Below are 55,079 nucleotides of genomic sequence, written 5' to 3'. Positions count from 1 at the left end.
CCGGCCGCCGGACGTGCAGCACGGCTCCGGCACCGGGGATCTCGTAGGGCGTGCCGTCGGTGATGCCCCTGACCACCTCGTACGAGGGATCTCCGCCGGCGGTGAGCGGCGCGAGCCACATCTGCACGAAACGCAGCGGCACCTCGCCGTCGTTGCGCTCCACGTGCCGCGCGCCGGATCCGGCGCTGAGCCGCTGTACGTCGCCGGGCCGGACCAGGCCCTTCTCGCCGGTGCTGTCCTGGTGGGTGAGCTCGCCCTCGGTGACCCAGGTCACGATCTCGGTGTGGCTGTGCGGATGCTCGTCGAATCCGGCGCCGGGCCGCAGGAACTCCTCGTTGCAGGCCAGGACCGGGCCGAAGCGCAGGTTGTCCGGGTCGTAGAAGGACCCGAAGGAGAAGGCGTGCCGGGTGGTGATCCCGGCGGCCGGGTCCCCGCCCTCGTACCGGTCGGCACCACGACGTACATCAATCATGGGGGCCACCGTAGCCGCCGCGTACGTGCCGGACGCGGGACCGGACTCCGCGCGGCCTTCCCGATAAGGCAGTCTTGTCCCGTGCCCCAACCCGAACGTGAGCATTCCCCCGCGACACAGGCCGCGCATCCCGTGCCCGTCCACCCGCACACCGCGACGCTGCGCCGACTGGAGAAGTCCTCCGGCCGGCTCGCCGCCAACGCGATCGCGCGGATGGACGAGACCCTGCCGTGGTACCGGGCGATGCCCCCGGAGAACCGGTCCTGGATCGGCCTGGTCGCGCAGGCCGGCATCGCCGCGTTCACGGAGTGGTTCCGGCACCCGGAGACACCGCAGGCGATCTCCACCGACGTCTTCGGGACCGCTCCGCGCGAGCTGACCCGGGCGATCACCCTGCGCCAGACCGTGGAGATGGTCCGCACCACGATCGAGGTCATGGAGGCCGCGATCGAGGAGGTCGCGGCCCCGGGCGACGAGCAGATCCTGCGCGAGGCCCTGCTGGTGTACGCCCGGGAGATCGCCTTCGCGACGGCCCAGGTGTACGCGCAGGCCGCCGAGGCGCGCGGTGCCTGGGACGCCCGGCTGGAATCCCTCGTCGTGAACGCGGTGCTGTCCGGCGAGGCCGACGAGGGCGCGCTGTCGCGGGCGGCGGCGCTCGGCTGGAACTCCCCTGAGCACGTGTGCGTGGTGCTGGGCACCGCGCCGGAGGGGGACAGCGAGCTGACGGTCGAGGCGATCCGGCGCGCGGCCCGGCACCACAAGCTCCAGGTCCTCACCGGGGTGCTCGGGGACCGCCTGGTCGTCATCGCGGGCGGCAGCGACAACCCGATGCAGGTGGCGAAATCCCTGATCGGGCCGTTCGCGGCCGGTCCGGTGGTGGCCGGTCCGGTGGTGCCCGACCTGCTGAACGCGACCAAGTCGGCGCAGGCCGCGGCGGCCGGCCTGAAGGCCTGCACAGCCTGGCAGGACGCCCCGCGCCCGGTGCTGGCGGACGATCTCCTGCCGGAGCGGGCGATCGCCTCGGATCCCGCCGCCAGAGAACAGCTGGTGGAGGAGATCTACAGACCGCTCGAGGAGGCGGGCTCGGCGCTGCTGGAGACGCTGAGCGTCTATCTGGAACAGGCGAGCAGCCTCGAAGGGGCGGCCCGGATGCTGTTCGTGCACCCGAACACGGTGCGCTACCGGCTGCGACGTGTGACCGACGTCACCGGCTGGTCTCCCTCCGATGTCCGTTCCGCGTTCACTCTGCGGATCGCCCTGATTCTCGGGCGTCTGGCCGACGGCGATCCCCAGTCCTAGACTTTTGTCGGACATCAACAATTACCCCGACCGTTCTTGGTCCCTGTCCCCACGGGTGGCAGGGGCCATCCACAAGAGAGAGTGTGAGGGTGCTCGTACTCGTCGCTCCCGGCCAAGGCGCTCAGACGCCCGGCTTCCTGACTCCCTGGCTCGACCTCCCCGGCGCCCTTGACCGCGTCCAGGGCTGGTCCGACGCCATCGGGCTCGACCTTGCCCACTACGGCACGAAGGCCGACGCGGACGAGATCCGCGACACGGCCGTGGCCCAGCCGCTGCTGGTCGCCGCAGGTCTCCTGTCCGCCGAGGCTCTCGGCTCCCCCGCTGTCGGCGCCGTCGCCGGCCACAGCGTCGGTGAGATCACCGCCGCCGCGTACGCGGGCGTGCTCTCCGAGACCGAGGCGCTGAAGTTCGTCCGTACGCGCGGTCTGGCCATGGCCGAGGCTGCCGCCGTCACCGAGACCGGCATGTCCGCGGTCCTCGGCGGCGACCGTGACGTGGTCGTCGCACACCTGGAGAAGCTGGGTCTGACCCCCGCCAACATCAACGGCGCGGGCCAGATCGTGGCCGCCGGCACCATGGAGCAGCTCGCTGCCCTGGAGGCCGACAAGCCCGAAGGCTCCATGAAGGTCGTCGCCCTCAAGGTCGCGGGCGCCTTCCACACGCACCACATGGTCCCGGCGGTCGACAAGCTGGCGGAGGCCGCGCAGGCCCTGTCCCCGGCGGACCCGGCGCTGAAGTACGTTTCGAACAAGGACGGCCTCGTCGTCACCACGGGCGCCGACGTCGTCGCCCGCCTGGTCGGCCAGGTCGCGAACCCGGTCCGCTGGGACCTGTGCATGGAGACGTTCGCCGAGCTGGGTGTCACGGGGATCATCGAACTCTCCCCCGGCGGCACCCTGACGGGTCTGGCCAAGCGGGCGCTGAAGGGCGTACCGAGCGTGGCTCTGAAGACCCCGGACGATCTCGAGAAGGCCGCGGCGCTCGTCGCCGAGCTGACGGCCTGAGAGAAGGAGCCCACAGAGCATGTCCAAGATCAAGCCGGCCAAGGGCTCCCCCTACGCCCGCATTCTCGGCGTCGGCGGCTACCGCCCGACGCGCGTGGTGCCCAACGAGGTCATCCTCGAGACCATCGACTCGTCCGACGAGTGGATCCGCTCCCGCTCCGGGATCGCGACCCGGCACTGGGCCTCGCCCCAGGAGACCGTCGCCGCGATGTCGGTGGAGGCCTCCGGCAAGGCGCTGGCCGATGCCGGCATCGCCCCCGAGCAGATCGGTGCCGTGATCGTCTCGACGGTCTCGCACTTCAAGCAGACCCCGGCCGTCGCGACCGAGATCGCGCACCGGATCGGCGCGGGCAAGCCCGCCGCCTTCGACATCTCCGCCGGCTGTGCCGGTTTCGGCTACGGCCTGACCCTGGCCAAGGGCATGGTGGTGGAGGGGTCCGCGGAGTACGTCCTCGTCATCGGCGTGGAGCGGCTCTCGGACCTGACCGACCTGGAGGACCGCGCGACGGCCTTCCTGTTCGGCGACGGCGCCGGCGCCGTGGTCGTCGGTCCCTCGGACGAACCGGCCATCGGCCCCACGGTGTGGGGTTCGGAGGGCGACAAGTCCGAGACCATCAAGCAGACCGTGCCGTGGGACGAGTACCGCACGGACGACAGCGGTCAGAAGTTCCCGGCCATCACGCAGGAGGGTCAGGCGGTCTTCCGCTGGGCCGTCTTCGAGATGGCCAAGGTGGCCCAGCAGGCGCTCGATGCCGCCGGGATCACCGCGGAGGACCTGGACGTCTTCATCCCGCACCAGGCAAACATGCGGATCATCGACTCGATGGTGAAGACTCTGAAGCTGCCGGAGCACGTCACGGTCGCCCGTGACGTGGAAACCACCGGCAACACCTCGGCCGCCTCGATCCCGCTCGCCATGGAGCGGCTCCTGGCGACCGGTGCGGCGAAGAGCGGCGACACCGCGCTCGTCATCGGCTTCGGGGCGGGACTCGTCTACGCCGCGACGGTCGTTACCCTCCCCTAGGACCGGATTCCGCTTTCCCGGTCCGCATATCAGTTACCCAGAGAAGGAGCGCCACATGGCCGCCACGCAGGAAGAGATCGTCGAGGGTCTCGCGGAGATCGTCAACGAGATCGCCGGTATCCCGACCGAGGACGTCCAGATCGACAAGTCGTTCACCGACGACCTCGACGTCGACTCCCTGTCCATGGTCGAGGTCGTCGTCGCCGCCGAAGAGCGCTTCGACGTCAAGATCCCGGACGAGGACGTCAAGAACCTCAAGACGGTCGGCGACGCCGCGGACTACATCCTGAAGCACCAGGCCTAAGCCTGCCGAGCGTTTGTCGCCACCTGGCGGTGGCGCCGTGACAATTCAGCACCCCCTGAGACGTGGAGAAAGAATTCCTGTGAGCCCGACCAATCGCACCGTGGTCGTCACCGGTATCGGCGCAACCACTCCGCTGGGTGGCGACAGCGCTTCGACCTGGGAAGGTCTGCTCGCCGGTCGCTCCGGCGTGAAGCCCCTGGAGGGCGAGCGCTTCGCCGAACTCCCGGTCCGTATCGCCGCACTGGCCGCCGTGGACCCGAACGAGGTCCTCCCGCGGCCGCTGGCCCGCAAGCTCGACCGCTCGGCGCAGTTCGCGATCATCGCCGCCCGCGAGGCGTGGGCCGACGCCGGCTACACCGCGCCGGCCGGCGAGGACGACGCGATCGCCCCCGAGCGTCTGGGCACCGTGATCGCCTCCGGCATCGGCGGTGTCACCACCCTGCTCGACCAGTACGACGTACTGAAGGAGAAGGGTGTGCGCCGGGTCTCCCCGCACACCGTTCCCATGCTCATGCCGAACGGCCCGTCGGCCAACGTGGGCCTGGAGGTCAACGCCCAGGCAGGCGTGCACACTCCGGTCAGCGCCTGCGCGTCCGGCGCGGAGGCCATCGGCTACGCCGTCGAGATGATCCGCACCGGCCGTGCCGACGTGGTCGTCGCGGGCGGCACCGAGGCGGCCATCCACCCGCTGCCGATCGCCGCCTTCGCCAACATGATGGCGATGTCCAAGAACAACGAGAACCCGACCACGGCCTCCCGCCCGTACGACAAGGCCCGTGACGGCTTCGTCCTGGGCGAGGGCGCCGGCGTCGTCGTCCTGGAGTCCGCCGAGCACGCCGCCGCGCGTGGCGCCCGGGTCTACTGCGAGGTGCTGGGCCAGGGTCTGTCCGCGGACAGCCACCACATCGCGCAGCCGGAGCCGACCGGCCGCGGTGTCGCGGCCGCGGTGCAGAACCTGCTCGACAACACGGGTCTCGACCCGGCCGAGCTGGTCCACCTGAACGCGCACGCCACGTCGACCCCGCAGGGTGACACGGCCGAGCTGAAGGCCCTGCGCAAGGTGCTGGGCGACGACCTCGACCACATCGCGATCTCCGCGACGAAGTCGATGACCGGTCACCTGCTCGGTGGCGCGGGCGGCATCGAGACCGTCGCGACCGTGCTGGCGCTGTACAACCGGCTGGCGCCGCCGACGATCAACCTCGACGACATCGACGAGGACATCGACGCGGACATCGTCCGGGGCGAGCCGCGCAAGCTGCCGGCCGACGGCCCGATCTCCGCGATCAACAACTCCTTCGGCTTCGGCGGCCACAACGTGACGCTCGCCTTCCGCAGCGTCTGAGTTCTGTACGTACGAAAGGGCCCCGCCCGGCAGATGCCGGGCGGGGCCCTTTCGTACGTACGGGATCAGACCACCTGGTGGAGCCAGCGGACCGGGGCGCCCTCGCCCGCGTAGCGGAAGGGCTCCAGTTCGTCGTCCCACGGTTTGCCGAGCAGCTTGGCGATCTCCGCCTCCAGGTCGGTCTCGCCGCGCGCCGACCGGGCGAGGGCGGCCCGCAGCCGGTCCTCCGGGATCAGGATGTCGCCGTGCATTCCGGTGACGGCGTGGAAGATGCCGAGCTCCGGAGTGGAGCTGTAGCGCTCCCCCTCGGCGGTCGGGCAGGGTTCGGCGGTCACCTCGAAGCGCAGGAGGTGCCAGCCGCGCAGGGCCGAGGCGAGCTTCGAGGCGGTGCCCGGTTCGGCCTGCCAGGAGAACTCGGCTCTCCAGGTGCCCGGGGAGGCGGGCTGCCTGATCCAGTCGAGGTTCACCCGCACCCCGAGCACGCCCGCAACCGCCCATTCCACGTGCGGGCAGAGCGCGCGCGGTGCGGAGTGCACGTACAGAACTCCACGTGTCGTCACCGGGACCTCCAGTGTGGGACGAGGTCGGGAATAAACTCCAGAAAACGGACAGTATGTGACGTGATGTAATGTAACGGAAATTATTTGACATTGCGCAACGGGACCTGCGGCCGAAACGCCACGGGGAAAAGCTACCGTGCGTCAGAGGTCATGGTGTGACGTACGGTCGCTCCAAGGCCGGTAAACACAGAGCTTTCACTCAGCAGGACCCCCCGAATGACGTGGGGGCGTCGAGAAGGGGACCATCCCGATGCGCACCACCGCTGCGCGCCGCCGCGCGCGCCGGACCCTCGCGGGAGCGCGATCGGCGGCGCGATCGGCGGCGGCGGCCGTACTGCTGGCCGCGGCGATCGCCGGATGCGGGCCGGGTGGGTCGGGCGACGAGGGCGAGCGCGGGGCGCAGGCAGCCTCGCGCTGGAACACTGCGCCCGGCTCCATCGCGGCCGTGGGCGACTCCATCACGCGGGGTTTCGACGCCTGTTCGGTCCTCACCGACTGCCCGGAGGTCTCCTGGGCCACCGGCAGCGACCCGGAGGTCCGCTCCCTCGCGACCCGGCTGCTCGGGGACGCCGACGCCCCGGCCCGCAGCTGGAACTACGCGGCGACCGGCTCGCGGATGGCGGACCTGCCGGGCCAGCTGGCGGAGGCGGCCGCGCACAAGCCCGAGCTGGTCACGGTGATGGTGGGCTCGAACGACGCCTGCCGGCCCACGGCTTCGTCGATGACACCGGTGGCCGATTTCCGGGCCGGCTTCGAGAAGGCCCTCGCCGAGCTGCGGGCCGCGTCCCCCACCTCCCAGGTGTACGTCTCCAGCGTCCCGGACCTCCAGCGGCTGTGGGAGCAGGGCAAGGACCGCCCGATGGTCCGGCAGGTCTGGAAGCTGGGCATCTGTCAGTCGATGCTCGCCGATCCGCTGTCGGCGGCCACGGGGGCGACGGCCCGGCGCGAGCAGGTGCGGGCGCGGGTGGTCGAGTACAACGAGGCGCTCCGCGAGGTGTGCGCGAAGGACGTGCTGTGCCGCTACGACGGCGGCGCGGTCTTCCAGTACCCCTTCGCGGCGGATCAGTTGAGCCGCTGGGACTGGTTCCATCCGGGCAAGGGCGGGCAGGCGCGGCTCGCGGAACTGGCGCACCGCCAGGTGACGGCGGCGCAGCCGCCGCGTTGACGCCGGTGGGCAGGGGGAGGGTGTCAGGTCCCGCCCCCTGCCCGGTCTTTTTATGGGCACCGACAGGGATGATTTCCGGCCATTCCTGTCGTTACGGTGTGTTACGGGATGTCGAGCGTCGCCGTCAGCCGCGTGTCCCCGTGCGCGTGGCTGGCGCGGACCTCGTAGCAGCCGCCGATCCGCTGCCAGCCGCGGTTCTCCTCGTCCCAGATCTCGAAGGCCCGTGCGGGCAGGGCGATCTCGGCCTCGACGCTCTCGCCGGGGCACGCCTCGACGCCCGCGAAGGCGGCGAGCCAGCTCGCCGGACGCTCCACGGGGTCGGCTACGGGGGCCAGGTAGACCTGGACCACCTCGCGGCCGGGCCGGCTGCCGGTGTTGGTGACGCGGACCCGGGCGGTGGTGCCGGTGACCTCCAGGGAGTCGTAGGTCCAGTCGGTGTAGCCGAGGCCGTGCCCGAAGGGGTAGGCGGGGGCAACGCCCTGGGCCTCGTACGCCCGGTAGCCGATGAAGAGCCCCTCGCGGTACTCCAGACGCCCCCCGGTGGGGACGACCTCGGTGACGGGCGCGTCGGCGAACCGCGCGGGCCAGGTGGTGGGCAGCCGCCCGCCCGGCTCCGCGGCACCGAGGAGCACGTCGGCCAGCGCGGCCCCGCCCTCCTGCCCGGGGAACCAGGTCAGCAGCACCGCGGCGACCTCCTCGCGCCACGGGAGCTCCACCGGGGAACCGGCGTTGACGACGACCACGGTGTTCGGGTTGGCCGCGGCGACCGCGCGGACCAGGTCGTCCTGACGGCCCGGCAGGGTGAGGTCGCGGCGGTCGAAGCCCTCGGACTCCACGCGCTCGGTGGTGGCGACGACCACGACGGCGGTGTCGGCGGTGCGGGCGGCCTCCACGGCCTCGGCGATGAGCTCGTCGGCGTCGCGCCGCGGGCCGAGGTGGAGCAGCGAGAACATGATCGCCTTGAGCGGCAGCGTGGTCATGTCCGGGACCTGGAAGGTCAGCGACACCTCGACGGGCTCGCCCTCGGTGAGGGTGATCCGGGCGCGCTCGCTGGGGGCGCCGAAGAAGGCCTCGAAGGGGTCGGCCTCGTTGCCCATCTGCTGGACGCCGTCCCAGAGGGTCTCGCCACCGACGGCGAGGGCGAAGGCGCCCAGCCCCCGGGTGCCGAAGGCGTGCTCCCCGCTCTCGCGCGGCAGGAACGTTCCGGTGACCTCGATGCTCGCCATGGTCTCGTACGAGGCACCCGCGGGCAGGTCGTCGCCGATCCACTGGACCTGCCCGGTCGGCAGGCTCCCCTCGCCGAGGACCGCGCCGGAGGCGTCGCGGCAGACGGCGCGCAGCTCGAAGCCCTTGTCGGCGGGGGTGAGTTCGTCGGAGGGGTCGGCGCCGACCGCGAAGGTCAGGGCCCCGTCCGGGAGCGCGGCGGTGAGCCCGTCGAGCGGGGAGACTATCCGCTCGGGGAAGACGGTGGCGGAGCCGCCGCCGAGGACGCGGGCGTCGCGGGCGGCGGCGCCGATGAGGGCCACGGTGCCGCCGGCGGCGGCGTCCAGGGGCAGCGTGCCGTCCTCGTTGCGGACGAGGACGAAGCCGCGGACCGCGAGCTCACGGGCCAGCGCCTGCCCGTCGACGGGGGCCGGGACCTCGCCGACGACGGCGGGGGCGCCCTCCAGGATGCCGACGCGGGCGGCGAGGCGCAGCACGTTGCGCACGGCCTCGTCCACGGCGGACTCCGGGACCTCGCCGGCGCGGACGGCTTCGGCGAGGGCGGGCCCGTAGACGGTCTGCGGGCCGGGCATGGCCACGTCGAGGCCGCCGAGGATGTCCCCGGTGGTGGAGCGGGCGGCCATCCAGTCGGACACGTTGTAGCCGTCGAAGCCCCATTCGGCGCGCAGGACTTCGTTCACCAGGTACTGGTGCTCGGTCATCGTCGTGCCGTTGACCTGGTTGTAGGCCGTCATGATGCCCCAGGGGTGGGCATTGGCGACGATGGCCTCGAAGGGCGCCAGGTACAGCTCGCGCAGCGGGCGCGGGGCGATGACGCTGTCGACGGTGAACCGTTCGGTCTCGGCGTCGTTGCCGACGAAGTGCTTGACCGTGGTGCCGACCCCGCCGTCCTGGACGCCGTTCACGTAGCCGCTGCCGACGGCCCCGGTGAGGCAGGGGTCCTCGGAGTAGCACTCGAAGTGCCGGCCGCCGAGCGGGGAGCGGTGCAGGTTGACGGTGGGCGCGAGGAGGACGTGGACGCCCTTGCGGCGGGCCTCCTGGGCGAGCAGCCGCCCGGCGCGGCGGGCGAGGGCCGGGTCCCAGGCGGCGGCGAGCGCGGTCGGGGAGGGCAGCGCGATGGACGGGTCGTCGGCGGTCCAGCGCACGCCGCGCACCCCGATGGGGCCGTCGGACATGACCAGGGACCGCAGGCCGATCTCGGGGATCGCGGGCAGGGACCACATGTCCTGGCCGGCCAGCAGTCGGGCCTTGGTGTCGAGATCGAGCTTCCCGAGCGCCACTTCGACGACGTTCGTACGGACCTGATCGGCATCGGTCACGGCCGTGCCTCCTCGTTGAGTGCGGTGCGGTTGAGCGGTGCGGTGCCCCCATCGTGGACCCGTTACCTGTAGAGCGGTAGGGTTCGTAATGTGTTCGTGATAGTCGGATGTCGTACGGTCCTGCTGACGGGTACGAGCGAAAGGGGTGCCGGGGGCGATGGCCAGGGCGAGGAGCGAGGAGCGGCGGGGGGAGATCGTCCGCGCGGCCCTTGAGGTGATCGCGGAACGCGGCTACCGGGGCGCGTCCCTGGGCACGGTCGCCGAACGCGTGGGCCTGACCCAGCAGGGGCTGCTGCACTACTTCCCGACCAAGGAGGCCCTGCTGGTCGCGGTACTGGAGGAGCGCGACCGCTGGGACACGGGCGGCGGCTCGCGCGCCTCGGCGGACGCCTGGCGCCTGGACCTGCTGGCCTCCCTGGTGGAGTACAACGCCATGCGCCCCGGCGTCGTACAGACCTTCTCGGCGCTGCTCGGCGAGAGCGTCACCGACGGGCATCCGGCCCGGGAGTTCTTCACCGAGCGCTACGCCCAGGTCCGCGGGGAGATGGCGGCGGTGCTGCGCGCCGAGTTCGGCGAGCACCTCCCCTCGGGCCTCACCCCCGAGCAGGCCGCCCCGCTGCTGACGGCGGTCATGGACGGCCTGCAGTACCAGTGGCTCCTCGCCCCGGAGTCGGTGGACATGCCGGCCGCGTTCCGCTCCTTCCTGACCCTGCTGCGGGGGCCCGGCTCCTAGCCGCGGAAACCGGCCCGGCATCCTGTTCCCCGGAGTTCTACAGCGGGGGGCTGGGGATGGAGACCGAGAAGAAGGTCGCGTGGTCGGAGCTCTTCTTCGACCTGGTGCTGGTGTTCGCCGTGACCCAGGTGTCGGCGCTGCTGCACCACGACCACGGCTGGGAGGGCACCCTGCGTGCCCTCATCGCCTTCGTGCCGATCTACTGGGTGTGGGTCGGCAACACCGTGCACGCCAACACCCACGACGCGGACCACCCGCTGGACCGGCTCGCCCTCTTCGCGGCCGGGCTGTGCGCCCTGATGATGGCCCTCGCGCTGCCCGAGGCGTACGGGGACCGCGGACTCCTCTTCGCCGGCGCGTACTTCTGCGCCCGCCTGGTCCTCGCGGGCCTGGCGCACGGCCGCTCCCGGCGCCTGCGACCGACCCCGGTCACCCTGTCGGTGCTGCTCAGCGGCCCCTTGCTGGTGGCCGGCGGCTTCCTCGACGGCTGGGCCAGGACCGGGCTGTGGGCGCTGGCCGCCACCGTGGACCTGGCCGCGCCCCGGCTGACCCGGCGGGCCATGATGCGGCTGGACTTCGACTCGGGTCACCTCGCCGAGCGGTTCGGCCTGTTCGTGATGATCGCGCTGGGCGAGTCGATCGTCGCCGTGGGCGCCCCGGCCGCCACCTCCCCGCACCTGTCGACCGGCTCCCTGACGGCCGTCGCCATGGCCTTCGCCCTGGCGTGCAGCCTGTGGTGGGTCTACTTCCACCTGGCCGCGACGGCGGTGCGGCACGGGCTGGAGACCGCGGAGGTACGCGCGGACGTGGCCCGGCAGGTCCTCTCCTACGGGCACCTCTCGCTGATCGCCTCGATCATCGCGGTGGCCGTCGGCATGGCCGAGGCCGTCGCCCACCCCGGCGACCGGCTCCCGCCGGGCGTGACCGCCCTGCTCTACGGGGGCTGCGCCCTCTTCCTCGCCACCTTCGGCTACACCCGCTGGCACCTGTTCCGGTCCTGGTCGGTGACCCGGCTGGTGGCGGCCGCGGCCGTGCTGGCCCTGCTGCCCGTGGCCGCGCTGCTGCCCTCGCTCGCCGCGCTGGCGCTGCTGACCGCCGTGGTGACCGCCCTCAACCTGGCGGAGCTGGGGTTCGTGAGGCGCCGTGGGGAGCTGCCCGGGGCCCGGAGCGGCCGGGCGGACATCCTGGGCCCGTGAAGATCGCCGCAGCGCAGCTGACCTGCGTCCCCGCCGATGTGCCCGCCAACGCCGCCCGGGCCGCCGCACTCGCCGCTTCGGCCCGCGCGGAGGGCGCCGGGCTGGTGGTGTTCCCCGAGTTCACGCTCACCGGCTACGAGTTGGACGCCCTGGCCGCCGACCCGGGGCTGTGGACCGGCGCCGACGATCCCCGTCTGGACCCGCTGCGCTCCGCGGGCATCGCCACCGCGGTCAATGTCGCACTGCCCGCCGAGGGCCCCCGGCCCTTCATCGCCACGCTGGTGTACGACGCGGACGGCGCGCTGGTGACCACGTACGCGAAGCAGCACCTCTTCCGGCACGAGCAGGAGCTCTTCGAGCCCGGCACGGCCGACGGGCGGTTCGAACTCGGCGGCATCCGTTTCTCCTTGGGCGTCTGCTACGACAACCACTTCCCCGGGCTCGCCGGCCGCGCCGCCGCCGACGGCTGCCGGGTCCATCTCGCGAGCTCCCTGTACGGAACGGGCGACGGGATCGGCGAGCGCGCCACCGTGTACCCGGGGATCGCGAAGGAACACGGCCTGTACGTGGTCCTCGCCAACCACGTCGGCCCGGCGGGCCCGTGGACCGGCTGCGGGGGCGCGGCCGTCTGGGCTCCGGGCGGCGACCTGCTGGCCGAGGCGGACGACCGTACACCCGGTGTGGTGACGGCCTCCGTGTGATGGGGTGACGGGCATGAGCGACTTCGAGACGATCACGATTCCGGAACGCCTCCACGGCTATCCGGGGGTGGCCTTCGGCGGCTACGTGGCGGGCGTGCTGGCCGCCCGGTCCGCCGCGGAGAGCGTACGGGTGGACTTCCGGCGGCCCGTGCCGACCGGGGGCGCGGTCCGACTCGGCCCGACACCGGACGGCGGCTGCGCGCTGACCGACGGCGAACTGCTGCTGGCCGCCGCCGTGCCCGCGGCCTTCGCCGGGGAGGCCCCGGCGGCCCCGTCCTGGGCACGGGCCGTGGCGGCGGCCGAGGCCTATCGGGCGGCTCCGCCGGACGGGCAGACCGACTGCTTCGGCTGCGGCCTGGACCGGACCCCCGCCACCGGGCTGCGCCTGCACTGCGGTCGGGTGGCGGGCCTCGACATGGTCGCCACCGCCTGGAGCCCCGGGGCCGAACTCGCGGGCGCGGACGGGCTGCTGCCGCCCGAGCTGGTGTGGGGCGCGCTGGACTGCCCCGGGAACGCGGCCGGCCGGCTGCTCGACGGCCGCGGGGCGGGAGCGGTCACGGCCGCGCTGACCGCGCGGCTGCTGCGGCCGGTGCCGGTGGGCGAGGGGCTCGTCTCGTACGCCTGGCTGCTCTCCGCCTCGGGCCGCAAGTACACCGCGGGCACGGCGCTGGCCACCGCGGACGGTGAGCTGTGCGCGGTCGGCGAGGCGCTGTGGGTGCAGCCGCGCGGGTAGGGGGCGCCCTGTGGATCAGGCCGAGTCGGGCAGGAGGTACTTGGTGCCCCACTCCCCCAGGGCTTCCAGGGCCGTGTTCAGGTCCCGACCCAGCGGGGTCAGCGAGTACTCGACGCGCGGCGGGACCTGCTCGTAGACCTCCCGGTGGATGACCCCGTCCGTCTCCAGCTCGCGCAGCTGGGCGGCGAGCACCTTCTCCGAGACTCCCGGGACCAGCCGACGCAGTTCACCGAAGCGGCGCGGGCACCGCTCCAGCTCCCACAGGACGGAGACCTTCCACTTCCCGTCGATCACGGCCATCGCCGCGGCGACCCCGCAGTGATCCGCTCCGGGCCTCTGTGCCACCGCCATCGCGCACCCCTCCCACCTGCTCGCTCTTCACCAGGCTAGACGGAAGGACCGGGAACGCATCGCGGAACTTGGTCAGGCGTACGCGGGAGGCGGCGGGCCGAAACCGCCGGCCACGCTCTCGGCGGCCGGGGGCTCCTCGGGCCGGAGCAGGTCCCGCACCATCAGCGTGGCCCCGGCCACCGCGCCCGGCATCAGGAACACCGCGACCAGCGGGACCAGGAAGGCCAGCACCAGCGGCACACCGAAGCCCAGCACCAGCAGCCGCCGCGAACGCATCAGCGCCAGCTGCCCGTCCAGCTGCACCTTGCGGCGCTGGAGGGCGACGGAGGTGAGCTCCTGGGTCAGGAAGTATCCGGAGACGCAGAAACCGAGCACCGGGACCACCGTCTGCCCCACCACCGGGATGAACCCGAGGGCGAAGAGCAGGATCCCGTAGAGCAGCACCCGGCCGAGCACCTTCAGGCTGTCCCGGGCCGAGATCCACAGCTCCCGCCAGAGCGGGAGCCCGGACTCGGGGACCTCGCCGCCCTCGCCGCGGTCGACCTGCTCCGAGAGGGACTCGTAGAAGGGCTGGCCGATGAGCAGGGTCACGGCGGTGAAGGTGATGACCGCGAGGAAGAGCCCGAGGCAGAAGACGAGCGCGGTCAGGAAGCCGCGGAAGAGGCCGAGCCACGGCGAGGACCAGTCGTCGGCGAAGGGCGTGGCCCAGGCGGTCAGATCGTCGGCGCCGTAGCCGAGCCCGATGAGCGCGCCCGCGTAGAGGACGAGGGACACCAGCCCGGGCAGCAGGCCGAAGCCGAGCCAGCGGCCGTGGCCGAACACCCATCGCTGTCCGGCCAGCAGATACCGGAAACCCCCCGCAAGATCACGCATGGCGCCAGTTTACGGCGAAGGCCGCACCCCGGTTCCGGGGTGCGGCCTCGGCGGAGCGGTGCCGGATCAGACGGCGAGCTCGACGGTGATGTTGCCGCGGGTGGCCTTGGAGTACGGGCAGACCTGGTGGGCCTTCTCGATGAGGTCCTTGGCGGTGGCGGCGTCCACGTTCGGGATCACGGCGGAGATCTTGACGATCAGGCCGAAGCCCTCGTCGTTCTTGCCGATGCCGACCTCGGCGGTGACGGTGGAGCCGGAGATGTCGGCGTTCTCGTTCTTGGCGACGACGCCCAGGGCGCCCTGGAAGCAGGCGCTGTAGCCGGCGGCGAACAGCTGCTCCGGGTTGGTGCCGGCGCCGCTGCCGCCGAGCTCCTTCGGCGGGTTCACGACGACGTCGAGCTTGCCGTCGTTGGTGGCGACGCGGCCGTCGCGGCCGTTCTCCGCGGTGGCAACAGCGGTGTACGCGACGTCGGACTGCTGGATGGACATGTAAGAAGATCCTCCTGGTAATCGCCGCGACTCGCGCCCACGGTCACGACGGCGTGGGATGAGCCTAACCGGTGAAAGAAACGATCATCTTTCCGGTGTTCTCGCCGCGCATCAGCCCGAGGAAGGCGGAGGCCGCGTTCTCGACGCCCTCGACGACGGTCTCGTCGTAGCGCAGCTCACCGGAGCGCAGCCAGCCGGCCACGTCCTGGACGAACTGCTGCTGGAGGTGGGCGTGGTCGTTGACGAGGATGCCCTGGAGGCGCAGCCGCTTGCCGATGACCTGCACGAGGTTGCGCGGGCCGGGGGCGGCCTCGGTGTCGTTGTACTGGGCGATCGCACCGCAGAGGGTGGCCCGGCCGTTCACGTTCATGGCGGAGATGGCCGCCTCCAGGTGGTCCCCGCCGACATTGTCGAAGTAGACGTCGACACCCTCGGGGGCGGAGCCGCGCAGCTGCTCGCCGACGGGGCCGTTCTTGTAGTTGAAGGCGGTGTCGAAGCCGTACTTCTCCGTGAGGAGCGTCACCTTCTCGTCGGAGCCGGCGGAGCCGATCACGCGCGAGGCGCCCTTGATCTTGGCGAACTGGCCGACGAGGCTGCCGACCGCACCGGCCGCGCCGGAGACGAAGACGGAGTCGCCCTCCTTGAAGGAGGCGACCTCGAAGAGCCCGGCGTAGGCGGTCAGGCCCGGCATGCCGAGGACGCCGAGGTAGGCGGAGAGCGGGGCGAGCGAGCCGTCCACCTTGGTGGCGTGCTTCGCGTCGAGCTCCGCGTACTCGCGCCAGCCCAGGCCGTGCAGGACGTGGTCGCCGACCTCGAAGCCCTCGGCGGCGGAGGCGACGACCTCGCCGACCGCGCCGCCGTCCATCGGCTGGTCGAGCTGGAAGGGCGGTATGTAGGACTTCACGTCATTCATCCGGCCGCGCATGTACGGGTCCACGGACATGTGGAGGTTGCGGACGAGGATCCGGCCGGGGGCGGGCTCGGCGGACACGGGCACCTCGCGCAGGGCGAAGTCCTCGGCGACGGGCCAGCCCTGCGGGCGACGGACGAGGTGCCACTCGCGGCTGATGGCGGGAATCTCGGACATGCGGCGCTCCTGGTAAGAACGAAATTGCTTCACTAGCTGAAACAACCATGCGCCTGGATATTTCATGTTGTCAAGTAAATGGGTACTCTGGATCCATGCCCAGTCGTCGCGTAGTAGACCCAGTGACCCTTGAGGTCGTCGAGCTCATCGGCGATGTCGTGGCCCGCTACCACATGGAGTACGAGCACGCGGCCGCCAGCCACCAGCTCACGGGCGCCCAGGCCCGCGTGCTGAACCTGCTGGCGCTGGAGCCGCTGCCGATGCGCCGGATCGCGCAGAAGCTCCGGTGCGAGCCGTCGAATGTGACCGGCATCATCGACCGGCTGGAGAGCCGCGGCCTGGTCGAACGCCGCCCCGACCCGGCCGACCGCCGGGTCAAGCTCGCCGCGCCCACCGAGGAGGGCGTACAGACCGCGGACCGGCTGCGCGAGTCGCTGGACTTCGCGCGCGAGCCGCTGGCCGGGCTGTCCACGGCCGAGCGTGCGGTCCTGCGGGACCTGCTCAAGCGGATGCTGGGCGGCTAGCCGCCGCCCCTGCCGGCTCCCGCCCCTACCAGCACTTCCAGCCCAGGAAGCCGCAGTCCTCTTCGGTCGGCGTCGGGCTGGCCGTGGGCGTCGTCGGGGCCGGGTTCGGCGGCTGCGGGCTGCCGGAGGGGCCCTGCGACGGCGTCCCCGACTTCTTCGGTTTTACGGTGGACCCCGGGCCGGGGGTCCGGGAGGCCGACCCCGACGTGGCCGGTGCGGGGGCGGACGACGCCGGTGCCGACTCCGTCACCGCCCCGGCGGAAACGCCGGGCCCGGCCGTCTTCGCCCCGCTCCCGGCAGCCTTCGTACCCCCGGCCTTCGCCGACGGCAGGACCGAAGGCGCGGCCGGGTCCCCCTTCAGGCTCGGCAGCGGTTCCGGCTCCTTGGGCCCCGCGTCGTCGGTCAGCACCACGGTGGCGGCCCGGTCGGAGCGGTCCCCGTCGGTGGCCATGCGGGCGACGAGCAGCGAACCGCCCGTCGCGATCAGCATGCCGAGCGCGATGGTCAGCACCGTCCGGCGGCGGCGCCGGTGCGTGGCGCGGCGGCGCGCGCCGGTCCGGCGCTCGTTCGGCGCGGACAGCACGACGAGCGAGTCGGCGAACACGTCGGCCAGCGCGGTCGGCGGTTCGGGCTCGGCCACGGGAGCCGCGGGCACGGCCGGGCCGCCGGGCGCGACGGCTACGAGATACTCGGCCGGGGTGCCGCACCCGGCGCACGCCAGTGCGCCGTTGAGGTGTCTTTGGCATGCGGGGCAGTAGTTCATGGCGCCCGCAGGCTATGCGGTCCCCGGCTACATCCGTATCCCGGGAACGTAAGGATTCTGTGTGGAATCGTGGCGTCCATGACATCGTTCGGGCCGACGGCCTTCCAGCTCGTGCTATTGCGGCGGATGGCGGACTTCCAGCCGGACCTGGCCGAGGAGGCCCGCCGCGGGCTGGGGGCCTCGCTCGCGGACCAGCGGGAGGCCAACAAGCGCTGGCAGGCCATGGTCCGCTCGCCCAGGTCCCGCGGGGCCCTGGCCCGCTACCGCTCGGTGCTGGGCCCGCCGGAGTCCGCCGAACGTCGCACGATCGGCGATCTGGAGTGCGAGGCCCTGCTGTGGCCGGTGCCGCTCTGGCCGGACCTGCGCTTCGAGGTGCTGGCGGCGCCGGACGGGGCGGTGTGGAACGAGTGGCTGGTCCGGGCCCCGGGCGCGCGGGGGCCCGTACTGGAGTCGCCGGACGATCTGCGGCCCTGGTCGGCGACGGTGGACGAGGTGGCACGGGCCTTCGCTCCGGTACGGCCGATGGAGGGCACCGCGCCGACCCGCTGGCGGCTCGCGTTCGCCGCGCGGGGCAGGCCCTGCGTGGCGGAGTTCACGTACGGCCTGCTCCAGCGGGTCTCGTTCGAGGAGCCCGGAGCCCAGTAGGCCGGGAGGCTAGGAGGCCAGGAAGGCGCGCACGCCCGCCGAGGTCCCGTCGTCGCCGAGCAGGTCGTTGTGCTTGAGGCAGCCGACCGGCGTGTTGGCGGCCCCGGTCAGCGGCACGCTGTCGTCCGGATTGATGACCTCGTCGCAGTTCGACCAGAAGGTCGCGTACCTCACCGCGCCCGGCGTCTCGTCCCCGGCGTTCAGGTTCTTCACCACGTACGAGCCGGGGGTCATGTCCCGGCAGGCCTGGTCCCACAGGGCACAGGCCCACGCGGTGGAGGTGCCGTGGTTGGGGCCGGCCAGCGAGACCCAGTGGCCCACGGTGGAGGTGCCGCCGCCGAACTTCACGTACCAGCGGGTCACCAGGGAGCCGAAGGAGTGCGCGACGACATCGACCTTGGCGGCGCCGGTCCGCCGGCGGACGTCCTCGACGTAGGAGGCGAGCCGTCCGGAGAGGACCTCGTTGACCGACTGGTGCGTGTCGTAACCCCAGGAGAAGAGTTCCGAGTCGGCGTACCCGGCCGCCCGCAGGTCCTCGCGCAGGGCTCCCCAGACACCCGGATCGGCGTTGTAACCGTGGACGAAGACCACCGGATTGCGCGATGAGGCCAGGTCGGAGGCGTCGGGCGGGACCCGGTCGGCGGCATGGGCCGAGAGCGGCGCGAGCAGCGCCAGGCAGAGCGTCAGGAGCGCCAGCAGCCTCTGGCGGGTCGTCAGCATCGAGTCCCCTTTACCTTGTTACGCGTGAGTAGCGCGTGCGGTGCGGGCATCGTGCTGCCTGTCGGTACAGAAATCCACCCCCATGCAGGCGCGACACGCCCCCCCGACCGGAGCAGCTCAACGGGCGATTAGTTCGAAATGCCCGAGATGATATGAAAAGCGACCGGCGCTCCGCCGGTCATCTCGCGTTCAGCGTCTCGGGAGGATTCGCCGTGACCGTCAGTCTTGAGCAGTTGCGCCGCTGCCACGTCGGTGTCGACCTGGGGGCGGCCAGGACCCGCGTGTACGTCAAGGGCGCCGGCCTGGTCGTCGACGAGCCCAGCGTCGCCGCGGTGAACACGCGCACCGGGGCACTCATCGCCGTCGGAACCTTCGCCGAGCGGATGACCGGCCGCACGCCCGACTACATCCGGGTCGTACGCCCCGTCTCCGGCGGCACCGTCGTCGACATCGAGATGGCCCAGCGGATGCTGCGCCACCTGCTCGGCGAGAAGCTGCGGCGCGCCCTGCGCCGCAAGCCCCGGCTGCGGGCCGCCGCCTGCACCCCGCACGACGCGGACCCGCTGGCCCAGCGGGCGACCGTGGAGACCCTCGTCGGGCTCGGCGCCCGCCGCGTCGAACTCGTCGACACCCTGATCGCGGCGGCCGTCGGCTGCGGCCTGCCCGTGGAACAGCCGACCGCGACCATGATCATGGTCTGCGGGGCCGCGGCCACCCAGGTGGCCGTCCTCTCCCTCGGCTCGATCGTCACCGCCGAGCGGATCCCGGTCGGCGGCGAGGCCATCGACCACGCCGTCGTCCAGCACCTGCGCCACGCGCACGAGCTGATGCTGCCCAGCCAGGCCGTCCGGCCGCTCCAACTGGCCCTGCACGGCAACGGCATCACCTCCGAAGGCCCCGCCTCCACCGTGATCCACGGCCGCGACGTGGCCACCGGGCTGGCCCGCTCGGTCCACGTGGACACCGCGGCCGTACGGGACGCCATCCACACCCCGCTGACCGCCGTCCTCGACGGCATCGGCAAGGTGCTCCGGGACTGCCCGCCGGACCTGGTCGCGGACCTGACGGACCGGGGGATCATGATGGTGGGCGGCAGCGCCCTGCTGCCCGGCCTCGACCAGATGCTGCGCGACGCCACCGGCATGCCCGTCGCCATCGCGGAACGGCCGGACGTGTGCGCCGTACTCGGTCTCGGCGCGATGCTCGAAGGGAAGATCGCCCCCATGGTTCTCAACCCACTGTCCGAATGACGGACGCCGCGCAGGAGCCGGCGCGCCTCCCGGTCCTGCTGGAGGCGGTCCTCAGCGTCGGCTCCGAGCTGGAACTGCACGCCACCCTCCAGCACATCGTGGACTCGGCGGTCGAGGTCTGCGCGGCACGCTACGGAGCGCTCGGGGTCGTCGACCCCGAGCGCGCCCGGCTGACCGAGCTGTTCACCGCCGGGATGACCGAGGAGCAGCGCGCCGCCATCCCGCGCCTGCCGGACGGGCGCTCGGGCCTGCTCGGGGTCCTCATCAGCGATCCGCGCCCGCTCCTGCTCGACGACCTCACCCAGGACCCCCGGGCCGGCGGATTCCCGCCCGGCCACCCGCCGATGCGCAGCTTCCTGGGCGTCCCGATACGGGTGCATACGGAGGTCTTCGGCAACCTCTACCTCACCGAGAAGGCGGGCGGCGGCCCGTTCACCGAGGAGGACCTCGCCCTCGTACGCGTCCTGGCCTCGCAGGCGGGGATGGCGATCGGCAACGCCCGGCTGTACGAGACCGCGCGCCGCCGGGAGCGGTGGATCGAGGGCGCCGCCGCCGTGACGACGACCCTGCTGACCGGCCGGCCCGCGGCGGACGCGCTGATGTGCGTCGCCGAACGGGCCCGGCTGCTGGCGGACGCGGCGGCCGGGGTGGTCCTCCAGCCGACCCCCGAGGGCGGCATGGAGATCGTCGCCGCCTCCACGCACGGGGACCCGGGGGACCTGGTGGGGACGACCATCGCCCCGGGATCGCCGGTGCTGGAACAACTCCTGGGCGGCGAGCCGGTCTTCATAGAGGACTCGGCCACGGACCCCCGGATGACCACGCACGTACGGAAGCGGTTCGGGCCCAGCATGATGCTCCCGCTCCAGAGCGGCGGCCAGCTGATCGGCACGCTGGCCCTGCCTCGGGCCCGGGGCGGGCCCCCGTACGACGCGGTGGACCGGCTGCTGGCCTCGCAGTTCGCCTCGCAGGCGGCGCTGGCCCTCGTCCTGGCGGACGCGCAGCACGACCGCGAGCAGCTGGCCGTCTACGAGGACCGCGACCGGATCGCGCGGGACCTGCACGACCTGGTGGTGCAGCGGCTGTTCGCGACGGAGATGATGCTGGAGAGCACGAAGAAGCGGTCGGCTGCCGCTGCCGCCGGGGACACGGTGGGCGCGGAACTGAACCGGGCCGTCGACGAGCTGGACTCCACCATCCAGGAGGTCCGGACGGCCATCTTCGCCCTCCAGCAGCCGCCGACGGACGCCCCGACGACCTTCCGGGGGCTGGTCCTGCGCGAAACGGGCGGGGCGGCGGTGCTGCTCGGCTTCCAGCCGTCGGTGCACTTCGCGGGCGCGGTGGACGCGCTGCTCCCGGACCGGGTGACGACCGACCTGCTCTCGGCCCTCCGCACCGCCTTGGCGGCGGCCCACCGGCGGGCGGAGATCACCGCCATCGAGGTGGAGGTGGACGCGGTGCCCTCGCGGGTACGGCTGACGGTGTCGGACGACGGGCGCACGGAGTCGGGGACGCGGGGGACGACACTGACGTGGGAGTCCCCGCTCTAGCCGGGCCGGCTGCGCCAGGCTCGGCCAGGGACGGGTCGGCTGCGCCAGGCTCGGCCAGGGACGGGTCGGCTGCGCCGAGGTTGGCGGGGGCCGGGGTCCGGGCCGGGGTGGGGTGTCGTCCGGGACTCATGATTTATGGCGCCCTGTCCGGACCGGTTCGCCCAGGCAGCGGTTGCACCACAAATCACGTTTTACGTCCCGGACAACACCCCACCCCGTCCCCGCCCCCGGCTGCACCGTCCGGTCCGAGCCGACAAATCCAACCTCACGGCACCAACCAGCCTCACGGCACCATCCACCCTCGCCGCACCATCCAGCCTCGCCGGCGTTTGAGGCGCGGGGTACGGGGCAGAGCCCCGGTCTTGTAGCCGCACATGCGTACTCGGACGGGCAAATCCAGCCCCGCCGGCGTTTGAGGCGCGGGGCCACGGGGGCAACATCCAGCCTCGCCGGCGATTGAGGCGCGGGGCCACGGGGGCAACATCCAGCCTCGCCGGCGATTGAGGCGCGGGGGTCGGGGCCGGGCCCCGTGGGGGCCGGCGGGAGCGCCTAGGGTGGGGCCGTGACGACGACACGCCTCTCGGCCCGCGCAGCAATCGCCTCCGTGACCGACCCCGGCAGCTTCGCCGAACTCCCCGCCCCCCGACGGGAGTCCCCCGCCGACGGCCCCCTGGCCTGGGCCGGCTACGACGACTCCCGCGAGCGGGCCCGCGCCCGGACCGGGGAGGAGGAGTCCGTCGTCACCGGGACCGCCCTCATCGGCGGGCACGAAGCCACCGTGATCTCCTTCGAGTTCGGCTTCCTCGGCGGCTCGCTGGGCCAACGCACCGGAGACCGGCTCGAAGCCGCGTACACCCACGCGCGCGAGCACCGCCTGCCCCTCGTCTCCCTGATCGCCACCGGCGGCTCCCGCATGCAGGAGGGCATGCTCGCGCTGACCCAGCTCCAGCGCGTGGCCCGCCAGAGCGTCCTCACCCGGGCCGCCGGGCTCCCCCAGATCGCCGTCCTGCGCGATCCCACCACCGGCGGCGGCTGGGCCACCCTCGGGGCCGGGGCCGACGTGGTCCTCGCGCTTCCCGGGGCCCAGGTCGGCTTCGCGGGCTCCCGGGTGCGCCCGGCGGACGCGGACCCGGCGGCGTACTCCGCCGAGGGGCAGTACGCCGCCGGGCACGTGGACGCCGTCGTCCCCCCGGCCGACCTGCCCGGCACCCTCGCCGACTGGCTGCGCGTCCTGGCCGCGCCCCGCGCCGGCGGGCCCGTCGAGCCCCCGGCCGCGCTGGCCTGGGGGCACCTCCCAGCGGTAGCTGGGGGAGTGGCTGAGCCCGCCACCGGTTGGGACGCCGTCCGGCAGGCCCGTCATCCGGACCGGCCGCGCGCCGAGGCGTACCTGGACGCGTACTTCGCCCTCCGCCTCCCCCTCTCCGGGGACCGCGCGGGCGGCACCGACCCCGGCATGCTGTGCGGATTCGGGCTGCGCGAGGGCCGGGCCGTGGCGTACGCCGCCCAGTGCGGCACCGCCACCCGCCCGTCGGGGTACCGTACGGCCTCCCGCGTCATCCGCCTCGCGGACCGGCTCGGCATCCCGGTGCTCACCCTGGTGGACACCCCGGGCGCGGCCAACGACGCCACCGCCGAACACGCGGGCGCCGGCGCCGCCATCGCGGACACCTTCGCGGCGCTGGCCGGAGCCGGGGTCCCCGTGACCACCCTCCTGATCGGCGAGGGCGGTTCGGGCGGCGCCCTCGCCCTGGCCGCGCCGGGCAACACCTGGGTCACCCCGGACAGCTACTTCTCGGTCATCGCCCCGGAACTGGCCGCCGCCATCCTCAAGCGCCCCCCGGAGGCCGCCCCCGCCACAGCCGACCAGCTCCGCATCCGCCCCCAGGACCTGGTCGCCCTGGGCGTCGCCCGCGGCATCGTGGCCCAGGCCGACACCGAGGACTAGCGCCACCGCTGCGGAAGCCGGACGTCCACCCGGTACAGCCGCGTCACCTGCTGCGCCAGCTCGTTGTCGTCGCTGACCAGCAGCAGGCGCACCCGTCCGATCCCGTGGTCGTCGGTCACCGCCATGCCCTCGATGTTGTCCACCAGCGGGTGGTTCTGCGGCAGCTTCGACGGCGCGCCCAGCGTCGGGCAGTCGTCGAAGTCCCCGAGCGGCGTCTTGCGCGCGACCCGCAGCCGCGGCCCCTCCGCCAGCGTCTCCACCGCCGAGGTGTCCGTCGCGCCCAGGGGGTCGGCGACGTACAGCCGGACGGTGATCTTGAACTGCTGCGTGAAGCCCCGCTCCAGGACGATCAGCCGGCCGTCGCGGGTCGGCGCGAGCTCGACGAGGCCGTGCCCGGCGTCCACCGGGTAGGCGTACTGCCGTCCCAGCTCGAACTCCCCGTCCCCGCGGCGCTCCCAGGTCTGGATCCGCTGGAGGGTCCGCCCCCGCGCGTCCTTCCCGTCGCCGGCCAGCGCCCCCTCGACGCCCGCGACCAGCGTGCGGCCGCCGGGCAGCAGCGTCAGCGACTCGAAGGTCTGGTTCGCGGTGGCCCGGCCCTTCGGCGCGAGCCGGAACGCGTCCGGGATCGGCAGTGTCCCCAGCACCTCCCCCGACCGGCCGTAGCGCCGGATGGCGGGCGCGAACTCGTCGGTGATCAGGTACGAGCCGTCGCGGTCGACCACGATCCCCTCGGAGTCCATCGCCTTCCCCGCGCCGTCCGTCAGCGGGAGCCGCGCGGTGGCCCGGGCGGCCGGGGTGTCCCCGCGGCCCACCTCCAGCGAGTACAGCGCCGACTTGTCGGAGATCCCGGCGACCGTGCCGTCCGTGGGGTCGACCGCGAGACCGGAGATGCCGCCGACGAGGCGCCCGTCGAGGGTGGTCTTGTCGAGCGCGTCGGAGTAGCCCGCGACGGAGAGGTACGGCGAGCAGGACCGGTCCTCCTCGGGCGCCGCGACGGCCGGCGGCACGAGCATGCCGGAGAGCGCGGCGGCGGCTGCCGCGGTGGTGACGAGCGTACGAAGGCGCATGAAGGCCTTCCTCCTGATTCGGCGGACGATTCGACTACCGAACCGTCATATGTCGAATCGAAAGAAAGTGGAAGGCCGCGCAACGCGATGGCAACGAACCGGCCAACTCCCCTTCCCATCCGGCCGGAGCGGGCGGAGCGGGCTACGCCTGTGGCGACCGTGCGTCGTAGCGGGCGAATCCGCGCCAGCGGAGGGCGAGCAGGCCCAGTACGAGGACGCACGCCAGCCCGCCGCCCGTGATCGCCACGGCCGGGGAGGCCAGGTCCGCGACGGTCCCGGCGAGGAAGTCCCCGAGCCGGGGCCCGCCCGCGACGACCACGATGAAGACGCCCTGGAGGCGGCCCCGCATCTCGTCGGGGGTGGCGGCCTGGAGCATGGTGGTGCGGAACACCATCGAGACGGTGTCCGCGCATCCGGCCACGGCCAGGAAGAACAACCCGAGCCACAGGTTCCGGGTGAGCCCGAAGACGGCGACGGCCAGCCCCCAGGAGGCGACGGCGAGCAGGATCGCCACCCCGTGCCGCCTGATGCGGCCCTGCCAGCCGGAGAACAGCCCGCCCAGCAGCGCCCCGACGGCGGGCGCGGCGGCCAGCAGGCCGACGGTCTTGGCGTCGCCGCCGAACCAGAGCCCGGCAATGGCCGGGAACAGTGCCCGGGGGTGGGCCAGCACCATGGCGGCCATGTCGGAGAAGAAGGTCATCCGGATGTTGGGCCTGGTCCCGAGGAAGCGCAGGCCGTCGACGACGGAGGCCCTCCCCCGGGCGCCGCTCTCCCGGTCGGGCTTCATCGACGGCAGCCGCCACATCGCGTAGAGGGCGGCGCCGAAGGTCACGGCGTCGATCAGGTACGCGGCCTGGTAGCCCCACCAGCCGACGATCAGCCCGCCCAGCATCGGGCCGGCCATCATCCCGGAGGTCATGGTCACGGAGTTCAGGGCGTTGGCGGCCGGCAGCTGGTCGGCCGGCAGCAGCCGCGGGATCATGGCGGACCGGGCCGGACCGTTGAGCGCCCCGCACACCGCCTGGAGCGCGACCACGGCGTACAGGAACCAGACCCGGTGGTAGTCGAGGAGCGCGGCGCCGGCCAGCGCCACGGAGAGCCCGGCGGCGCCGAGGGAGCTGTAGAGGCCGAGCTTGCGCCGGTCCACGGTGTCGGCGATGGCGCCGCCGTAGAGCCCGAAGGCGATGAGCGGGACCAGCGTGAAGAGCCCGACGAGTCCGACGGAGAAGCTGGACCGGGTGATGTCGTAGACCTGGAGCGAGATCGCGAGGGCGGTCATCGCCTGACCGAGCCAGGAGATGGTGCCTCCCACCCACAGCCGCCGGTAGTCCGGGGACGTGCGCAGAGGGGTGATGTCGGCGAATATTCGCCGTCTGGTCCGGGTAGGCGCGGTCGTACTGGTCACAACGGATGGTAACCGCCGGCCGCCCGGCACCCGGGGCCCGATCCGCCCCATTCACTCACCCGCAACATTCACCCCACCGTGCTCCGAGGTCCCGACGCGGGCGAATTTTGCCGGTAACTCGCCACTATCACCGGACATTTGACCGGATCGACGCGCGCTGCTCGCCGCCCGTTCAGCTCATGATGAAAAGACTCGTATGTCCAGGGAGGCGTAGTGATCGAACCTGGCAACAGCACCACGAGCACCGGCACCGCGCAGAACACGGTGCGCCCCACCGTCCCCCTCACCGTCGGAGTCGAGGAGGAGTTCCTGCTCGTCGACGCCCGCACCTTCCGGGTGGTCCCCGCCGCCCCGCTCGTCCTCGCCACGGCGGGCGGGCTGCCGGGCGAGCTGCATGCCGAAGGCACCCGCTACCAAGTGGAGATCTCCACCCCGATCGCCCACTCGGCGGCTTCGCTGCGCGAGGAGCTCGCCGCCCGGCGGCGCACCCTCGGGCGGGCCGCCCGCGCCCACGGCTGCCGCCTGCTGGCCGCGCCCTCTCCGGTCGTGGCCGTGGAGGGGCCGCTGCACCTGACCGATGACGAGCCGCGCCAGCGCGAGCAGCACCGCCGCTTCGGCGCGCTCACCGACACCCTGGTGAGCTGCGGCCGGCACATCCACGTCGGCACGCTCGACGTGGACACGGCGGTCGCGGTGTCCAACCGCGTCAGACCCTGGCTGCCCACGCTGATCGCGCTGGCCGCCAACTCGCCGTTCTGGGGCGGCCGTGACACCGGTCACGCCAGCTGGCGGGCGATGGCCTGGTCGGGCTGGCCGTCGGCGGGCCTGCCCCCGCACTTCACGTCCACGGCCCACTTCCGGCGCTCGGTGGAGACCCTGCTCGGCTCCGGGGCGGCCCTGGACACCAAGATGGTCTATTGGGACCTCCGCCCGTCCGGGAACTGGCCCACGCTCGAGATCCGGGCGCCCGACATGTCCCCGTACATCGACACGGCCATCCTCCAGGCCGAGCTGGTCCGCGCGCTCGTGGCCACGGCGCTGCGCGAGATCGCGGAGCACCGTCCCGAGCCGGTCCTGCGGGACGACGTCCTGCGCCTCGCGCGCTGGCGGGCGGCCCACGACGGGCTGGAGGGGTTCGGGCTCGACCCGTACACGGGCGCCGAACTCGCGGCGGCCGACCTCGCGGAGGCCCTGCTGGACCTGGTCGCTCCGGAACTGGCCGCCTCCGGCGACCTCGACCACGCGGCCAAGACCCTGGGCGGACTCCTCCGCGACGGCTCGGGCGCCCACCGCCAACGCGTGGCGTTCGCCCGCCGCCAGGACCTGATGGACGTACTGCGCCACCTCACGGACGAAACGGAGAACTTCTAGCACCGGAGTCCCGGAGTGTCGGGTCCCCGATCTCGCGCGCCCGCTCCGAATACGCCAAAGCCGCAGGTGCAATCGTTTCTGCACCTGCGGCTTGCAGTGGGGCGGGTGGGACTCGAACCCACGGCCGACGGATTATGAGTCCGCTGCTCTAACCGGCTGAGCTACCGCCCCTTCACGGCGTGGCGCGTACACGTGTGCGCGCCGTCTGCCGCAGCATAGCCGCTCATACGATCTCCTGCCTCGGATGCCTCGCATGATCGGCTTCGCCTGTTCAGAGAGACCGCGCTGAGGGCTGCCCGGTTCCCGGCCAGGGCAAAAAAAGAAGAGGACCCGGGGGTCCTCTTCTTCCTTGCTCCCCCGGCTGGACTCGAACCAGCAACCCTCCGGTTAACAGCCGAATGCTCTGCCAATTGAGCTACAGGGGATCGCGCTCCCCCGACTGGACTCGAACCAGTAACCTGCCGGTTAACAGCCGGCTGCTCTGCCAATTGAGCTACAGGGGATTGCTGCGGTGCATCGAACAGCCCACCTCCGGCCTTGCCGGGGGGCGAGCGCCCGTTGCGAGTCATAGATTAGCGCAAGCAGGGGGGTGCTCCGCCAATCGGTATCGACAGCAGGCCGGGCACCACACGACGAAGGGTGGCAGGCATGCGGTACAAGGTCACGTTCGTGGTCGGACTGGCCCTCGGGTACGTGCTCGGAACCCGGGCGGGGCGCGAGCGGTACGAGGCCATGAAGAAGTCCGCGCGGGAGCTCGCGCAGAACCCCGTGGTGCGCAATGCCGCCGAGACGGCCGGTCAGACCGGGCGCGAGTTCGCGGGGAAGGCCTTCGCCGCGGTGAGCGACAAGGTCGGCGACGCCGTGCCGAGCTCGCTGGCCGGGCGGGTACGGGTCCTGCGCGACCGGGGCGGCGTCGGCGTCGAGGACGACTGGGGCACCAGCAACACCTGAGACTCCCGCGGCCTCCGGGAACCGTGAGGTTTCCGGGGGCTCCGCGGCGGCGGAGACCGGCCCGGCGTGCGGCAGAATTCTCCGCATGGGGATAGTCGCCGGGCTGGACAGCTCTTCCGCGTTCACACGCATCGTCGTCTGCGACACCGAGACCGGTGCCGTGCTGCGCCAGGGGTACGCACCCCACCCACAGCCCGCGGGGGAACCGGACGGCGCGAATCCGCATGAGACCGATCCGCAGGCCTGGCTGCTCTCGCTCGGCGAGGCCGCCGGCGGCGGGCTCCTCGAAGGGGTCCAGGCCATCGGCGTCTCCGCGCAGCAGCACGGCCTGCTGCCGCTCGACGCGCAGGGCGGGCTCGTCCGTTCGGCCCTCGTCGGAAACGACAAGCGCGGCCAGGTGGCCGCCGCCGATCTCATCGACGGCCTCGGCGGCCGGCAGGCGTGGTCCGAGGCGGTGGGTTCCGTCCCGCACGCGGCGCAGCCCCTGGCGAAGCTGGCCTGGCTGGCGCGCACCGAGCCCGAGGCGGCCCGCCGGGTGGCCGTGCTGATGTCCCCGCACGACTGGCTCGTCTGGCAGCTGCTGGGCCGGCCGGCCCGGCGGACGACCGACCGGGGCGGCGCCTCCGGCACCGGGTACTGGTCGCCGGCCACCGGTTCCTGGCGCCCTGACCTGGTCGAGCTCGCGCTCGGGCACCGGGCGCTGCTGCCCGAGGTGCTCGGTCCGGCGGAGGCCGCCGGAACCACCCCCGAGGGGCTGCTCATATCCGCCGGCACCGGCGAGACGATGGCCGCCGCGCTCGGGCTGGGGCTCGGGCCCGGCGACGCGGTGGTCTCGCTGGGTGCCTCCGGTTCGGTGATGGCGGTGCACCACGAGGCGCTGTCGGAGCCGGGCGGCCTGATCACCTCCCTGGCCGACGCCGCCGGCATGCACCTGCCGGTGGTGAACACCTCCAACGCCGTACGGGCGCTGCGCGGCACCGCCGAGCTGCTGGGCACCGATCTGGAGGGGCTGTCCGAGCTCGCGCTGAAGTCGACGCCCGGCGCGCACGGCCTCGTACTCCTGCCGTACCTGGAGGGTGAGCGGACGCCCAACCTGCCGCACACCGCCGGGACCCTGTCCGGGCTGCGCCGGGACTCGATGAAGCCGGAGCACCTGGCGCGCGCCGCCTTCGAGGGCATGCTGTGCGGGCTGGTGGACGCGCTGGACGTGCTGCGCACGCGCGGGGTCGAGATCCGCCGGGTGTTCCTGCTGGGCGCGGCGGCCGAGCTGCCCGCCGTGCAGGCCGCGGCGCCCGGGCTGTTCGGGACGCAGGTCGTCGTGCCGGCGCCGGCCGACTACGCGGTGCTGGGCGCGGCGCGCCAGGCGGCGTGGGCGCTCGGTGTGGCGCAGGGCACACTGGCCCCGCACACCCCGCCGGTCTGGCCGGAGCCCGCGGCGCAGGTGTTCGAGCCGGGCGAGGAGTTCCCGGCGTGGCAGGCGGTGCGCCAGCAGTACATCGCGACGCGCGAGCAGATCCACCCCGGCGCGTTCCAGCCGGGAGCCGGGGCTTTCCAGCCGGGCGCGGGGGCGTTCTAGCCCGGCGCGGGGGCGATCCGGCCGGGCGCCCCGGGCCGGGGTCGCAGGCCGCCTACTCCTTTTGACCGGGCTTTGCGAAAACCGGTGGGGATCGGGCGGCCGGTTGGCCGAAGATGGGGTGAACCCCCTCGATCATGCCGACCGGAGCCTGCGCGTGCTCATACGACTTCTGCGGACCCATCTGGGCCCGTACCGGAAACCCATCGCCCTGCTGGTCCTGCTGCAACTGCTCCAGACCAGCGCGAGCCTCTATCTGCCCACGCTCAACGCGGACATCATTGACAACGGTGTCGTCAACGGGGACACCGGCTACATCCTGCGCTTCGGCGCGCTGATGCTCGGCGTCTCGCTCATCCAGCTCGTCTGCAACATCGGGGCCGTCTACTACGGCGCCCGCACGGCGGCGGCCTTCGGCCGGGACGTCCGCGCCGCCGTCTTCGACCGCGTGCAGAGCTTCTCCGCCCGGGAGCTCGGCCAGTTCGGCGCCCCGTCCCTGATCACCCGTACGACGAACGACGTCCAACAGGTCCAGATGCTGGTGCTGATGACCTTCACGCTGATGGTCTCGGCGCCGATCATGTGCGTCGGCGGCATCGCCATGGCGCTGTCGCTCGACGTGAAGCTGTCGGGGGTCCTGCTCGCCGTCGTCCCCGTGCTCGGCCTGTCGGTCGGCGCGATCGTCCTCAAGACGCGCCCGCTGTTCCGCCAGATGCAGGAGCGCCTGGACACCGTGAACCGGGTGCTGCGCGAGCAGATCACCGGCAACCGGGTGATCCGCGCCTTCGTCCGCGACGACTACGAGAAGGACCGCTTCCGGGAGGCGAACGCGGACCTCACCGGTGTCTCGCTGGCCGCCGGCAAGCTCCTCGCCCTGATGTTCCCCACCGTCATCGTGGTCGTGAACATCTCCAGCGTCGCCGTCATCTGGTTCGGCGCGATGCGCGTCGACAGCGGCGGCATGGAGATCGGCCAGCTGACCGCCTTCCTCGCCTACCTGATGCAGATCGTCATGTCCGTGATGATGGCCACCTTCATGTTCATGATGGTGCCGCGCGCCGAGGTCTGCGCCGAGCGCATCCAGGAGGTCCTGGACACCGAGTCCAGCGTCGTCCCGCCGGCCGACCCCGTACGCAAACTCCTCGCGCGCGGCCGCCTGGAGCTGCGCGGCGCCGACTTCCGCTACCCGGGCGCCGAGGCCCCGGTGCTGCGCGGGGTGGACCTGCTGGCCCGCCCCGGCGAGACCACGGCGGTGATCGGCTCCACCGGAAGCGGCAAGTCCACGCTGCTGGGCCTGGTCCCCCGGCTCTTCGACGCCACCGGCGGCGAGGTGCTCGTCGACGGCGAGGACGTACGCCGGCTCGACCCGCAGCTGCTGGCCAAGACGGTCGGCATGGTCCCGCAGAAGCCGTACCTCTTCTCCGGAACCGTCGCCTCCAACCTTCGCTACGGGCGCCCCGACGCGACCGACGAAGAGCTCTGGCAGGCACTGGAAGTGGCCCAGGCCAAGGGCTTCGTGTCCGAGCTGGAAGGCGGCCTGGAGGCCCCGATCACCCAGGGCGGAACCAATGTCTCCGGCGGCCAGCGCCAGCGTCTGGCCATCGCGCGCACGCTGGTGCAGCGCCCGGAGATCTACCTCTTCGACGATTCCTTCTCGGCCCTGGACTACGCGACGGACGCGGCGCTGCGCGCGGCGCTCGCCCGCGAGACCGAGGACGCGACCGTGGTGATCGTCGCCCAGCGGGTCTCCACGATCCGCGACGCCGACCGGATCATCGTCCTCGACGAGGGCCAGGTGGTGGGTGAGGGACGCCACCACGAGCTGATGGCCGGCAATGAGACCTACCGGGAGATCGTGCTCTCCCAGCTGACGGAGGCGGAGGCCGCATGAGCGGGCCCGGAGGACGCATGATGATGGGGCCGGCCCAGCGGTCCCTGGACTTCAAGGGCTCGGGCAAGCGGCTGCTGGCCCAGCTCGCCCACGACCGGGCCAAGATCTGGGGCATGGTGCTGGCCGTGGTCGGCTCCGTCGCCTGCGCGGTCGTCGGGCCGAAGATCCTCGGCGAGGCCACCGACCTGGTCTTCGCGGGGATCGTCGGCCGGGAGCTGCCGGCGGGCCTGACGAAGCAGCAGGCGCTGGACGGCATGCGCGCCGAGGGCCACGGCGGCATGGCCGACATGCTGTCCGGCACGGACTTCACCCCCGGCAAGGGCATCGACTTCGGTGCCGTCGGGGTCGTGGCGATCTGGGCGCTGGTGGTCTTCACCCTGGCGGGCCTGCTGATGCTGGTCGCCACGCGGCTGTCGAACCACATCATGAACGGCACCGTGTACCGGATGCGCGAGGAGCTGCAGGCGAAGCTGTCGCGGCTGCCGCTGTCGTACTTCGACCAGCAGAAGCGCGGCGAGGTGCTCAGCCGGGCCACGAACGACATCGACAACATCGGCCAGACGCTGCAGCAGACGATGGGGCAGCTGATGAACTCGCTGCTGACCATCGTCGGCGTGCTCGCGATGATGTTCTGGATCTCGCCGCTGCTGGCGCTGGTCGCGCTGCTGACCGTACCGCTCTCGATCTTCGTCGCGGCGAAGATCGGCAAGAAGTCGCAGCCGCAGTTCGTGGCGCAGTGGAAGACCACCGGCGCGCTCAACGCGCACATCGAGGAGATGTACTCGGGCCACAACCTGGTCAAGGTCTTCGGCCGGCAGCAGGAGTCCGCGGCCGTCTTCGCCGAGCAGAACGAGGCGCTGTACCGGGCCTCCTTCAAGGCGCAGCTGGTCAGCGGCATCATGCAGCCGGTGATGTTCTTCATCTCGAACATCAACTACGTGCTGATCGCGGTCGTCGGCGGGCTCCGGGTCGCCTCGGGCACCCTGTCGATCGGTGACGTGCAGGCCTTCATCCAGTACTCGCGGCAGTTCTCGATGCCGCTGACGCAGGTCGCCTCGATGGCGAACCTCGTGCAGTCCGGCGTCGCCTCGGCGGAGCGGGTGTACGAGCTGCTGGACGCGGCGGAGCAGGAGCCGGACGCCGAGGTTCCGGAGCGCCCGGAGACCCTGCGCGGCCGGGTCACGCTCGACAAGGTGGCCTTCCGCTACGAGCCGGACAAGCCGCTGATCGAGAACCTCTCGCTGAACGTCGAGCCCGGCCACACGGTCGCGATCGTCGGCCCGACGGGCGCGGGCAAGACCACGCTCGTGAACCTGCTGATGCGGTTCTACGAGGTCACGGGCGGGGAGATCGCCCTCGACGGCGTGGACATCTCGAAGATGACCCGCGAGGAACTGCGCGGCGGTATCGGCATGGTGCTCCAGGACACCTGGCTGTTCGGCGGCACCATCGCGGAGAACATCGCGTACGGGGCTTCGCGCGAGGTGACGCGCGCCGAGATCGAGGAGGCGGCGCGGGCGGCCCACGCGGACCGGTTCATCCGCACCCTGCCGGACGGCTACGACACCGTGCTGGACGACGAGGGCGCGGGCGTCAGTGCCGGCGAGAAGCAGCTGATCACCATCGCCCGGGCGTTCCTGTCGGACCCGGTGATCCTGGTGCTCGACGAGGCGACGAGCTCGGTGGACACCCGTACCGAGGTGCTGATCCAGAAGGCGATGGCGCGCCTGGCGCACGGCCGTACGTCCTTCGTGATCGCGCACCGGCTGTCCACGATCCGCGACGCGGACGTGATCCTGGTGATGGAGAGCGGCTCGATCGTGGAGCAGGGCACGCACGAGGAGCTGCTGGCCTCCGGCGGCGCGTACGCGCGGCTGTACGCGGCGCAGTTCGCGCAGGCGGTCGCCGAGGTCGACTGAGGCGGGTGTGACGGGTTTGACGGGTTTGACGGGTGGGGGCGTCCTTCGGGGCGCCCCTTTCCCGTTCCTCGTACCGTCCCGTCCCGTCTTTCAGTTTTCAGTCCAGGTAGCCCCTCAGCTGGTCGGCGAAGGCGTGGTCGCGCAGTTTGTTGAGGGTCTTGGACTCGATCTGGCGGATCCGTTCGCGCGTGACGCCGAAGATCCGGCCGATCTCCTCCAGGGTGCGGGGGCGCCCGTCGTCGAGTCCGTACCGCAGCTGGACCACCTTCCGCTCGCGCTCGCCGAGGGTGGACAGCACGGCTTCGAGGTGCTCGCGCAGCAGGAAGAAGGCGGCGGACTCCACGGGCGAGGCGGCGTCGCCGTCCTCGATGAGGTCGCCGAGGGCGACGTCGTCCTCCTCGCCGACGGGGGCGTGCAGGGAGACGGGCTCCTGGGCGAGGCGGAGCACTTCCATGACCCGCTCGGGGGTCAACTCCAGGTGGACGGCGACCTCTTCGGCGGTGGGCTCGTACCCGCGCTCCTGGAGCATGCGGCGCTGGACGCGCACGACGCGGTTGATCAGCTCGACGACGTGGACGGGCACGCGGATGGTCCGGGCCTGGTCGGCGAGGGCCCGGGACATGGCTTGGCGGATCCACCAGGTGGCGTAGGTGGAGAACTTGTACCCGCGGGCGTAGTCGAACTTCTCAACGGCCCGTATGAGCCCGAGGTTCCCCTCCTGCACGAGGTCGAGCATGGTGAGCCCGCGGCCCACGTAGCGCTTCGCGACGGAGACGACCAGCCGCAGGTTCGACTCGATGAGCCGGCGTTTGGCCATCCGGCCCATGACGACGAGCCGGTCGAGGTCGACGGCGAGCTGGGAGTCGAGGTCGGGGGTGCTGCCGAGCTTCTCCTCGGCGAACAGCCCGGCTTCGACGCGCCGCGCGAGGTCGACCTCATCGGCGGCGGTGAGCAGCGGGATCCTGCCTATCTCGCGCAGGTACTGCCGGAACAGATCGGCGGACGGACCCGCTCCGCCCGCACGGTCGCCGTCGGCTGCGCGCCTGCGCTGTGTGGGCACCTGCTCGATCAGCTCGAGGGGCTCTGGCTCTTCGTCCATGGCCTCGGCCTCGCGCTCGGGCTCATCGGTCACGGTCAGGGGCTGGGTCTGGGTCTGCACGGGGGCGACCTCCAGGGGTCCGAGGACTCAGGCACCGCAACTCAGTGTGGGGTACGACACATCGCTGCCACGAGGGGCGTGCGAGCATTTTCTGCACTCGGTGCGTGACCGGATGGTTACCCCCCGGCGGGAATCCCGATGCCGACCGGACGGATGTCCGACAAGATCGGTTCCATGTACGAGTACGAAACCCACGTCACGGTGGACTGCCCGGCCCCGGAGACCCTGGCCCGTCTCGACGCGTGGGCCGGGGCGCGGGAGTTGAAGGTGACGCACATCCTGCTGGCGCGGGGCCGGATGGTCCCCCAGCCGATGCTGACCCTCCGGGACCGCACCGGCCACGAGTCCCTCGTCCCCGCGCTGCGGGAGGCGGGCTTCTACCCGGTGCGGGTCAAGGTGGAGACGGTCCCGTGGAGCACGGACCGCCCGGGTCCGGGCGGCGGCTACTTCGAGCACCACGTCAAGCTGCTGCTGGCGCCGGACTTCGACCGCGCGGCCCTGGAGTCCCTGGTGCTCCCGCACGGCGCGCACCTGTCGTGGAACGCCCGCCGGGCCCTGTCGGGTGGATCGAGGAGGGGGCCGTCCGATGACGTGGCGGGAGTTCGGATGGCAGCCCGATGAGCTGCCCAGGGAGCCGCTGGACGACGAGACGCGCGCGGAGCGCGAACTTCCGCTGACACTGCGGCCAGTGGCGGGCGACGACGTCCGCCAGCGGGCTGTCTTCGACCCCTCGCTGAAGCACTTCCCGCGCGGGAGCCCGGCGACCTGGACTTCGTGGTCGTACCGCGGAGCTGGGACATCGGGGACGGGCGGACGGCGCGGATGCTGGACGGCATCGCGGCGGCCGCGGCCGGCCGGGCCGGGATCAAGGGCTCCGGGGCGATCCGCGAGGACATCTGGACGTACGACCGGGTGCCGGGGATGCGGATGGTGCTGCCCTGGCAGGTGCCGGGACTTCCCGCCGGGCAGGTCCAGCTCGACTTCGTGTTCAACGAGCGGCTGCCCGAGACGCCGGAAGCTGCTGCGGCTGGTGAGCGACACGCACCCCCAGGGGAAGGACCTGTACGACGCCGTCCTGCTCGCGGAGCGGTACGCGCTGCCGTACCCGCTGCTGGAGGAGGTCTTCCGGCCGGCTCCCGAGCGCCCGCTCCCGAACACGGCGGTGACCCTGGAGGACATCGCCGCGTACGGCAGCGTCGGCTGGGAGTGGCGCCATTTCGCGGCCGAGTATCCGCAGCTCGCGAGCTCGGAACAGGAATACGTCGAGCGCCTGCTGGCCGCCCTGGCGCCCACCTTCGACGGGCGGGAGGTCTAGGCCATCCAGAAGAAGACGGCCGTCATGCGCTTGTCCTCCAGGGTCGTGCCCCAGTAGCCCGTCGCGCTGTGGATGAGGTTGGCGGAGTAGAGGAGCAGGCGGTTGTAGCGGTGGGGGACGCGGACGTCCTCGGTGAAGGAGTCCGCGGGGACGAAACGGGTGCCGAGGGCGTCGACCAGGTTGTTGTGCGGGGCGAGGACCTGGTTGCCGCCGAGTCCGCCGCCCGGGAGGTGCTGGCGATAGAAGCTGGTGCCGCAGTCCTTCGGGGTGTCCGGGCTGAGGTAGAGCACGGCGGCGTAGCGGCACACGGTGCGGGAGTCGGTGTGCGGGCGGGGCTCGCACTCGTCCTTGCCGACGACCTGGACGCAGTTGTGGTTGAAGGTCCCGGCGCCGGCCGGGTTCTCGGGCCAGATCCGCCGCGCGCCGGTGGCCTGGCGCACCAGCCGTTCCACGCGGGCCAGTTCGGGGGGTTCCAGTGCGGGCATGGCGCGCAGGCCCGGCCAGGGCTCGGGCTTGTGCGGGGCGCCCTGGACCCAGTCGTCCTTCGCCAGGCAGCGGGCCCGTACGGAGTCCACGTCGGGCAGGACCTCGTCCAGGACCCAGTAGTCGCGGCCGCGGGTGGGCTTGCGGTACGGGAGGGTGCGTAAGGGCATGGCGGGAACCGTAGTTCGCCTCCCGAGGTCCCCTCGCCAAAGCGGCGGCCAAGACTGCGGCAAGAGATGGTGTGGCCCCTCTGCGCTACGCCGGCTCCACGCGGACCGCGCAGACCTTGAACTCCGGCATCCGGGAGACCGGGTCCAGTGCGGGGTTGGTCAGGGTGTTGGCGCGGCCCTCGCCCGGCCAGTGGAACGGCATGAAGACCGTGTCCGCGCGGATGGCGTCGGTGATGCGGGCCGGGGCCACCGCGCGGCCGCGGCGGGAGGTGACGGCCAAGGGGCTGCCGTCGACGGCGCCGATGCGGGCGGCGAGGCGGGGGTGGAGTTCGACGAAGGGGGCGGGGGCGGCCGCGTTGAGCTCGTCCACCCGGCGGGTCTGGGCGCCGGACTGGTACTGGGCGACCACGCGCCCGGTGGTGAGCAGGATCGGGTACTCGGCGTCGGGGACCTCGGCGGCCTCGCGGTGGGAGACGGGGACGAAGCGGGCCCGGCCGTCGTCGGTGGCGAAGCGGTCCAGGAAGAGGCGCTCCGTACCGGCAGAGCCTTCGGGGCAGGGCCAGAAGACCCCCTGCTCGGCCTCGATGCGGGAGTAGGAGATGCCGGAGTAGTCGGCCGGGCCGCCCGCCGAGGCGCGGCGAAGCTCCTCGAAGACCTCCTCGGGGGCGGTGGGGAAGCCCTTCTCCACGCCGAGGCGGGCGGCGAGCTCGTGCAGGACGTACAGGTCGCCGCGGACCCCCGGTGGCGGGGTCAGGGCGCGCCGGCGGAGCAGGACGCGGCCCTCCAGGTTGGTGGTGGTGCCGGTCTCCTCCGCCCACTGGGTGACCGGGAGGACCACGTCCGCGAGGGCTGCGGTCTCGGAGAGGACGACGTCGGCCACGGCGAGGAAGTCCAGGGAGCGGATGCGGTCCTCGATGTGGGCGGCGCGGGGGGCCGAGACGACCGGGTTGGAGCCCATGAGGAGGAGGGCCTTCACGTCCGTGCCGAGGGCGTCGAGGAGTTCGTAGGCGCTGCGGCCCGGGCCGGGGAGGGAGTCGGGGTCGACGCCCCAGACCTCGGCCACGTGCGCGCGGGCCGCGGGGTCGGTGAGCTTGCGGTAGCCGGGGAGCTGGTCGGCCTTCTGGCCGTGCTCGCGGCCGCCCTGGCCGTTGCCCTGGCCGGTGAGGCAGCCGTATCCGGAGAGCGGTCGGCCCGCCCGGCCGGTCGCCAGGCAGAGGTTGATCCAGGCGCCGACGGTGTCGGTGCCCTTGGACTGCTGCTCGGGGCCGCGGGCGGTGAGGACCATGGCGGATTCCGGGGCGCAGAACATCTCGACCGCCTGGCGGAGCCTGGGTACGGACACGCCGGTGATGCGCTCCACCAGCTCGGGCCAGTGGGCCATGGCGGCCGCCCGGGCCTCCTCCCAGCCGGTGGTGCGCCCGGCGATGAACTCCTCGTCGGTGCGGCCTTCCGCGACGACGAGGTGCAGCAGGCCGAGGGCGAGCGCGAGGTCGGTGCCGGGGCGCGGGGCGAGGTGCAGGTCGGCCTGGTCGGCGGTGCGCGTGCGGCGGGGGTCGATGACGATCAGGGTGCCGCCGTTCGCCTTGAGCTCGGTGAGGTAGCGCAGGGCGGGCGGCATGGTCTCGGCCAGGTTCGAGCCGACCAGGATCACGCAGCCGGTGCGGGGGATGTCCTCCAGCGGGAAGGGCAGGCCCCGGTCGAGCCCGAAGGCCCGCTGGTGCGCGGCGGCGGCCGAGGACATGCAGAAGCGGCCGTTGTAGTCGATCTGCGAGGTGCGCAGGGCGACGCGGGCGAACTTGCCGAGCGCGTAGGCCTTCTCGTTGGTGAGCCCGCCGCCGCCGAAGACCCCGACGGCGTCGGGCCCGTACGCGCCCCCCGTCCGGGCGAGGCCCGCGGCGACGGCGTCGAGGGCCTCCTCCCAGGTGGCCGGTTCGAGCGTCCCGGCGTGGGTGCGGACGAGCGGCTCGGTCAGGCGCACCCGGGAGGAGAGCACGGCGGGGGCGGTACGGCCCTTGCCGCACAGCGCCCCCCGGTTGACGGGGAAGTCGGCTCGCTCCTCCACCGCCACGCCCACCCCGCCCGGCTCGGGTCGGAGGTTCATCCCGCACTGCAGCGCGCAGTAGGGACAGTGCGTGGCGGTGGGAGCGTCCGAGGTGTGCATACGGTCCAGCGTGGGTCGGCGGTGTTACACCGGCCGCCGCCTCGCGTTACAAGTCCGGGTGCTCTGCCTCAGCGCCGCCCGCTACCTGCGGTGAGGCCCGGCGCATCGGGGACCGGTCGAGGATCTCGACGTACATGATCCGGCCCCGGCGGAGGCATGCGTGTTTCCGGCGGTGGGCGCCGGGCTCGGTGGGCGGGTCACTGGCCCGTCAGGTACTTCACGGTCAGGCCCGCGGTCCAGCCGCCGTCGACCGCCAGTTCGGCGCCCGTCATGTAGCCGGCGGCGTCGGAGAGGAGGAAGGCGACCGCGGCGGCTATCTCCTCGGGGACGCCGACGCGGCCCAGCGGGGCGCCGGGGTAGTTGCCCTCGCCCGCCTGGATGCCGACGGGGGCGGTCATCGGGGTCAGCGTCATCCCGGGGTGGACGGAGTTGACGCGGATCTTCGCCTCGGCGAGCTCGACCGCACCGATCTTGGACAGGCCGCGCACGCCCCACTTGGACGCGCCGTACCCGGCGGTCAGCGCGAGGCCGGTGAGGCCGGCGGCGGAGGAGATGTTGACGATGGAGCCGCCGCCCTGCGCCCGGAGCAGCGGGATCGCGGCCTTGATGCCGATGAACACGCCGACCAGGTTGACCTCCACGACCCGGCGGAAGTGCTCGACGCTCTCGTGCTCCAGGAACTGGCCGGTGGCTATGCCGGCGTTGTTCACCAGGCCGTCGATGCCGCCGAACTCGGCGACCGCGTACTCCAGCACCGCCTGCCAGTCGGCCTCGCTCGTCACGTCGTGCCGGATGAACCGTGCCGCGGCGCCGAGCTTCGCGGCCGTCTCCGCGCCCTCCGCCTCCAGGACGTCGGTGATCAGCACCCTGCCGCCGCCGTCCACGACGGCCTGCGCCGCCGCCGCGCCCAGTCCGCGGGCTCCACCGGTGATGACGACGACCTTGCCGCTCAGATCCACAACAGCCACGGTTCCACACCTCTGCTCGCACTGACAGATCGGTATATGACTAATCGGCATAGCCGACGTCGGCGTCAGTCTGCCAGAGCGGCCAGGGCCCGCGACACCCCCTGCTCCTTCGGCCCCAGGAACCGCGGCTCGGGTTTGAAGGCCGCGTCCAGCGCCGCCTTGCCGGCCGCGAACACCTCGCGGGTCCCGCCGTAGTACCAGGTGGCGTCGTGCTCGTCGTCCACCCCGATCCCGTACGAGTCCACGCCCGCCGCCTCGCACAGGGCGACGGCCCGGCGTATGTGGAAGCCCTGGCTGATCAGCACGGCCCGGTCGACCCCGAAGATCTTCTTGGCGCGCACGCACGAGTCCCAGGTGTCGAAGCCCGCGAAGTCGCTGACGATCCGGTCGCCCGGCACCCCGTGCCCGGTGAGGTAGGCGCGCATCGCGTTCGGCTCGTCGTACTCGGTGCGGCTGTTGTCCCCGGTGACCAGCACGACCCGGACCTTGCCGGTCCGGTACAGCTCGGCAGCGGCATCGAGCCGGCGGGCCAGATAGGGCGTCGGTCTGCCATTCCACAGGCCCGCCCCGAACACCACGGCCACCTCGCCGGCCGGCGCCTGCGCCGTCGTCCCCAGCCGGTCCGCGGCCGCCGCGTGCGTCCACGCCGAAGGCAGCAGCGCCAGGACGCAACCCGCCATCACCACCCGCACGGCCCGCCGCCGCGCCCGCACCCCCCGCGGCAGCCGCGGCCGCCACCCCGCCACCGACCTCGCCCAGCCCTTGCCCTTGCCCTTGCCCTTGCCCTTGCCCTTTCCCTGACCCCGACCCCGGTCCTCGCCCTTGATCCTCATGTCCGTTCCCCCTGTGCACCCCACGCCTCACGCGCCGTTCGCACACATTGACGATCACCGCCCGGCCCTCAGTTCCGCCGACGCCTGCTTTCACCCGTACGAATGAGCGAGTGAGCTGCCGGAAAACACCCGTCACCCCGGCGCAACGCCCCGGCAACTTCCGGCGCGCAGGATCGGTTCATGACGGAGCCGGTGCACCCTCCCGAGTCCCCCTTCCTCCCCTTCGACAGCGCGGCCGAGCTGCTCGGCCGCATCACCGTCCAGCTGGGCACCCAGCTGAGCGACCTGCGCCGACCCGGAGTCCGCCCATGCAGCCCACCCTCGTCGCCGTCGCGCACGGCAGCCGCGACCCGCGCACCGCGCACACCGCCCGCGCGCTCCTCGACCGCGTCCGCGAACTCCGCCCCCGCCTCGACGTCCGGCTCGGCCACATAGAGCTGAGCGATCCGCCGCTCGACGAGGTCCTGCGGGAACTGCGCGGCGAGGCCGTCCTCGTCCCGCTGCTCCTCGGCCGCGGATACCACGTCAAGCGCGACCTCCCCGCCTTCGCCGCCCGGGCGGCCCACCTGCGCAGCACCATCGCCGCACCGCTCGGCCCGCACCCGCTGCTCGTCGAAGCCCTCTGTGAACGCCTCCTGGAGGCCGGCTGGACCGCCGGCTCGGCGGTCGTGCTCGCCTCCGCCGGCTCCCGCGACCCCGAATCCGCCGTCGACACCCGCCGCACCGCCGCGCTGCTCTCCGAGCGCCTCGGCGGTGTCCCCGTGGTCCCCGCCTACGCCTCCGCCGCCGCGCCCACCGTCCCCGACGCGGTCCGGACCCTGACCGCCCGCGGCCACCACCGGATCGCCCTCGCCTCCTACTTCACCGCGCCCGGCCGGTTCGCCGCCCAGGCCGCGGCGGCCGCGCCCGGCCCCGCCGCCGCCCCGTTGGGCTGCCATCCGGCCCTGGCCCGCCTGCTGCTGCACCGCTACGACCAGGCCCGCGCCCTGCTCGACGCGCCCGCGCGACCGGAACTCGTCTCCGCCTGATCCCGGTTCGTCAGAGGTTCCGGTTACCGTCTCTTCATGGAAGGCACCGCGCACGCCCCCGCAGACCACCTGTACGACACCGCGGCCACCGAGCGCTGGGCCGCCGAGCCCGACAAACGGCCGGGCAGGACGGCCTTCCAGCGCGACCGTGCCCGTGTGCTGCACTCCGCCGCGCTGCGCCGCCTCGCCGGGAAGACCCAGGTGGTCACCCCCGGCACCCGTTCCTACGACTGGGACGCGAGCCCCCGTACCCGCCTCACCCACTCCCTGGAATGCGCCCAGGTCGGCCGGGAGCTCGGCGCCGCGCTCGGCTGCGACCCCGACCTCGTCGAAGCGGCCTGCCTCTCCCACGACATGGGCCACCCGCCCTTCGGCCACAACGGCGAGGAGGCGCTCAACGAGTTCGCCAAGGACTGCGGCGGATTCGAGGGCAACGCCCAGTCACTGCGCCTGCTGACCCGCCTGGAGCCCAAGCGGTTCGTGCCCGACCCGGCGAGCGGCGAGCTCGTCAGCGTCGGCCTGAACCTCACCCGGGCCTGCCTGGACGCCGCCACCAAGTACCCCTGGGCCCGCGGCGGGCACCCCACCGATCCCGACTCGGTGAAGTTCGGCGCGTACGAGGACGACCTGCCGGTCTTCGCATGGCTGCGCCGCGGCGCGCCCGCGGACCGCAAGTGCTTCGAGGCCCAGGTCATGGACTGGGCGGACGACGTCGCCTACTCCGTCCACGACTTCGAGGACGGCCTGCACGCCGGCCACCTCGACCCGAACCTGCTGTTCGCCGAGCCCGAGCGCGCCGCGATCTGGCGGGTCGCCATCGGCCGGTACGTGCCCGCCGGCACCGAGCCGGAGGAGCTCCGCGAGGCCCTCGACCGGCTGATGGAGCAGGACTGGTGGCCGCACGGCTACGACGGTTCGGCCGTCGCCCAGGCCCGGCTGAAGGATGCCACCAGCCAGCTCATCGGCCGCTTCTGCCTGGCCGCCGAGGGGGCCACCCGCGAGGCGTACGGTTCCGGCCGCCTCACCCGGTACGCCGCCGAGCTGGTGGTCCCGCGCGAGGCGCGCAACGAGTGCGCCGTGCTCAAGGCGGTCGCGGACCTGTACGTCATGCAGCGCGACGAGCAGGAGCGGATCCGCGCCGACCAGCGCATCGTCCTGGCCGAACTGGCCGAGGCGCTCAGCGGCCGCGCCCCCGAGGGCCTCGACCCGCAGTTCCGCGCCATCTTCGACGCGGCCCCGGACGACAAGGCCAGGAAACGGGCGGTCATCGACCAGATCGCGTGTCTCACGGACGCGTCCGCCCGTTCCTTGCACGCACGCCTCACCCAACGCACCCGACGCGCCGAAGGGTGAGCTGATCGGGCCACTGCCCCTTCACGCGGCAGGCTCAGTGCGGGACGCTCGCATGTGGTCGCATGTGGCGGAGAGGTTATGAGGAGGCATCAGGTGGTCGACGCACACCGGACTTTCGTCATCGTCGGCGCGGGGCTGGCCGGGGCAAAGGCGGCCGAAACGCTGAGGTCCGAGGGGTTCACGGGGCGGGTGATCCTCATCGGGGACGAGCGCGACCATCCTTACGAACGGCCGCCGCTGTCCAAGGGCTATCTGATGGGCAAGGACGACCGTGAGAGCGTCTTCGTCCACGAGCCGTCCTGGTACGCGGCCTCCGACGTCGAGCTGCACCTCGGCCAGCCCGCGGTCCAGCTGGACCGGGAGGCGAAGAAAGTGGTCCTCGGCGACGGCACCTCGCTGCACTACGACAAGCTGCTGCTGGCCACCGGCGCCGAGCCGCGCCGCCTGGTCATCCCCGGCACGGGCCTGGCCGGGGTGCACCACCTGCGGCGCCTGGCCCACGCCGAGCGGCTCAAGGGCGTACTGGCCACCCTGGGCCGGGACAACGGCCACCTGCTGATCGCGGGAGCCGGCTGGATCGGCCTGGAGGTCGCCGCCGCGGCCCGCGGGTACGGCGCCGAGGTCACCGTGGTCGAGCCCGAGGCCACGCCGCTGCACGCGGTGCTCGGCCCGGAGATCGGCCGGCTCTTCGCGGACCTGCACACCGACCACGGGGTGCGGTTCCACTTCGGGGCCCGGCTGACGGAGATCGTGGGCCACGACGGCATGGTGCTGGCCGCCCGTACGGACGACGGGGAGGAGCTCCCGGCGCACGCGGTGCTCGCCGCGATCGGGGCCGCGCCCCGTACCGCCCTCGCCGAGACCTCCGGGCTGGCCCTGGTGGACCGGGAGCACGGCGGCGGGATCGCCGTGGACGCCTCCCTGCGTACGTCCGACCCGGACGTCTACGCGGTGGGGGACGTGGCCGCCGCGCACCACCCGGTGCTCGGCACCCGGCTGCGGGTCGAGCACTGGGCGAACGCCCTCAACGGCGGCCCGGCCGCAGCGCGGGCCATGCTGGGGCAGGAGGTCAGTTACGACCGGGTCCCGTACTTCTTCTCCGACCAGTACGACGTGGGCCTGGAGTACTCGGGGTACGCGCCGCCCGGCGGCTACGACCAGGTGCTGATCCGCGGGGACGTGGGCAAGCGGGAGTTCATCGCCTTCTGGCTCTCGGAGGGGCGGGTGCTCGCCGGCATGAACGTGAATGTGTGGGATGTCACCGAGCACATCCAGGCCCTGATCAGGTCGCAGGCGCCCGTGGACCGCGAGGCCCTGGCGGACCCGTCCATTCCGATCGCGTCGCTGATCCCGGCCCAGGGGGCCTGACGGGTTTGTCGGTGTCCGGCCGTAGACTTCACGGGTGGCAGGACGGATCAACGACGACGACGTGAAGGCGGTACGGGACGCGGTCCCGATCGACGCCGTGGTCTCCGACTACCTCCAACTGCGCAACGCGGGCGGCGGCAACCTCAAGGGCCTGTGCCCCTTCCACGACGAGAAGTCCCCGTCCTTCCAGGTCAGCCCCAGCAAGGGCCTCTACCACTGCTTCGGCTGCCAGGCGGGCGGGGACACCCTCGACTTCATCATGAAGATCGACCACCTCTCCTTCTCGGAGGCGGTCGAGCGGCTGGCCGGGCAGGCGGGCATCACCCTGCGCTACGAGGAGGGCGGCTACACCGCCGGCACCAGCGGCCGCGGCGAGCGCATCCGCCTGGTCGAGGCGCACAAGGCCGCCGCCCAGTTCTACGTCGACCAGCTGGGCAGCGCCGAAGCGGAGATCGGCCGCAAGTTCCTGGCGGAGCGCGGCTTCGACCAGGCCGCGGCCGCCCACTTCAGCGTGGGCTACAGCCCGGCCGGCTGGGACCACCTGACCCGCTTCCTGCGCGGCAAGGGCTTCAGCGACAAGGAGCTGATCACCTCCGGGCTCGCCCAGGACAGCCGCAGCGGCAAGCCCATCGACCGCTTCCGCGGTCGGCTCATGTGGCCGATCCGCGACATCAGCGGCGAGGTCGTCGGCTTCGGCGCGCGCAAGCTGCGCGACGACGACAACGGCCCCAAGTACCTGAACACCCCCGAGACGGCGATCTACCGGAAGTCCCAGGTGCTGTACGGCATCGACCTGGCCAAGAAGGAGATCGCGAAGACCTCCCGGGCCGTGGTGGTCGAGGGCTACACGGACGTGATGGCCTGCCACATGGCCGGGGTCACCACCGCGATCGCCACCTGTGGCACGGCCTTCGGCGGGGACCACATCAAGATCCTGCGCCGGCTGCTGATGGACAACGCCACCGCCGAGGTGATCTTCACCTTCGACGGCGACGCGGCCGGCCAGAAGGCGGCGCTGCGCGCGTTCGAGGACGACCAGAAGTTCGCCGCCGAGACCTCGATCGCGATCACCCCGGGCGGCATGGACCCCTGCGACCTGCGCCTCGCCCAGGGTGACGGGGCCGTGTCCGGGCTGGTGGAGTCCCGTACTCCGCTGTTCGAGTTCGCCCTGCGGCACATCGTCGCCCGGCACAACCTGGAGAACCCGGCCGGCCGGGCGGCCGCGCTGGACGAGGCCGCTCCGGTCGTCGCCAACATCAAGAACATCGCGATCCAGCACGAGTCCGCGGTCCAGCTCGCGGGCATGCTCGGCATCCGCGACGAGCAGTTCGTGGTCAAGCGCGTCGCGCAGCTGGCGCGCTGGGCGCGGGAGCGCGGCAACCAGCCCCCGCAGCAGCAGGGCCGGGGCCGCCCGGCCTACGAGGCCGCCCCCGCGCCCGCCGAGCGCCCGGCCGCCGGCGGCCCCGCGCTGAACCTGCGCAGCCCGGCCCACCGCACCGAGCGGGAACTGCTCAAGCTGGCCCTCCAGCGTCCGGCCCTGGTCTCCCCCGCCTTCGACGCGTACGGGATCGACGAGTTCACCGCCCCTCCCTACGCGTCCGTGCGCCAGGCCATCCAGGACGCGGGCGGCGCCTCGCTCGGCACCGAGGACTATCTGGCCCGCGTGCGCGACGCGGCCCCCAACGACACGGTCCGCGCGCTCGTCACCGAGCTGGCGGTCGAGGCCATCCACGCCAAGACGGTGGACGAGGTCTACGCCGGGGTCCAGCTGGTCCAGGTCCGGCTGCGCGCCGTCGACCGCCGGGTCCACGAGATCCAGGGCACCATGTCCCGGCTCGGCCCGCAGGCCCCGCCGGAGCAACTGGCCGCGGTCCAGGAGGAGCTGTGGGTGCTCCAGCAGTACGGGCAGCGCCTGCGCAACCGCGGCGCCGAGGGCCTCTAGGCCCGGGCGGCGGCGCTCAGCGTTCGAGCCAGTCCCCTCCCGGTATCTCGGTGCCCGTCTCCCGCAGGTCGCGGGCGAGCAGCGGGGACGCCAGGTAGACCCAGGCCCGGACCGGTGTGCCGTCGAGGCGCAGGGCCTGGCGGGCGATCCGGTCGTAGACGTTCCCCGGGCGGCCGGGGCCCTCGTACTCCTCCAGGCGGTCCAGCGCGGCCAGCAGCTCCCCGTACGCGCCCGGGGCGGCGGTGATCAGCTCCCCGACGACGGCGGAGCCGGGACAGTGCACCGCGAAGGGGTATCCGGGGCCGTCGTAGAGCGCCGCGTCCGGGAGGCTCGCCGGCTCCTCCGCGACCGTGCGGCCGCGCAGGAAGAGGTCGTGGTTGACCTCGCCCGGGCGGAGGGTCCCGTAGACGAAGAACGGGAGCGGAACGGGCTGAGCGAGCGGATCTTGCGGCCATACGACCGAGGTCACGGGCCCTCCCTGGGATGCGGCGGAACGGTCCACTGGCCGGGGGCGAAAGTCCCGACCTTTGCTGCACCCCACCACCGTACGCACCGCTGTTACACAACCTCGCGGTGACCGTGACCCGCGCCGTCTAGGGTCGGATTCCTCCCTCCCCACCTGACGGTTCCGCCTCCATGACGCCTTCGCCCCGCCGCCCCCTCCTCGCCGCCCTCCTGTGCGCCTGCGCACTGGCCGCCGGCGGCTGCGGCGCACCCGGCGGTCTCGGTGCGGGAACTCCCGCGCCGCCCGTGTCGATCCAGCCCCGCCCCGAGCCGCTCTGGCCCGCCTGGACGAACGCCCCGGGCGAGCCGGTGGGGCGGCGGGAACCCGCGCCGATGCCGCTGCAGAGGGCCCCCGCCTTGGGCGCGGACGGGCTCGTCGGGGTGGATCCGACGGCGGTCGTGCGCGCCGATCCGCGGATGCGGCCGTACCTCGGCCGGGACGAGATCCGGACCCCCGGCCGGGCCGGGATCCGCCCGCCCGTCTACCGGGACCTGACCGGCGACGGACGGCAGGAGCTGATCGTCGCGGCCGACACGGCGACCGGCCGCTCCGCGCTGAGCGTCTACGCGGTGGTCCACGGCAAGATCGTCTCCATCCTGTTCACCATGGGCCGGCAGATGGCGGCCGAGGCGGTGGGCACGGACCTGCTGGTCCGCATCGCCGCCGATGACGGCTCCGAGCAGGCCGTCCGCTACCACTGGGACGGCGACCGGATGACGGTGGTCAACGACGAGCGGAGCTTCCGCAAGTCCGGGACCGACTGCGCCGACCCGGAGGAGAGGACGACGCCCGGCTGCGCCGCCGAGCGCTCCCAGCACGCCAAGGACCCCGAGGAACCGAAGGGGAGCTCCCGGTGAAGGCCCTCCTGGCCCGCTGCCGGGGTCTGCTCCGGGCCCTCGGCCTGCGCTGGAAGATCGCCATCCTGCTCGCCGTCGGATGCTCCCTCGTCGCCGTCGCCATCGGGGTACTGATCCACCAGGCGCGGGCGGCCCAGATCGGTGCCGCGGCGCGGGCGAGCGCCACCGCCCAGCTGATCCGCGTACGGCAGGTGTACGAGCTCACCGGCGGGCTCGACTTCGACAAGGTCGGCGAGACCGATGCCCGGATCGACTGTCCGGAACTGCCGGCTCCGCTGCGGTCGGCGGCCCTCTCCGGGGAGCGCAGCACCTACCTGGACATGTCCGGCGGGCATCCGGCGGTCTGGGCCGCCCGGCCGATCGGCGGCGCGCACGTGCTGTCCGTACGGCAGTCACTGGCGGACGACCGCGCCGAACTCTCCGACCTGGACCGCCGGCTGGTGGCGTACGGGGCGGTGATCGTGGCGCTCGCGGCGCTCGGCGGGGCGCTGCTGGCGAGCCGGCTGAGCCGGGAGCTGCGGACGGCGGCGGAGACGGCCCGCCGGATCAGCGCGGGCGAGCTGGACGCGCGGATCGGGCCGTCGGGGGTGCCGGGCACCCGCGACGAGGTGGCCGAACTGTCCTCGGCGGTCGACACGATGGCCGCCAGCCTGCAGCAGCGCCTGGAGGCCGAGCAGCGGTTCACCGCGGATGTGGCGCACGAGCTGCGGACCCCCCTGACGGGGCTGTACACGGCCGCCGAACTGCTGCCTCCGGGGCGGCCGACGGAGCTGGTCCGCGACCGGGTCGCGGCGCTGCGGACGCTGACCGAGGACCTGCTGGAGGTGGCCCGGCTCGACGCGAACCGGGAGGAGGCGCAGCTGGAGGAGCACCCGCTGGGCCCCCTGGTGGAGTCGATCACCCGGCGCTCGGGAGTGGCCGCCGAGGTCCTGGGCGCGCAGGAGCCGACCCGGGTCCGGACCGATGTGCGGCGCCTCGAACGGATCCTGGCGAACCTGCTGGCCAACGCCCGGCGGCACGGCGCGCAACCGGTCACGGTGACGGTGTCGGGGACGGCCGTCACGGTCCGGGACCGGGGGCCGGGCTTCCCGGAGAAGCTGCTGCGCGAGGGCCCCCAGCGGTTCCTGACCGGCGCGACCGCGCGCGGCCGGGGAACGGGGCTGGGCCTGACCATCGCCCTCGGGCAGGCGCAGGTCATCGGTGCGCGCGTCAGCCTCTCCAACCCGCGGCCCTCGGGTGCCTCGGCCACGGTGACGCTCCCGCCGGGGTGATGCACGGCCTGCCGGGCTGATCCACGGCCCGCCGGTCCGCTCCGGCTGCCCGGTCCACGGCCCGCCGCGGTCACCCGGACGGCGCGGGCGGCCCGGATGGCCGCACACCCGGCCGTGACCTGCGCAAAGGGTGCGCGCGCCGGCTCCCCGCGAGCAGACCTGACGGAACATCAGCAGGCGCTCGCCGGGCAGGCCGGGTTTCCTCGGAACCACGACCCCGTGTCTCCAGGAGAGTCCCCATGCGCCGACGTACCGCCCACGCGCTGACCGCGACCGCGTTGACCGCCGTCGCGTTCGCCGGCCCGGTCGCCGGTGCGGTCGCGGCCGCGGAACTCGGCATGGCGAGTTTCGCGCCCGGCGATTTCGCCGTACTGGAGGTGTGGCCCAAGTCCGCCGCCCCCGGCACCACCGTCACTGTGAACACCAGCGCCTGCGGGAGCGGCAGCCATGCCGACGGTGATGCCACCACGGTGGGCGGCGGCCGGTTCCGGCTGGTCCCGGGCACCCACAAGGAGGTGGTCGTGGGGCAGTTCCAGGTCGCCCACGGCACCCGCCCCGGCACCTACGGCATCGGCGCGACCTGTGCGAACGGCAAGTTCGCCACCGGCGACCTGGTCGTCACCGAACGCGGCCCGCAGGGTCACGTACGGACCGGGGTGGGCGGTGGCACGACCACCACCACCGACCCCGCCAAGATCGCGGCGGGAGCGGCAGTGCTGGCCGCCACCGCCGTCGGCGGTACCTGGCTCCTGCGTCGCCGGGCGAGCGGCACGCGGAGCTGACGGACGCCCACCGCGGCTGCGGCCGCGGTCCGACCGGTACCGTCCCCCGTCGCCCGCCCCGCGAGGTCCCCCCCGTTCGCGGGGCCGGGCGACGGCCTGTCACCCCGACACGGAAGCCGAGGGGGTACGCATGGGTGGCGATTTCGGCGGCGCCCCGGGCCGCGAACGGCAGCCCTGGCCCACGGCCGGCCACCGCCCCGGATCGGGCGCGCGCCCGCCGAACCGAGCCGTCCGCACCCCGATCCCCCGCTACGGGGGACTCGTCGCGCTCGCCGCCTGCATCGGCATCTGGCTCGTCACCAGCGGCTCCCGCGAGCCGGTCGGGCCGCCGCTGCCCTCCCCCGCCGAGGCCCTGACCGCCGCCGGAGCCACCGGCCCCGGTATCGCCCCGCTCCCCGGCTCCCCGCCCACCCGGATCCGGATCCCCTCGATCCGCGTCGACGCCCCGCTGACCGGCCTCGGCCTGGAGGCCGGCGGCAGCCTCCAAGTGCCCCCGCCCGCCCGGCGCGACCTGGCCGGCTGGTACCGCGACGGGACCACCCCGGGCGCCACCGGCACCGCCGTCATCGCCGGGCACGTGGACAACGCGGCCGGGCCGGCGGTCTTCTACCACCTGGGCGCGCTGCACCGCGGGGCCGTCATCGAGATCCCCCGCGCGGACGGCCGTACCGCCGTGTTCACGGTCCACGCGGTCGAGGTCTACGACGCCAGGGCCTTCCCCGACACCCGCGTGTACGGGCCTTCGCGGCGTGCCGAGCTCAGGGTGATCACCTGCGGCGGGGACTTCTCCCCGCGCACGGGCTACCGGGGCAACGTGGTCGTCTTCGCCCACCTCACCGGGACGTACTAGGGCCGGTGCTCAGCCCCACTGCTCCAGGCCGAGCTTGATCACCAGGGCGCCCACCACCGTGAGCAGCACGCCGCGGACGAAGCCGCTGCCCTTCTTCAGGGCCATGCCGGCGCCGATCATGCCGCCGGCCAGGTTGAACACCGCCATCAGGGCGGCCAGCTGCCACAGCACCATCCCCTGGTACGCGAACATCGCGAGCGCTCCGGCGTTCGTGCAGCAGTTGACGATCTTGGCGGTCGCGGAGGCGGTGACCAGGTCGAGGTGGAGCAGCGCGGTGAGGGCGAGCACCAGGAAGGTGCCGGTGCCGGGCCCGATGAGGCCGTCGTAGAAGCCGATGCCGAGCCCGGCGAGCCCGATCGCGAGCAGCACGCGCCGGCGGCTGACGGGCGAGGCGGACGGGGCGGTGCCGAAGGCGGGCCGGAAGAGCACGAAGCCGGCGACGACCACCAGCACCACCATGATCAGCGGGCGGAGCGCGTCCTTGCTGATGCCCCCGGCGAGCGCCGCGCCACCCATCGATCCCGCGAGGGCGGCGAGCCCGATGCGGAGGGCGAGTTTCACGTCCAGCGGGGCCTTGCGGACGTAGGTGACGGCCGCGCCCGCGGTGCCGACGATGGCCACGGCCTTGTTGGTGCCGAGGACGGTGGCGGGGTGGGCGTTCGGCAGGCCGAGGAGCAGGGCGGGCAGGAGCAGCAGGCCGCCGCCGCCCACCACGGCGTCGATCCAGCCGGCCGCGGCGGCGGCCGCGCACAGCACGATGATCATGGTCATTGATATGTCAGGCACCACCTGACCCTATGGACCTGTCGGGTGCGGGGGCGATCAATCCCGGGAAACTTGCGCAAAGGTTGAGCTTTGCCGGAGCGCGGGGTAGCCGAGCGCCCCCCGGACTGCGGAGGCCACGTCGATCCCCTCGTGCACGGCGTATCCGAGCAGGGCGAACGGCGCCGGGCGGCCTTGAGGAAGGCCTCACGGACGCTTGACCCCGGCGCTGAGGTGGGCGTTCCCGCCGGGTAACAGGGGCGATCCGGCGGGGAAACAGCAGGCGCGCACCCTCAGGGCATGACCTCGAAGCAGCGTGTGGTGGTGATCGGCGGCGGCCTCGCGGGCCTGCGGCTCGCTGCGCGGCTGGGCGGGCACGCGGAAGTGACCGTGCTCGGCGAGGAGCCGCACGTCCCGTACAACCGGGTCCTGCTCGCCGAGGTCCTGGCGGGCCGGTACGCGCCGGAGGTCATCGCCCTCCCGGCACCCGGCCCGGTCCTGCGGCGGGGGGTGCGGGCGGTCCGCGTCGACCGCGCCGACCGGACGGTGCACTGCGACGACGGTGCGGCGCTCGGGTACGACACCCTGGTGCTGGCCACCGGCTCCAACCCGGTCCTGCCGCCCCTGCGGGGCCTGTTCGAACCGGGCGGCCGGGAACTCCCGCACGGGGTGCACGCCTTCCGCACGATGGACGACTGCCTGGCCCTCTCGGCGACCGTACGTCCCGGGGTGCGGGCGGTGGTGATCGGCGGCGGCCTGCTGGGGGTCTCGGCGGCCCGCGCCCTCGCCTCGCGGGGCGCACAGGTGGTCCTGGCCCAGCAGGCGGAACGGCTGATGGAACGCCAGCTGGACGCGGATGCCTCTGCCCTGCTGGCCACGCACCTCACCGACCTCGGGATCGAGATCCACACGGAGTGCCGGGTCCGCGGCCTGACGACTTCGTCGGCGGCGCCGCACCCGGACGGGCCGGGATCCCGCCGGGTCACCGGCGTCGAGCTCGCCGACGGCTACCGGCTCGATGCCGATGTCGTCGTGCTCGCCTGCGGCGTACGCCCCCGCACGGGGCTGGCCCAGGCCGCCGGCCTGGAGGTCCGCAAGGGCATCGTGGTCGACGACCACCTCCGCACCGGCGACCCCCGCGTCCACGCCGTCGGCGACTGCGCCGAGCACGCCGGCCAGGTGTACGGCCTGGCGGGCGCCGCCCTGGAGCAGGCCGACGCCCTCGCCGCCACCCTCACCGGCTCCCCCACGGAGTACATCGGCACCCGCGCCCTCACCCGCCTCACCCTCGGCGGAGCCGGGGACCCCTTCGACCTCGCCGCCTTCGGCGAGACCACGCCCCGCCCCGGCGACGACGTGGTCCGGCTCGCCGACGCCACCCGCCGGACCTACCGGACGGTCGTCGTCCGCGGCGACCGCCTGGTCGGCGGGGTCCTGCTGGGCGAGTTGTCCACCGTGGGCGCCCTCGCCCGCGGCTGGGCCGACGACGAGGACCTGAACAGCCTGTTCCACCTGCTCACCGACGACGGAGGCCACTGACATGACCAAGCCCCTGCCCACGATCGTGCTCATCGGGCACGGCATGGTCGGCCAGCGCTACCTGGAGGCCCTCGCCGAGCGCGGTGCGACCCGGACGCACCGGATCACCGTGCTCTGCGAGGAGCCCCGGCCCGCCTACGACCGCGTGCACCTGACCTCGTACTTCTCCGGCAGCACGCCCGAGGACCTGTCCATGACCCCGGCCGGGTTCATGGAGGAGCACGGCATCGAACTCCACCTGGACGACCCCGCCGAGGGCATCGACCGGGCGGCGCGCACCGTCACCTCCCGCTCCGGCCGGGTGTTCCCGTACGACGTCCTGGTCCTGGCCACCGGCAGCTACCCCTTCGTGCCGCCGGTCCCCGGCAAGGACGCCCCCGGGTGCTTCGTCTACCGCACCATCGAGGACCTCCTCGCCATCGAGGAGTACGCGAAGGGCCGCACCAGCGGCGCGGTCGTCGGCGGCGGTCTGCTCGGGCTCGAAGCCGCCGGCGCGCTCCAGGGGCTCGGACTGGCCACCCGCATCGTCGAGTTCGCCCCGCGCCTGATGCCCGTCCAGGTCGACGACGGCGGCGGCGCGGCCCTGCTGCGCACCATCGAGTCCATGGGCCTCACCGTCCACACCGGTGTCGGCACCCAGGAGGTGGTGACCGGAGAGGACGGCCGCGTCAGCGGAATGCGGCTCTCCGACGGATCCACCGTCGACACCGACCTCGTCGTCTTCTCCGCAGGCGTCCGCCCCCGCGACCAGCTGGCCCGCGCCGCCGGACTGGACGTCGGGGAGCGCGGCGGCATCGCGGTGGACGCACGCTGCCGTACCTCCGACCCGCACGTCTACGCCATCGGCGAGTGCGCCCTCGCCGTCGACGGCCGCGTCTACGGCCTGGTGGCGCCCGGCTACGAGATGGCCGAGACCGCCGCCGAGGATCTGCTGGGCCGCGAGAAGGAGTTCACCGGAGCCGACCTCTCCACCAAGCTCAAGCTGCTCGGCGTGGACGTGGCCTCCTTCGGCGACGCCCACGGAACCGCCCCCGACAGCCTCGACGTCGTCTGGTCCGACTCCCGTTCCGGCATCTACAAGAAGCTGGTCGTCTCCCCCGACGGGGTCCTTCTCGGCGGGGTCCTGGTAGGCGACGCGGACGCGTACGGCCTGCTGCGCCCGCTCACCGGCAGCGTCCCGCCCGTCGCGCCCGAGCAGCTGGTGCTGCCCGCCGGCGTCGGCGCGCCCGTCGCGCTCGGCCCGTCCTCGCTCCCCGACCACGCGGTGATCTGCTCCTGCCACAACGTCACCAAGAAGGCCATCACCGCCTGCGCCACCCTCCCCGAGGTCAAGAAGTGCACCAAGGCGGGCACCGGCTGCGGCAGCTGCATCAAGGTGATCGGGCAGCTGCTGCCCGCCGCCGCCGACAAGGGCCTGTGCGGCTGCTTCCCGTACACGCGCGCCGAGCTCTACGAGATCGTCCGCACCCGGCGCCTGACCTCGTACGAGGAGCTCCTCGACGCCCACGGCCGCCCGGAGGCGCGCGGCGGCGACGGCTGCGAGGTGTGCAAGCCCACCGTCGGCTCGATCATCGCCTCGCTCGCCCCGACCGTCGGCGCCAGCGGCTACGTCCTGGACGGGGAGCAGGCGGCCCTGCAGGACACCAACGACCACTTCCTCGCGAACATGCAGCGCAACGGCTCCTACTCGGTCGTCCCGCGCATCCCCGGCGGTGAGATCACCCCCGACAAGCTGATCGTGATCGGCGAGGTGGCACGGGACTTCGGCCTCTACACGAAGATCACCGGCGGTCAGCGGATCGACCTCTTCGGGGCGAGCGTGGACCAGCTCCCGCGGATCTGGGCGCGGCTCGTCGACGCCGGGTTCGAGTCCGGGCACGCGTACGGGAAGGCCCTGCGGACGGTGAAGTCCTGCGTGGGGCAGACCTGGTGCCGCTACGGGGTGCAGGACAGCGTACGGATGGCCATCGACCTGGAGCTGCGCTACCGGGGGCTGCGCGCCCCGCACAAGCTGAAGTCGGCCGTCTCCGGTTGCGCCCGCGAGTGCGCGGAGGCGCAGAGCAAGGACTTCGGGGTCATCGCGACGGCGAGCGGCTGGAACCTCTACGTCGGCGGCAACGGCGGGGCCACGCCCCGCCACGCCGACCTCCTCGCCCAGGACCTGTCGGACGCGGAACTGGTCCGGCTGATCGACCGGTTCCTGATGTTCTACATCCGCACCGCCGACCGGCTGGAGCGGACCTCGACCTGGCTGGAGCGGCTGGAGGGCGGGCTGGCCCA

General features: G+C 72.9%; 50 protein-coding genes, 3 tRNA genes and 1 pseudogene (2 of these 54 only partly in view). 33 read left to right on the top strand and 21 right to left on the bottom strand.

What is annotated here, in order from left to right; genetic code table 11:
• Positions 1-472: the 5' portion of a pirin family protein gene (locus tag ACGFYU_RS12800; protein WP_393827303.1), read on the bottom strand. The gene continues 185 nt to the left of window position 1, outside the view; 472 of the gene's 657 nt are visible here — the first part of the coding sequence; it begins with the start codon at positions 470-472; the stop codon falls past the left edge of the window.
• Between the two features lie 81 nt (positions 473-553).
• Here ACGFYU_RS12800 and ACGFYU_RS12795 point away from each other — a divergent pair, with 81 nt between their 5' ends.
• The 5 genes from ACGFYU_RS12795 to fabF all read left to right on the top strand — a co-directional run bounded on the left by ACGFYU_RS12795 (position 554) and on the right by fabF (position 5,448).
• Positions 554-1,771, top strand: a complete 1,218-nt coding sequence (locus ACGFYU_RS12795) for a PucR family transcriptional regulator (protein WP_393827302.1) — start codon at positions 554-556, stop codon at positions 1,769-1,771.
• 89 nt (positions 1,772-1,860) lie between these two features.
• On the top strand, positions 1,861-2,775 hold the full coding sequence (locus ACGFYU_RS12790; RefSeq protein WP_393827301.1) for an ACP S-malonyltransferase: 915 nt from the start codon (positions 1,861-1,863) through the stop codon (positions 2,773-2,775).
• Positions 2,776-2,794: 19 nt separating this feature from the next.
• Positions 2,795-3,799 carry a ketoacyl-ACP synthase III gene (locus ACGFYU_RS12785; protein WP_393827300.1) on the top strand — a complete coding sequence of 335 codons (1,005 nt, stop codon included), beginning with the start codon at positions 2,795-2,797 and terminating at the stop codon, positions 3,797-3,799.
• A 55-nt stretch (positions 3,800-3,854) separates the two neighbouring features.
• Complete coding sequence (locus tag ACGFYU_RS12780; protein ID WP_393827299.1) at positions 3,855-4,103, top strand: acyl carrier protein; 249 nt, start codon at positions 3,855-3,857, stop codon at positions 4,101-4,103.
• A 79-nt stretch (positions 4,104-4,182) separates the two neighbouring features.
• On the top strand, positions 4,183-5,448 hold the full coding sequence (fabF, locus tag ACGFYU_RS12775) for a beta-ketoacyl-ACP synthase II (protein ID WP_393827298.1): 1,266 nt from the start codon (positions 4,183-4,185) through the stop codon (positions 5,446-5,448).
• A 65-nt stretch (positions 5,449-5,513) separates the two neighbouring features.
• Here fabF and ACGFYU_RS12770 read toward each other — a convergent pair whose 3' ends face one another.
• Positions 5,514-6,008, bottom strand: coding sequence for a DUF3145 domain-containing protein (locus ACGFYU_RS12770; protein ID WP_215013748.1), 495 nt, complete (start codon positions 6,006-6,008; stop codon positions 5,514-5,516).
• Between the two features lie 250 nt (positions 6,009-6,258).
• On the opposite strand from ACGFYU_RS12770, the gene ACGFYU_RS12765 reads away from it, so the two are divergent.
• Positions 6,259-7,173 carry an SGNH/GDSL hydrolase family protein gene (locus tag ACGFYU_RS12765; RefSeq protein WP_393827297.1) on the top strand — a complete coding sequence of 305 codons (915 nt, stop codon included), beginning with the start codon at positions 6,259-6,261 and terminating at the stop codon, positions 7,171-7,173.
• A gap of 101 nt (positions 7,174-7,274) precedes the next feature.
• Here the strand turns inward: ACGFYU_RS12765 and ACGFYU_RS12760 are convergent, their stop codons facing one another.
• Positions 7,275-9,716: a beta-glucosidase gene (locus tag ACGFYU_RS12760; protein ID WP_393827296.1), complete on the bottom strand. Its 2,442-nt coding sequence runs from the start codon at positions 9,714-9,716 to the stop codon at positions 7,275-7,277.
• A gap of 157 nt (positions 9,717-9,873) precedes the next feature.
• Here ACGFYU_RS12760 and ACGFYU_RS12755 point away from each other — a divergent pair, with 157 nt between their 5' ends.
• Genes ACGFYU_RS12755 through ACGFYU_RS12740 form a run of 4 tightly spaced genes read left to right on the top strand, consistent with a single transcriptional unit; the run spans position 9,874 to position 13,079 of the window.
• Positions 9,874-10,449: a TetR/AcrR family transcriptional regulator gene (locus tag ACGFYU_RS12755; RefSeq protein ID WP_393827295.1), complete on the top strand. Its 576-nt coding sequence runs from the start codon at positions 9,874-9,876 to the stop codon at positions 10,447-10,449.
• Between the two features lie 56 nt (positions 10,450-10,505).
• Entirely contained in the window at positions 10,506-11,645 is a 1,140-nt protein-coding gene (locus ACGFYU_RS12750; protein ID WP_393827294.1) for a low temperature requirement protein A, read from the top strand.
• Positions 11,642-12,346 carry a carbon-nitrogen hydrolase family protein gene (locus tag ACGFYU_RS12745; protein WP_393827293.1) on the top strand — a complete coding sequence of 235 codons (705 nt, stop codon included), beginning with the start codon at positions 11,642-11,644 and terminating at the stop codon, positions 12,344-12,346. Before ACGFYU_RS12750 ends, ACGFYU_RS12745 begins: the two co-directional genes overlap by 4 nt.
• A 13-nt stretch (positions 12,347-12,359) precedes the next feature.
• A complete protein-coding gene (locus tag ACGFYU_RS12740) occupies positions 12,360-13,079 on the top strand; it encodes a PaaI family thioesterase (RefSeq protein WP_393827292.1) in 720 nt (239 codons plus the stop codon).
• Positions 13,080-13,094: 15 nt separating this feature from the next.
• Here ACGFYU_RS12740 and ACGFYU_RS12735 read toward each other — a convergent pair whose 3' ends face one another.
• The 4 genes from ACGFYU_RS12735 to ACGFYU_RS12720 form a co-directional block, all read right to left on the bottom strand.
• On the bottom strand, positions 13,095-13,430 hold the full coding sequence (locus ACGFYU_RS12735) for a winged helix-turn-helix transcriptional regulator (protein ID WP_393827291.1): 336 nt from the start codon (positions 13,428-13,430) through the stop codon (positions 13,095-13,097).
• Positions 13,431-13,502: 72 nt separating this feature from the next.
• Complete coding sequence (locus tag ACGFYU_RS12730) at positions 13,503-14,303, bottom strand: EI24 domain-containing protein (protein WP_393827290.1); 801 nt, start codon at positions 14,301-14,303, stop codon at positions 13,503-13,505.
• Between the two features lie 66 nt (positions 14,304-14,369).
• Positions 14,370-14,792 (bottom strand): organic hydroperoxide resistance protein, encoded by a 423-nt coding sequence (locus ACGFYU_RS12725; protein ID WP_393827289.1) that lies wholly within the window; start codon positions 14,790-14,792, stop codon positions 14,370-14,372.
• Positions 14,793-14,856: 64 nt separating this feature from the next.
• The gene (locus ACGFYU_RS12720; protein ID WP_393827288.1) at positions 14,857-15,879 is read right to left on the bottom strand and encodes an NADP-dependent oxidoreductase; all 1,023 of its coding nucleotides are present in this window, start codon (positions 15,877-15,879) and stop codon (positions 14,857-14,859) included.
• Positions 15,880-15,974: 95 nt separating this feature from the next.
• Here ACGFYU_RS12720 and ACGFYU_RS12715 point away from each other — a divergent pair, with 95 nt between their 5' ends.
• Positions 15,975-16,403: a MarR family winged helix-turn-helix transcriptional regulator gene (locus tag ACGFYU_RS12715; protein ID WP_393827287.1), complete on the top strand. Its 429-nt coding sequence runs from the start codon at positions 15,975-15,977 to the stop codon at positions 16,401-16,403.
• A gap of 25 nt (positions 16,404-16,428) precedes the next feature.
• On the opposite strand, the gene ACGFYU_RS12710 is transcribed toward ACGFYU_RS12715, so the two are convergent.
• Positions 16,429-17,166 carry a hypothetical protein gene (locus tag ACGFYU_RS12710; protein ID WP_393827286.1) on the bottom strand — a complete coding sequence of 246 codons (738 nt, stop codon included), beginning with the start codon at positions 17,164-17,166 and terminating at the stop codon, positions 16,429-16,431.
• 78 nt (positions 17,167-17,244) lie between these two features.
• On the opposite strand from ACGFYU_RS12710, the gene ACGFYU_RS12705 reads away from it, so the two are divergent.
• Positions 17,245-17,811: a hypothetical protein gene (locus tag ACGFYU_RS12705; protein WP_393827285.1), complete on the top strand. Its 567-nt coding sequence runs from the start codon at positions 17,245-17,247 to the stop codon at positions 17,809-17,811.
• Positions 17,812-17,820: 9 nt separating this feature from the next.
• On the opposite strand, the gene ACGFYU_RS12700 is transcribed toward ACGFYU_RS12705, so the two are convergent.
• Positions 17,821-18,531, bottom strand: coding sequence for an esterase/lipase family protein (locus ACGFYU_RS12700; RefSeq protein ID WP_393827284.1), 711 nt, complete (start codon positions 18,529-18,531; stop codon positions 17,821-17,823).
• Positions 18,532-18,743: 212 nt separating this feature from the next.
• Here ACGFYU_RS12700 and ACGFYU_RS12695 point away from each other — a divergent pair, with 212 nt between their 5' ends.
• The 3 genes from ACGFYU_RS12695 (at position 18,744) to ACGFYU_RS12685 (ending at position 23,276) form a co-directional block, all read left to right on the top strand.
• Entirely contained in the window at positions 18,744-19,781 is a 1,038-nt protein-coding gene (locus ACGFYU_RS12695) for a rod shape-determining protein (RefSeq protein ID WP_393827283.1), read from the top strand.
• A complete protein-coding gene (locus tag ACGFYU_RS12690) occupies positions 19,778-21,331 on the top strand; it encodes a GAF domain-containing protein (RefSeq protein WP_393827282.1) in 1,554 nt (517 codons plus the stop codon). The genes ACGFYU_RS12695 and ACGFYU_RS12690 overlap by 4 nt, the downstream gene beginning before the upstream one ends.
• A 562-nt stretch (positions 21,332-21,893) precedes the next feature.
• Positions 21,894-23,276, top strand: a complete 1,383-nt coding sequence (locus ACGFYU_RS12685) for a carboxyl transferase domain-containing protein (RefSeq protein ID WP_393827281.1) — start codon at positions 21,894-21,896, stop codon at positions 23,274-23,276.
• Here ACGFYU_RS12685 and ACGFYU_RS12680 read toward each other — a convergent pair.
• Entirely contained in the window at positions 23,273-24,343 is a 1,071-nt protein-coding gene (locus ACGFYU_RS12680; RefSeq protein ID WP_393827280.1) for an esterase-like activity of phytase family protein, read from the bottom strand. The genes ACGFYU_RS12685 and ACGFYU_RS12680 overlap by 4 nt on opposite strands.
• A gap of 142 nt (positions 24,344-24,485) precedes the next feature.
• Positions 24,486-25,748 carry an MFS transporter gene (locus ACGFYU_RS12675; RefSeq protein WP_393827279.1) on the bottom strand — a complete coding sequence of 421 codons (1,263 nt, stop codon included), beginning with the start codon at positions 25,746-25,748 and terminating at the stop codon, positions 24,486-24,488.
• Positions 25,749-25,961: 213 nt separating this feature from the next.
• Here ACGFYU_RS12675 and ACGFYU_RS12670 point away from each other — a divergent pair, with 213 nt between their 5' ends.
• Positions 25,962-27,119, top strand: coding sequence for a glutamate--cysteine ligase (locus ACGFYU_RS12670; protein ID WP_393827278.1), 1,158 nt, complete (start codon positions 25,962-25,964; stop codon positions 27,117-27,119).
• A gap of 97 nt (positions 27,120-27,216) precedes the next feature.
• Here ACGFYU_RS12670 and ACGFYU_RS12665 read toward each other — a convergent pair.
• The 3 genes from ACGFYU_RS12665 to ACGFYU_RS12655 form a co-directional block, all read right to left on the bottom strand.
• A tRNA-Ile gene (locus ACGFYU_RS12665) sits at positions 27,217-27,290 on the bottom strand.
• 181 nt (positions 27,291-27,471) lie between these two features.
• A tRNA-Asn gene (locus tag ACGFYU_RS12660) sits at positions 27,472-27,544 on the bottom strand.
• Positions 27,545-27,549: 5 nt separating this feature from the next.
• A tRNA-Asn gene (locus ACGFYU_RS12655) sits at positions 27,550-27,622 on the bottom strand.
• A 145-nt stretch (positions 27,623-27,767) separates the two neighbouring features.
• Between ACGFYU_RS12655 and ACGFYU_RS12650 the strand changes: the two genes are divergently transcribed.
• The 4 genes from ACGFYU_RS12650 to ACGFYU_RS12635 all read left to right on the top strand — a co-directional run bounded on the left by ACGFYU_RS12650 (position 27,768) and on the right by ACGFYU_RS12635 (position 33,453).
• Positions 27,768-28,070, top strand: a complete 303-nt coding sequence (locus ACGFYU_RS12650; protein ID WP_393827277.1) for a YtxH domain-containing protein — start codon at positions 27,768-27,770, stop codon at positions 28,068-28,070.
• A gap of 85 nt (positions 28,071-28,155) precedes the next feature.
• On the top strand, positions 28,156-29,646 hold the full coding sequence (locus tag ACGFYU_RS12645; RefSeq protein WP_393827276.1) for an FGGY family carbohydrate kinase: 1,491 nt from the start codon (positions 28,156-28,158) through the stop codon (positions 29,644-29,646).
• 154 nt (positions 29,647-29,800) lie between these two features.
• Entirely contained in the window at positions 29,801-31,534 is a 1,734-nt protein-coding gene (locus ACGFYU_RS12640) for an ABC transporter ATP-binding protein (protein ID WP_393827275.1), read from the top strand.
• A complete protein-coding gene (locus tag ACGFYU_RS12635) occupies positions 31,531-33,453 on the top strand; it encodes an ABC transporter ATP-binding protein (protein ID WP_393827274.1) in 1,923 nt (640 codons plus the stop codon). The genes ACGFYU_RS12640 and ACGFYU_RS12635 overlap by 4 nt, the downstream gene beginning before the upstream one ends.
• Positions 33,454-33,550: 97 nt before the next feature.
• Here ACGFYU_RS12635 and ACGFYU_RS12630 read toward each other — a convergent pair whose 3' ends face one another.
• Positions 33,551-34,552, bottom strand: coding sequence for an RNA polymerase sigma factor (locus tag ACGFYU_RS12630; protein WP_393827473.1), 1,002 nt, complete (start codon positions 34,550-34,552; stop codon positions 33,551-33,553).
• Between the two features lie 234 nt (positions 34,553-34,786).
• Here ACGFYU_RS12630 and ACGFYU_RS12625 point away from each other — a divergent pair, with 234 nt between their 5' ends.
• The 3 genes and pseudogenes from ACGFYU_RS12625 (at position 34,787) to ACGFYU_RS12615 (ending at position 35,927) form a co-directional block, all read left to right on the top strand.
• A complete protein-coding gene (locus tag ACGFYU_RS12625) occupies positions 34,787-35,233 on the top strand; it encodes a hypothetical protein (RefSeq protein ID WP_393827273.1) in 447 nt (148 codons plus the stop codon).
• A 153-nt stretch (positions 35,234-35,386) separates the two neighbouring features.
• Positions 35,387-35,566 (top strand): annotated as a pseudogene (locus tag ACGFYU_RS12620) (nucleotidyl transferase AbiEii/AbiGii toxin family protein); the annotation flags it as partial.
• 76 nt (positions 35,567-35,642) lie between these two features.
• On the top strand, positions 35,643-35,927 hold the full coding sequence (locus ACGFYU_RS12615; protein ID WP_393827272.1) for a hypothetical protein: 285 nt from the start codon (positions 35,643-35,645) through the stop codon (positions 35,925-35,927).
• Here the strand turns inward: ACGFYU_RS12615 and ACGFYU_RS12610 are convergent.
• The 4 genes from ACGFYU_RS12610 to ACGFYU_RS12595 form a co-directional block, all read right to left on the bottom strand.
• Positions 35,924-36,580: a DUF6445 family protein gene (locus tag ACGFYU_RS12610; protein WP_393827271.1), complete on the bottom strand. Its 657-nt coding sequence runs from the start codon at positions 36,578-36,580 to the stop codon at positions 35,924-35,926. The two genes, ACGFYU_RS12615 and ACGFYU_RS12610, sit on opposite strands and share 4 nt — an antisense overlap.
• An 85-nt stretch (positions 36,581-36,665) precedes the next feature.
• Positions 36,666-38,741, bottom strand: a complete 2,076-nt coding sequence (locus tag ACGFYU_RS12605) for a molybdopterin oxidoreductase family protein (protein WP_393827270.1) — start codon at positions 38,739-38,741, stop codon at positions 36,666-36,668.
• A gap of 197 nt (positions 38,742-38,938) precedes the next feature.
• A complete protein-coding gene (locus ACGFYU_RS12600) occupies positions 38,939-39,760 on the bottom strand; it encodes a glucose 1-dehydrogenase (protein WP_393827269.1) in 822 nt (273 codons plus the stop codon).
• Positions 39,761-39,774: 14 nt separating this feature from the next.
• Complete coding sequence (locus tag ACGFYU_RS12595; RefSeq protein WP_393827472.1) at positions 39,775-40,389, bottom strand: vancomycin high temperature exclusion protein; 615 nt, start codon at positions 40,387-40,389, stop codon at positions 39,775-39,777.
• A 461-nt stretch (positions 40,390-40,850) separates the two neighbouring features.
• Here ACGFYU_RS12595 and ACGFYU_RS12590 point away from each other — a divergent pair, with 461 nt between their 5' ends.
• From ACGFYU_RS12590 to dnaG, 4 genes are all read left to right on the top strand, one after another.
• On the top strand, positions 40,851-41,570 hold the full coding sequence (locus ACGFYU_RS12590; RefSeq protein ID WP_393827268.1) for a sirohydrochlorin chelatase: 720 nt from the start codon (positions 40,851-40,853) through the stop codon (positions 41,568-41,570).
• A 36-nt stretch (positions 41,571-41,606) separates the two neighbouring features.
• Entirely contained in the window at positions 41,607-42,923 is a 1,317-nt protein-coding gene (locus ACGFYU_RS12585; protein WP_393827267.1) for a deoxyguanosinetriphosphate triphosphohydrolase, read from the top strand.
• A gap of 93 nt (positions 42,924-43,016) precedes the next feature.
• Complete coding sequence (locus ACGFYU_RS12580) at positions 43,017-44,291, top strand: NAD(P)/FAD-dependent oxidoreductase (protein ID WP_393827266.1); 1,275 nt, start codon at positions 43,017-43,019, stop codon at positions 44,289-44,291.
• Between the two features lie 34 nt (positions 44,292-44,325).
• Complete coding sequence (gene dnaG / locus ACGFYU_RS12575; RefSeq protein WP_393827265.1) at positions 44,326-46,233, top strand: DNA primase; 1,908 nt, start codon at positions 44,326-44,328, stop codon at positions 46,231-46,233.
• A gap of 16 nt (positions 46,234-46,249) precedes the next feature.
• Here dnaG and ACGFYU_RS12570 read toward each other — a convergent pair whose 3' ends face one another.
• Complete coding sequence (locus ACGFYU_RS12570; protein ID WP_393827264.1) at positions 46,250-46,702, bottom strand: gamma-glutamylcyclotransferase family protein; 453 nt, start codon at positions 46,700-46,702, stop codon at positions 46,250-46,252.
• 167 nt (positions 46,703-46,869) lie between these two features.
• On the opposite strand from ACGFYU_RS12570, the gene ACGFYU_RS12565 reads away from it, so the two are divergent.
• The 4 genes from ACGFYU_RS12565 to ACGFYU_RS12550 all read left to right on the top strand — a co-directional run bounded on the left by ACGFYU_RS12565 (position 46,870) and on the right by ACGFYU_RS12550 (position 50,498).
• Positions 46,870-47,595 (top strand): hypothetical protein, encoded by a 726-nt coding sequence (locus ACGFYU_RS12565; RefSeq protein WP_393827263.1) that lies wholly within the window; start codon positions 46,870-46,872, stop codon positions 47,593-47,595.
• Positions 47,592-48,866 (top strand): ATP-binding protein, encoded by a 1,275-nt coding sequence (locus ACGFYU_RS12560; protein WP_393827262.1) that lies wholly within the window; start codon positions 47,592-47,594, stop codon positions 48,864-48,866. The genes ACGFYU_RS12565 and ACGFYU_RS12560 overlap by 4 nt, the downstream gene beginning before the upstream one ends.
• A gap of 239 nt (positions 48,867-49,105) precedes the next feature.
• Positions 49,106-49,648, top strand: coding sequence for a hypothetical protein (locus ACGFYU_RS12555; protein ID WP_393827261.1), 543 nt, complete (start codon positions 49,106-49,108; stop codon positions 49,646-49,648).
• A gap of 130 nt (positions 49,649-49,778) precedes the next feature.
• Complete coding sequence (locus ACGFYU_RS12550) at positions 49,779-50,498, top strand: class F sortase (RefSeq protein ID WP_393827260.1); 720 nt, start codon at positions 49,779-49,781, stop codon at positions 50,496-50,498.
• Positions 50,499-50,507: 9 nt separating this feature from the next.
• Here the strand turns inward: ACGFYU_RS12550 and ACGFYU_RS12545 are convergent, their stop codons facing one another.
• The gene (locus ACGFYU_RS12545; protein ID WP_393827259.1) at positions 50,508-51,284 is read right to left on the bottom strand and encodes a sulfite exporter TauE/SafE family protein; all 777 of its coding nucleotides are present in this window, start codon (positions 51,282-51,284) and stop codon (positions 50,508-50,510) included.
• Positions 51,285-51,560: 276 nt separating this feature from the next.
• On the opposite strand from ACGFYU_RS12545, the gene ACGFYU_RS12540 reads away from it, so the two are divergent.
• Positions 51,561-52,799 (top strand): NAD(P)/FAD-dependent oxidoreductase, encoded by a 1,239-nt coding sequence (locus ACGFYU_RS12540; RefSeq protein WP_393827258.1) that lies wholly within the window; start codon positions 51,561-51,563, stop codon positions 52,797-52,799.
• A 1-nt stretch (position 52,800) separates the two neighbouring features.
• On the top strand, positions 52,801-55,079 hold the 5' portion of the coding sequence (gene nirB, locus ACGFYU_RS12535) for a nitrite reductase large subunit NirB (RefSeq protein WP_393827257.1). 244 nt of this gene lie beyond the right edge of the window; 2,279 of the gene's 2,523 nt are visible here — the first part of the coding sequence; its start codon is at positions 52,801-52,803; its stop codon lies beyond the right edge, outside the window.

The sequence above is a fragment of the Streptomyces sp. NPDC048337 genome (genome assembly GCF_043201175.1).
Taxonomy (GTDB): Bacteria; Actinomycetota; Actinomycetes; order Streptomycetales; family Streptomycetaceae; genus Streptomyces.
Note: the sequence above shows the minus strand (reverse complement) of the source record. Positions and strands in the feature narration are given on the sequence as shown.

Excerpts from the sequence above, each read along its gene's own strand:
- ACGFYU_RS12635 (WP_393827274.1), top strand. The coding sequence starts at position 31,531 with ATGAGCGGGCCCGGAGGACGCATGATGATGGGGCCGGCCCAGCGGTCC.
- ACGFYU_RS12595 (WP_393827472.1), bottom strand. The coding sequence starts at position 40,389 with ATGGCGGGTTGCGTCCTGGCGCTGCTGCCTTCGGCGTGGACGCACGCG.
- ACGFYU_RS12650 (WP_393827277.1), top strand. The coding sequence starts at position 27,768 with ATGCGGTACAAGGTCACGTTCGTGGTCGGACTGGCCCTCGGGTACGTG.
- ACGFYU_RS12680 (WP_393827280.1), bottom strand. The coding sequence starts at position 24,343 with ATGCGCCTTCGTACGCTCGTCACCACCGCGGCAGCCGCCGCCGCGCTC.
- ACGFYU_RS12540 (WP_393827258.1), top strand. The coding sequence starts at position 51,561 with ATGACCTCGAAGCAGCGTGTGGTGGTGATCGGCGGCGGCCTCGCGGGC.
- ACGFYU_RS12755 (WP_393827295.1), top strand. The coding sequence starts at position 9,874 with ATGGCCAGGGCGAGGAGCGAGGAGCGGCGGGGGGAGATCGTCCGCGCG.
- ACGFYU_RS12630 (WP_393827473.1), bottom strand. The coding sequence starts at position 34,552 with ATGGACGAAGAGCCAGAGCCCCTCGAGCTGATCGAGCAGGTGCCCACA.
- ACGFYU_RS12715 (WP_393827287.1), top strand. The coding sequence starts at position 15,975 with ATGCCCAGTCGTCGCGTAGTAGACCCAGTGACCCTTGAGGTCGTCGAG.
- ACGFYU_RS12550 (WP_393827260.1), top strand. The coding sequence starts at position 49,779 with ATGGGTGGCGATTTCGGCGGCGCCCCGGGCCGCGAACGGCAGCCCTGG.
- ACGFYU_RS12625 (WP_393827273.1), top strand. The coding sequence starts at position 34,787 with ATGTACGAGTACGAAACCCACGTCACGGTGGACTGCCCGGCCCCGGAG.
- ACGFYU_RS12725 (WP_393827289.1), bottom strand. The coding sequence starts at position 14,792 with ATGTCCATCCAGCAGTCCGACGTCGCGTACACCGCTGTTGCCACCGCG.
- ACGFYU_RS12555 (WP_393827261.1), top strand. The coding sequence starts at position 49,106 with ATGCGCCGACGTACCGCCCACGCGCTGACCGCGACCGCGTTGACCGCC.
- ACGFYU_RS12700 (WP_393827284.1), bottom strand. The coding sequence starts at position 18,531 with ATGCTGACGACCCGCCAGAGGCTGCTGGCGCTCCTGACGCTCTGCCTG.
- ACGFYU_RS12645 (WP_393827276.1), top strand. The coding sequence starts at position 28,156 with ATGGGGATAGTCGCCGGGCTGGACAGCTCTTCCGCGTTCACACGCATC.
- ACGFYU_RS12780 (WP_393827299.1), top strand. The coding sequence starts at position 3,855 with ATGGCCGCCACGCAGGAAGAGATCGTCGAGGGTCTCGCGGAGATCGTC.
- ACGFYU_RS12710 (WP_393827286.1), bottom strand. The coding sequence starts at position 17,166 with ATGAACTACTGCCCCGCATGCCAAAGACACCTCAACGGCGCACTGGCG.
- ACGFYU_RS12730 (WP_393827290.1), bottom strand. The coding sequence starts at position 14,303 with ATGCGTGATCTTGCGGGGGGTTTCCGGTATCTGCTGGCCGGACAGCGA.
- ACGFYU_RS12705 (WP_393827285.1), top strand. The coding sequence starts at position 17,245 with ATGACATCGTTCGGGCCGACGGCCTTCCAGCTCGTGCTATTGCGGCGG.
- ACGFYU_RS12785 (WP_393827300.1), top strand. The coding sequence starts at position 2,795 with ATGTCCAAGATCAAGCCGGCCAAGGGCTCCCCCTACGCCCGCATTCTC.
- ACGFYU_RS12600 (WP_393827269.1), bottom strand. The coding sequence starts at position 39,760 with ATGCCGATTAGTCATATACCGATCTGTCAGTGCGAGCAGAGGTGTGGA.
- ACGFYU_RS12765 (WP_393827297.1), top strand. The coding sequence starts at position 6,259 with ATGCGCACCACCGCTGCGCGCCGCCGCGCGCGCCGGACCCTCGCGGGA.
- ACGFYU_RS12735 (WP_393827291.1), bottom strand. The coding sequence starts at position 13,430 with ATGGCGGTGGCACAGAGGCCCGGAGCGGATCACTGCGGGGTCGCCGCG.
- ACGFYU_RS12610 (WP_393827271.1), bottom strand. The coding sequence starts at position 36,580 with ATGCCCTTACGCACCCTCCCGTACCGCAAGCCCACCCGCGGCCGCGAC.
- ACGFYU_RS12605 (WP_393827270.1), bottom strand. The coding sequence starts at position 38,741 with ATGCACACCTCGGACGCTCCCACCGCCACGCACTGTCCCTACTGCGCG.
- ACGFYU_RS12585 (WP_393827267.1), top strand. The coding sequence starts at position 41,607 with ATGGAAGGCACCGCGCACGCCCCCGCAGACCACCTGTACGACACCGCG.
- ACGFYU_RS12565 (WP_393827263.1), top strand. The coding sequence starts at position 46,870 with ATGACGCCTTCGCCCCGCCGCCCCCTCCTCGCCGCCCTCCTGTGCGCC.
- ACGFYU_RS12590 (WP_393827268.1), top strand. The coding sequence starts at position 40,851 with ATGCAGCCCACCCTCGTCGCCGTCGCGCACGGCAGCCGCGACCCGCGC.
- ACGFYU_RS12740 (WP_393827292.1), top strand. The coding sequence starts at position 12,360 with ATGAGCGACTTCGAGACGATCACGATTCCGGAACGCCTCCACGGCTAT.
- ACGFYU_RS12690 (WP_393827282.1), top strand. The coding sequence starts at position 19,778 with ATGACGGACGCCGCGCAGGAGCCGGCGCGCCTCCCGGTCCTGCTGGAG.
- ACGFYU_RS12750 (WP_393827294.1), top strand. The coding sequence starts at position 10,506 with ATGGAGACCGAGAAGAAGGTCGCGTGGTCGGAGCTCTTCTTCGACCTG.
- ACGFYU_RS12720 (WP_393827288.1), bottom strand. The coding sequence starts at position 15,879 with ATGTCCGAGATTCCCGCCATCAGCCGCGAGTGGCACCTCGTCCGTCGC.